Source organism: Pediococcus cellicola (assembly GCF_001438655.1).
GTDB classification, from domain to species: domain Bacteria; phylum Bacillota; class Bacilli; order Lactobacillales; family Lactobacillaceae; genus Pediococcus; species Pediococcus cellicola.
The window spans coordinates 56272-113942 of sequence record NZ_JQBR01000002.1; the positions used below are offsets into that span (position 1 = coordinate 56272).

Annotated in this window: 61 protein-coding genes (2 of these 61 only partly in view); 23 read left to right on the forward strand and 38 right to left on the reverse strand. The window is 39.7% G+C overall.

The features are described from left to right. On the forward strand, positions 1 to 915 hold the 3' portion of the coding sequence (locus IV80_RS02130) for a cation:proton antiporter (RefSeq protein ID WP_057748832.1). The gene continues 228 nt to the left of window position 1, outside the view; the window shows 915 of its 1143 coding nt (coding positions 229–1143); the start codon falls outside the window, past its left edge; the stop codon is at positions 913 to 915. 382 nt (positions 916 to 1297) lie between these two features. Here the strand turns inward: IV80_RS02130 and IV80_RS02135 are convergent, their stop codons facing one another. Beyond that, on the reverse strand, positions 1298 to 3835 hold the full coding sequence (locus IV80_RS02135; protein WP_057748834.1) for a M1 family metallopeptidase: 2538 nt from the start codon (positions 3833 to 3835) through the stop codon (positions 1298 to 1300). 186 nt (positions 3836 to 4021) lie between these two features. Here IV80_RS02135 and IV80_RS02140 point away from each other — a divergent pair, with 186 nt between their 5' ends. Then, positions 4022 to 4459: a DUF3290 domain-containing protein gene (locus tag IV80_RS02140; protein ID WP_057748837.1), complete on the forward strand. Its 438-nt coding sequence runs from the start codon at positions 4022 to 4024 to the stop codon at positions 4457 to 4459. A 1-nt stretch (position 4460) separates the two neighbouring features. Further along, positions 4461 to 5105, forward strand: a complete 645-nt coding sequence (locus tag IV80_RS02145) for a DUF421 domain-containing protein (RefSeq protein WP_057748840.1) — start codon at positions 4461 to 4463, stop codon at positions 5103 to 5105. Positions 5106 to 5277: 172 nt separating this feature from the next. On the opposite strand, the gene IV80_RS02150 is transcribed toward IV80_RS02145, so the two are convergent. The 3 genes from IV80_RS02150 to IV80_RS02160 form a co-directional block, all read right to left on the reverse strand. Further along, positions 5278 to 6465, reverse strand: a complete 1188-nt coding sequence (locus IV80_RS02150; protein ID WP_057748843.1) for an acetate/propionate family kinase — start codon at positions 6463 to 6465, stop codon at positions 5278 to 5280. Between the two features lie 246 nt (positions 6466 to 6711). After that, a complete protein-coding gene (gene arsC, locus IV80_RS02155) occupies positions 6712 to 7119 on the reverse strand; it encodes an arsenate reductase (thioredoxin) (protein WP_057748846.1) in 408 nt (135 codons plus the stop codon). Between the two features lie 155 nt (positions 7120 to 7274). Further along, positions 7275 to 7829, reverse strand: a complete 555-nt coding sequence (locus tag IV80_RS02160) for a Crp/Fnr family transcriptional regulator (RefSeq protein ID WP_236699559.1) — start codon at positions 7827 to 7829, stop codon at positions 7275 to 7277. A 101-nt stretch (positions 7830 to 7930) separates the two neighbouring features. Between IV80_RS02160 and IV80_RS02165 the strand changes: the two genes are divergently transcribed. Continuing rightward, entirely contained in the window at positions 7931 to 8524 is a 594-nt protein-coding gene (locus IV80_RS02165; RefSeq protein WP_057748848.1) for an NAD(P)H-dependent oxidoreductase, read from the forward strand. A 129-nt stretch (positions 8525 to 8653) separates the two neighbouring features. Beyond that, complete coding sequence (locus IV80_RS02170; RefSeq protein WP_057748851.1) at positions 8654 to 10048, forward strand: FAD-binding oxidoreductase; 1395 nt, start codon at positions 8654 to 8656, stop codon at positions 10046 to 10048. 135 nt (positions 10049 to 10183) lie between these two features. Here the strand turns inward: IV80_RS02170 and IV80_RS02175 are convergent, their stop codons facing one another. The 6 genes from IV80_RS02175 to IV80_RS02200 form a co-directional block, all read right to left on the reverse strand. Next, positions 10184 to 11587 carry an amino acid permease gene (locus IV80_RS02175; protein WP_057748853.1) on the reverse strand — a complete coding sequence of 468 codons (1404 nt, stop codon included), beginning with the start codon at positions 11585 to 11587 and terminating at the stop codon, positions 10184 to 10186. 291 nt (positions 11588 to 11878) lie between these two features. Further along, positions 11879 to 12793, reverse strand: a complete 915-nt coding sequence (locus IV80_RS02180; RefSeq protein WP_057748856.1) for an AEC family transporter — start codon at positions 12791 to 12793, stop codon at positions 11879 to 11881. Positions 12794 to 13052: 259 nt separating this feature from the next. Beyond that, the gene (locus tag IV80_RS02185; RefSeq protein ID WP_057748859.1) at positions 13053 to 14234 is read right to left on the reverse strand and encodes an NADH-dependent flavin oxidoreductase; all 1182 of its coding nucleotides are present in this window, start codon (positions 14232 to 14234) and stop codon (positions 13053 to 13055) included. Between the two features lie 161 nt (positions 14235 to 14395). Continuing rightward, positions 14396 to 15421, reverse strand: a complete 1026-nt coding sequence (locus IV80_RS02190) for a DUF4767 domain-containing protein (RefSeq protein ID WP_057748861.1) — start codon at positions 15419 to 15421, stop codon at positions 14396 to 14398. Between the two features lie 210 nt (positions 15422 to 15631). Continuing rightward, positions 15632 to 16303 (reverse strand): SDR family NAD(P)-dependent oxidoreductase, encoded by a 672-nt coding sequence (locus IV80_RS02195; protein WP_057748864.1) that lies wholly within the window; start codon positions 16301 to 16303, stop codon positions 15632 to 15634. A gap of 151 nt (positions 16304 to 16454) precedes the next feature. Further along, entirely contained in the window at positions 16455 to 17165 is a 711-nt protein-coding gene (locus IV80_RS02200; protein WP_057748867.1) for a TIGR00266 family protein, read from the reverse strand. Between the two features lie 170 nt (positions 17166 to 17335). On the opposite strand from IV80_RS02200, the gene IV80_RS02205 reads away from it, so the two are divergent. After that, complete coding sequence (locus tag IV80_RS02205) at positions 17336 to 17806, forward strand: DUF2975 domain-containing protein (RefSeq protein ID WP_057748870.1); 471 nt, start codon at positions 17336 to 17338, stop codon at positions 17804 to 17806. A gap of 13 nt (positions 17807 to 17819) precedes the next feature. Continuing rightward, positions 17820 to 18038 (forward strand): helix-turn-helix domain-containing protein, encoded by a 219-nt coding sequence (locus tag IV80_RS02210; RefSeq protein ID WP_057748872.1) that lies wholly within the window; start codon positions 17820 to 17822, stop codon positions 18036 to 18038. A gap of 107 nt (positions 18039 to 18145) precedes the next feature. Here the strand turns inward: IV80_RS02210 and IV80_RS02215 are convergent, their stop codons facing one another. Further along, positions 18146 to 19153: an aldo/keto reductase gene (locus IV80_RS02215; protein ID WP_057749438.1), complete on the reverse strand. Its 1008-nt coding sequence runs from the start codon at positions 19151 to 19153 to the stop codon at positions 18146 to 18148. 157 nt (positions 19154 to 19310) lie between these two features. Continuing rightward, complete coding sequence (locus tag IV80_RS02220; RefSeq protein ID WP_057749441.1) at positions 19311 to 19613, reverse strand: nucleoside triphosphate pyrophosphohydrolase family protein; 303 nt, start codon at positions 19611 to 19613, stop codon at positions 19311 to 19313. Positions 19614 to 19828: 215 nt separating this feature from the next. Between IV80_RS02220 and IV80_RS02225 the strand changes: the two genes are divergently transcribed. Beyond that, a complete protein-coding gene (locus IV80_RS02225) occupies positions 19829 to 21007 on the forward strand; it encodes an SAM-dependent methyltransferase (RefSeq protein WP_057748875.1) in 1179 nt (392 codons plus the stop codon). A 61-nt stretch (positions 21008 to 21068) separates the two neighbouring features. Here the strand turns inward: IV80_RS02225 and IV80_RS02230 are convergent, their stop codons facing one another. From IV80_RS02230 to IV80_RS02255, 6 genes are all read right to left on the reverse strand, one after another. Then, positions 21069 to 21917, reverse strand: a complete 849-nt coding sequence (locus tag IV80_RS02230; protein ID WP_057748878.1) for an aldo/keto reductase — start codon at positions 21915 to 21917, stop codon at positions 21069 to 21071. A gap of 160 nt (positions 21918 to 22077) precedes the next feature. Further along, entirely contained in the window at positions 22078 to 22536 is a 459-nt protein-coding gene (locus IV80_RS02235) for a MarR family winged helix-turn-helix transcriptional regulator (protein WP_057748881.1), read from the reverse strand. 31 nt (positions 22537 to 22567) lie between these two features. Beyond that, positions 22568 to 22858, reverse strand: a complete 291-nt coding sequence (locus IV80_RS02240; protein WP_057748884.1) for a DUF1330 domain-containing protein — start codon at positions 22856 to 22858, stop codon at positions 22568 to 22570. Between the two features lie 3 nt (positions 22859 to 22861). After that, complete coding sequence (locus IV80_RS02245) at positions 22862 to 23530, reverse strand: hypothetical protein (RefSeq protein ID WP_371861636.1); 669 nt, start codon at positions 23528 to 23530, stop codon at positions 22862 to 22864. A 15-nt stretch (positions 23531 to 23545) separates the two neighbouring features. Next, positions 23546 to 23959 (reverse strand): Gfo/Idh/MocA family protein, encoded by a 414-nt coding sequence (locus IV80_RS02250; protein ID WP_057748890.1) that lies wholly within the window; start codon positions 23957 to 23959, stop codon positions 23546 to 23548. Beyond that, positions 23959 to 24792 (reverse strand): enoyl-CoA hydratase/isomerase family protein, encoded by an 834-nt coding sequence (locus IV80_RS02255; protein WP_057748893.1) that lies wholly within the window; start codon positions 24790 to 24792, stop codon positions 23959 to 23961. The genes IV80_RS02250 and IV80_RS02255 overlap by 1 nt, the downstream gene beginning before the upstream one ends. A 302-nt stretch (positions 24793 to 25094) precedes the next feature. Here IV80_RS02255 and IV80_RS02260 point away from each other — a divergent pair, with 302 nt between their 5' ends. Further along, positions 25095 to 25973, forward strand: coding sequence for a hypothetical protein (locus IV80_RS02260; protein WP_057748896.1), 879 nt, complete (start codon positions 25095 to 25097; stop codon positions 25971 to 25973). Positions 25974 to 26119: 146 nt separating this feature from the next. On the opposite strand, the gene IV80_RS02265 is transcribed toward IV80_RS02260, so the two are convergent. The 3 genes from IV80_RS02265 to IV80_RS02275 form a co-directional block, all read right to left on the reverse strand. Next, positions 26120 to 26473, reverse strand: coding sequence for an MmcQ/YjbR family DNA-binding protein (locus IV80_RS02265; protein WP_057748899.1), 354 nt, complete (start codon positions 26471 to 26473; stop codon positions 26120 to 26122). 381 nt (positions 26474 to 26854) lie between these two features. Next, positions 26855 to 27631 (reverse strand): ABC transporter permease, encoded by a 777-nt coding sequence (locus tag IV80_RS02270; RefSeq protein ID WP_057748902.1) that lies wholly within the window; start codon positions 27629 to 27631, stop codon positions 26855 to 26857. Positions 27632 to 27644: 13 nt separating this feature from the next. Beyond that, positions 27645 to 28571: an ATP-binding cassette domain-containing protein gene (locus IV80_RS02275; protein WP_057748905.1), complete on the reverse strand. Its 927-nt coding sequence runs from the start codon at positions 28569 to 28571 to the stop codon at positions 27645 to 27647. 142 nt (positions 28572 to 28713) lie between these two features. Here IV80_RS02275 and IV80_RS02280 point away from each other — a divergent pair, with 142 nt between their 5' ends. From IV80_RS02280 to IV80_RS02290, 3 genes are all read left to right on the forward strand, one after another. Continuing rightward, positions 28714 to 29220, forward strand: a complete 507-nt coding sequence (locus IV80_RS02280) for a MarR family winged helix-turn-helix transcriptional regulator (protein ID WP_057748908.1) — start codon at positions 28714 to 28716, stop codon at positions 29218 to 29220. 340 nt (positions 29221 to 29560) lie between these two features. Further along, on the forward strand, positions 29561 to 30154 hold the full coding sequence (locus IV80_RS02285) for a type IV toxin-antitoxin system AbiEi family antitoxin domain-containing protein (protein WP_057748911.1): 594 nt from the start codon (positions 29561 to 29563) through the stop codon (positions 30152 to 30154). Then, the gene (locus IV80_RS02290; protein ID WP_057748914.1) at positions 30151 to 30993 is read left to right on the forward strand and encodes a nucleotidyl transferase AbiEii/AbiGii toxin family protein; all 843 of its coding nucleotides are present in this window, start codon (positions 30151 to 30153) and stop codon (positions 30991 to 30993) included. The genes IV80_RS02285 and IV80_RS02290 overlap by 4 nt, the downstream gene beginning before the upstream one ends. A 191-nt stretch (positions 30994 to 31184) precedes the next feature. Here IV80_RS02290 and IV80_RS02295 read toward each other — a convergent pair whose 3' ends face one another. The 4 genes from IV80_RS02295 to helD all read right to left on the reverse strand — a co-directional run bounded on the left by IV80_RS02295 (position 31185) and on the right by helD (position 37376). Next, positions 31185 to 32120 carry a hypothetical protein gene (locus IV80_RS02295; protein ID WP_057748916.1) on the reverse strand — a complete coding sequence of 312 codons (936 nt, stop codon included), beginning with the start codon at positions 32118 to 32120 and terminating at the stop codon, positions 31185 to 31187. Between the two features lie 208 nt (positions 32121 to 32328). After that, entirely contained in the window at positions 32329 to 33882 is a 1554-nt protein-coding gene (gene guaA / locus IV80_RS02300; protein ID WP_057748918.1) for a glutamine-hydrolyzing GMP synthase, read from the reverse strand. 252 nt (positions 33883 to 34134) lie between these two features. Then, entirely contained in the window at positions 34135 to 35061 is a 927-nt protein-coding gene (gene coaA / locus IV80_RS02305) for a type I pantothenate kinase (protein WP_057748921.1), read from the reverse strand. A gap of 20 nt (positions 35062 to 35081) precedes the next feature. Continuing rightward, on the reverse strand, positions 35082 to 37376 hold the full coding sequence (gene helD / locus IV80_RS02310) for an RNA polymerase recycling motor HelD (RefSeq protein ID WP_057748923.1): 2295 nt from the start codon (positions 37374 to 37376) through the stop codon (positions 35082 to 35084). Between the two features lie 310 nt (positions 37377 to 37686). Here helD and IV80_RS02315 point away from each other — a divergent pair, with 310 nt between their 5' ends. From IV80_RS02315 to IV80_RS02325, 3 genes are all read left to right on the forward strand, one after another. Next, a complete protein-coding gene (locus IV80_RS02315; RefSeq protein ID WP_057748926.1) occupies positions 37687 to 39540 on the forward strand; it encodes a cation:proton antiporter family protein in 1854 nt (617 codons plus the stop codon). 198 nt (positions 39541 to 39738) lie between these two features. Continuing rightward, a complete protein-coding gene (locus IV80_RS02320) occupies positions 39739 to 40404 on the forward strand; it encodes a histidine phosphatase family protein (protein ID WP_057748928.1) in 666 nt (221 codons plus the stop codon). Between the two features lie 39 nt (positions 40405 to 40443). Beyond that, complete coding sequence (locus IV80_RS02325) at positions 40444 to 42078, forward strand: APC family permease (RefSeq protein WP_057748931.1); 1635 nt, start codon at positions 40444 to 40446, stop codon at positions 42076 to 42078. Positions 42079 to 42136: 58 nt separating this feature from the next. Here IV80_RS02325 and IV80_RS02330 read toward each other — a convergent pair whose 3' ends face one another. Beyond that, positions 42137 to 42484, reverse strand: coding sequence for a MerR family transcriptional regulator (locus IV80_RS02330; protein WP_057748934.1), 348 nt, complete (start codon positions 42482 to 42484; stop codon positions 42137 to 42139). Positions 42485 to 42585: 101 nt separating this feature from the next. Here IV80_RS02330 and IV80_RS02335 point away from each other — a divergent pair, with 101 nt between their 5' ends. Next, positions 42586 to 43155, forward strand: coding sequence for a histidine phosphatase family protein (locus tag IV80_RS02335; protein WP_057748937.1), 570 nt, complete (start codon positions 42586 to 42588; stop codon positions 43153 to 43155). Positions 43156 to 43572: 417 nt separating this feature from the next. On the opposite strand, the gene IV80_RS02340 is transcribed toward IV80_RS02335, so the two are convergent. The 3 genes from IV80_RS02340 to IV80_RS02350 form a co-directional block, all read right to left on the reverse strand. Next, the gene (locus IV80_RS02340; protein ID WP_057748940.1) at positions 43573 to 44154 is read right to left on the reverse strand and encodes a TMEM175 family protein; all 582 of its coding nucleotides are present in this window, start codon (positions 44152 to 44154) and stop codon (positions 43573 to 43575) included. A gap of 228 nt (positions 44155 to 44382) precedes the next feature. Beyond that, entirely contained in the window at positions 44383 to 45423 is a 1041-nt protein-coding gene (locus IV80_RS02345) for a zinc-dependent alcohol dehydrogenase family protein (protein WP_057748942.1), read from the reverse strand. A 95-nt stretch (positions 45424 to 45518) separates the two neighbouring features. Next, on the reverse strand, positions 45519 to 46322 hold the full coding sequence (locus tag IV80_RS02350) for a Cof-type HAD-IIB family hydrolase (RefSeq protein ID WP_083490498.1): 804 nt from the start codon (positions 46320 to 46322) through the stop codon (positions 45519 to 45521). Between the two features lie 159 nt (positions 46323 to 46481). Between IV80_RS02350 and IV80_RS02355 the strand changes: the two genes are divergently transcribed. The 3 genes from IV80_RS02355 to IV80_RS10065 all read left to right on the forward strand — a co-directional run bounded on the left by IV80_RS02355 (position 46482) and on the right by IV80_RS10065 (position 48466). Next, positions 46482 to 47363, forward strand: coding sequence for an aldose 1-epimerase family protein (locus IV80_RS02355; protein WP_057748948.1), 882 nt, complete (start codon positions 46482 to 46484; stop codon positions 47361 to 47363). Between the two features lie 170 nt (positions 47364 to 47533). Beyond that, positions 47534 to 48229, forward strand: a complete 696-nt coding sequence (locus tag IV80_RS02360; protein ID WP_057748951.1) for a histidine phosphatase family protein — start codon at positions 47534 to 47536, stop codon at positions 48227 to 48229. Positions 48230 to 48301: 72 nt separating this feature from the next. Then, positions 48302 to 48466, forward strand: a complete 165-nt coding sequence (locus tag IV80_RS10065; protein WP_157048825.1) for a hypothetical protein — start codon at positions 48302 to 48304, stop codon at positions 48464 to 48466. A gap of 47 nt (positions 48467 to 48513) precedes the next feature. Here IV80_RS10065 and IV80_RS02365 read toward each other — a convergent pair whose 3' ends face one another. The 8 genes from IV80_RS02365 to IV80_RS02395 form a co-directional block, all read right to left on the reverse strand. Continuing rightward, positions 48514 to 49926, reverse strand: a complete 1413-nt coding sequence (locus IV80_RS02365; RefSeq protein ID WP_057748954.1) for a DHA2 family efflux MFS transporter permease subunit — start codon at positions 49924 to 49926, stop codon at positions 48514 to 48516. Between the two features lie 5 nt (positions 49927 to 49931). Further along, positions 49932 to 50390, reverse strand: a complete 459-nt coding sequence (locus IV80_RS02370; protein WP_057748958.1) for a MarR family winged helix-turn-helix transcriptional regulator — start codon at positions 50388 to 50390, stop codon at positions 49932 to 49934. A 134-nt stretch (positions 50391 to 50524) separates the two neighbouring features. Then, complete coding sequence (locus IV80_RS10225; protein ID WP_261763746.1) at positions 50525 to 50656, reverse strand: hypothetical protein; 132 nt, start codon at positions 50654 to 50656, stop codon at positions 50525 to 50527. A 14-nt stretch (positions 50657 to 50670) separates the two neighbouring features. Then, complete coding sequence (locus IV80_RS02375; protein ID WP_057748961.1) at positions 50671 to 51348, reverse strand: DUF4867 family protein; 678 nt, start codon at positions 51346 to 51348, stop codon at positions 50671 to 50673. Positions 51349 to 51413: 65 nt separating this feature from the next. Beyond that, complete coding sequence (gene lacD, locus IV80_RS02380; protein ID WP_057748965.1) at positions 51414 to 52409, reverse strand: tagatose-bisphosphate aldolase; 996 nt, start codon at positions 52407 to 52409, stop codon at positions 51414 to 51416. A gap of 90 nt (positions 52410 to 52499) precedes the next feature. Further along, positions 52500 to 53018, reverse strand: coding sequence for a galactose-6-phosphate isomerase subunit LacB (lacB, locus tag IV80_RS02385; RefSeq protein ID WP_057748967.1), 519 nt, complete (start codon positions 53016 to 53018; stop codon positions 52500 to 52502). A 236-nt stretch (positions 53019 to 53254) separates the two neighbouring features. Further along, positions 53255 to 53683 carry a galactose-6-phosphate isomerase subunit LacA gene (gene lacA / locus IV80_RS02390; protein WP_057748970.1) on the reverse strand — a complete coding sequence of 143 codons (429 nt, stop codon included), beginning with the start codon at positions 53681 to 53683 and terminating at the stop codon, positions 53255 to 53257. Next, positions 53680 to 54468: a DeoR/GlpR family DNA-binding transcription regulator gene (locus IV80_RS02395; protein ID WP_057748973.1), complete on the reverse strand. Its 789-nt coding sequence runs from the start codon at positions 54466 to 54468 to the stop codon at positions 53680 to 53682. Before IV80_RS02395 ends, lacA begins: the two co-directional genes overlap by 4 nt. Positions 54469 to 54699: 231 nt before the next feature. Between IV80_RS02395 and IV80_RS02400 the strand changes: the two genes are divergently transcribed. From IV80_RS02400 to IV80_RS02415, 4 genes are all read left to right on the forward strand, one after another. Next, the gene (locus IV80_RS02400) at positions 54700 to 55191 is read left to right on the forward strand and encodes a PTS sugar transporter subunit IIA (RefSeq protein ID WP_057748976.1); all 492 of its coding nucleotides are present in this window, start codon (positions 54700 to 54702) and stop codon (positions 55189 to 55191) included. Between the two features lie 58 nt (positions 55192 to 55249). Then, positions 55250 to 55555 carry a PTS sugar transporter subunit IIB gene (locus IV80_RS02405; RefSeq protein ID WP_057748979.1) on the forward strand — a complete coding sequence of 102 codons (306 nt, stop codon included), beginning with the start codon at positions 55250 to 55252 and terminating at the stop codon, positions 55553 to 55555. Positions 55556 to 55661: 106 nt separating this feature from the next. After that, entirely contained in the window at positions 55662 to 57074 is a 1413-nt protein-coding gene (locus IV80_RS02410; RefSeq protein ID WP_057748981.1) for a PTS galactitol transporter subunit IIC, read from the forward strand. Between the two features lie 33 nt (positions 57075 to 57107). Continuing rightward, positions 57108 to 57290: a hypothetical protein gene (locus IV80_RS02415; protein ID WP_057748984.1), complete on the forward strand. Its 183-nt coding sequence runs from the start codon at positions 57108 to 57110 to the stop codon at positions 57288 to 57290. Between the two features lie 80 nt (positions 57291 to 57370). Here IV80_RS02415 and IV80_RS02420 read toward each other — a convergent pair whose 3' ends face one another. Further along, positions 57371 to 57671 carry the 3' portion of an alpha-L-rhamnosidase-related protein gene (locus tag IV80_RS02420; RefSeq protein WP_057748987.1) on the reverse strand. Its footprint extends 1598 nt past the window's final position, so only the last 301 of its 1899 coding nucleotides appear in the window; its start codon lies off the right edge, out of view; it ends in the stop codon at positions 57371 to 57373.

The following is a 57671-nucleotide window of genomic DNA, read 5'->3' on the forward strand; positions in this document are numbered from 1 at the left end:
TTAAAAAAATATTTGCGTCCCAGCACTTTAGTTGCCCTATTGGGTGTCATCCTGCCAGTTGGCGTAATATATGGACTAAGCTTACTTTTCCATCTTCCACAAGCAGAAAGTATCTTTATTGGGGTGATCTTTGCTGCTACCTCCGTGTCCATTTCGGTTGCCGTCTTAAAGGAATTAGGCGGCCTGCATGGTAAGGCCGGGGCCACAATTTTGGGAGCTGCCGTTGTGGATGATGTCCTAGCCGTTGTTATTCTCAGCGTTATGGTGAGTTTAATGGGGACATCGCCCTCTGCCACTGGAAATTTATGGCTTACATTCATGTATCAACTCTTCTTTTTTGTCGGCATTTACTTTGTGGTTAAATTTATAGCTCCAATTCTCACTAGCGTTGGCAAACGGCTGTTTGTCGTCGGTGGCCCCACCCTCATCGCTGTTATTTTATGTTTGAGTATGGCACTACTAGCCGATGCCATTGGCTTAAGTTCTGTAGTGGGTGCCTTTTTCGCTGGAATTGCGATCTCACAAACCGCCGTCAAACATGAAGTAGAAGCCAATATTGAACCAATCGGTTATGCCTTTTTCATTCCCGTTTTCTTCGTTAGCATTGGTCTATCGCTATCGTTTGCGGGATTCATGAAAAACTTTATTTTTATCGTTTTACTGACAGTTCTTGCCACTTTCACAAAGTTATTAGGTGCTGGATTGGGTGCCAAGCTTTCACAATTCAGCTTAAAAGATTCCTATATTGTCGGGGCCGGAATGGTATCGCGTGGCGAAATGGCGTTGATCATTGCGCAAATTGGGTACAGCGCACACCTCATTTCTTCAACTTACTACTCCGCCATTATCACTGCCATCGTCTTAACAACCTTACTGGCACCCTTGCTGTTGAAACATGCGTATCGTTTAAAATAAAAGCACTGCATAATCTTACAAAAAACGCATTTTGAAATAATTCCGCCATGGTTATCAGATGAAATCGTATAAATCATCTGATAATATGGCGGGATTATCACTGACAGTCAATTAACTACGCTTAGTCAGCTTCACAAAACTAATGCCTGCTTGCCGACTATACGCTGCTTTTCTCTATTAACACGTTTCTAAAGCTTTAAGAATTTGCATTTAATCTTAAAATTAACTATATTTTCCTCAAAAAAATTCTCGGTACTTTTATCTGGAATCCTTGAAAATAACACACAATAGCTAATTAAAAAGGTCCGTCATAACGAGAACTGTGAGTGATTTACATTTTCGTTATGGCGGACCTTTTACGCTATTTAGTTTTAAATCTAACTTACTTATTTAAAGAATTAGCCACCGCTTCATGAACAGCATCTTTTTCAGCTTCAATCAAGTCGACACGACTCTCAATCACTTTAGTGTCCATTTTAATTTCACGGGTCAAACCTGGTGTGTTTAATTTAGGTTCAAAGAAAGCTTTGAATTCTGCAAGCCGTTGTGGCGTGTGGAAAATACCTGCCGTAACTGTGATATAGGTTGTAAATTCCATATCACCACCAACAGTATCTTCTAACCATTGCCAGTCATTACGGATCCAATCCCAAGCTGCCTGTTGACCCTTGTCATTGGCCAACAAGCCGCGGAACCAAGCCCGCAGATCTTGTGGCTTAATGGTCTCAGCATCTTCAAACTTCGCAACTAATTTTTGAATCAAGTCGGGATCTGGTGTGCTCGTCAAAGCAGCGCAAATGTCGGCCTTATAACTCGCATCTGAAGATTGACGATGTGCTGCCAAAAGTTGGTCAAATAAGTCCGCGCTGCCATAATTTTTGACTTCATTCCGTAAAATAAAGACACGGGTGTCTGCTGACAGTGTTTCCAAGTGATCCTTGTTAGCTACAAACAGATCATGAGCAGACTCGATGGCAGTCTCATTTTTAGCATACAACGACGCATTCAAGACATATGGTCGTGTTAACTGGTCATCATTTGATTCTCCTGCTTTGGATGTCCACCCCAAACGTGCCACTTGGTTGTGACTTAAGTGATCAAAGAATGCCTGTAAAGATTTTTCCTCAGCTGAGTCAGGTTCGACAAACTTACGAAGGTTATTGGCCACTTGATAAAGTGCCGCATTTACGACATTAGACTTACTATCTGCAAATTTCACTAATAGTGGAACGACTTCAGCATATGAAATCTGACGTCCTTCAGCTAATAAACGTAAATCTTGTAATAACTGTAATTGTGAAATCGCGTCTAAATCTGTTAAATGTGCAAAAATATCATTCAATAAGGTTTCGTCATATTTCACAATAAAGTGTGAGTTATTCCCAACGTTCAAGCGGAATGGAACGCCATTTGCATCACGTAACTGGCGATAGTCGCCAAGATCAAGAGCTTTGTCAGCCATAATTTGTGGTGCAACTTCGTAGTTAGCACTTAGCGGAATCTGCCATTGACGGCCGACTTCTTGACCTTCACCAATAAAGAATTGTTGTTGGCTTAACTTCAGATGACCATCTTCAATTTTAGCGTTAACAACTGGATAACCAGGCTGCTCCAACCAAGAATTCATGATGGCACCAACATCTAAATCAGAGGCGTCTCCTAAGGCTGCCCAGAGATCTGCACCGGTTGCGTTGGTATATTTATGAGAAGCAAAGTAATTCTTCAAGCCGGCACGCAAGGCATCATCACCCAATAAGGCACGAACCATGACTAACATCCGAGCCCCTTTGGCGTATACAATCGCCCCATCGAATAAAGCATCAATTTCAGCTGGATTATTAACTTGAACGTGTACAGATTGAACACCATCTGTAGCGTCTCGTTGCAGTGCTGCAGCCGCCTCTTCTGTCTGGAACATTTCCCAAATGTGCCAATCAGGTTCAAGCGCATCAACTGCCACGTATTCCATCATATTGGCAAAACTTTCATTTAACCAAAGATCGTCCCACCACTTCATCGTGACCAAATCACCGAACCATTGATGTGCCAATTCGTGGGCAATCACAGTTGCCACCAACTGTTTTGTGTCTAAGGCTGTATTGTCGGGATCAAGGAGCAAGTATGCTTCTCGATAAGTTACCAGTCCCCAGTTTTCCATGGCCCCCGCTGAAAAGTCAGGGAGTGCTAATTGCCAAGAGTGTGGAAGTGGATATGGCGTATGGTAAAAGTCCTCATAAAATTCAATGGAACGTTTGGCAATATCCAACGCAAAATCTAATTCATTGGCTTTATGCGCTTTTGTCCCAAAAACACCAATTTTGACACCACTATTCGTCGTTGTCAGCTTACTTTGTAGCTCACCAAAGGCAAAAGCCACTAAGTAAGTAGACATCCGTACTGTACTTTCAAAGTAGTGAACGCCATTTTCAACTTTCTTTTCAGGCATGTTACTAATGGTCGTTTCGCCTTCATGTTCATCGTACTTGATTGCTAAGTCAAAAGTAGCCTTAGCTTCCGGCTCGTCCACACAAGGGAAAGCCTGGCGGGCAAAATTAGTTTCAAATTGAGTACCGATAATCTGCTTTTTTTCACCATTAACTTCATAGTAGGAAGGATAGATCCCCATCATTGAATCTGTTAACGGTGCCGTATACGTAATGGCTAAAGTAACTTCATCAGCTTCTGGTAATTCAATATGAAGGGCATCTGCCTCATCGTCCACTGTAAATGGAACGTCGACCCCTTCGGCTTGAACCGCACTAACTTTTAAGTACTTTTGGTGAAGCGAAAAGTTGGCGGTTAACGCATCCCCCACAATGGTTGTTTTTCCAGAAATGAGTTTGTTTTTCCGGTCAATATCTAAATAGACATCGTAATGTGCCGGTTGGAAATTTTCGTAAAAGCGTGTTAATTCTGCCATGATGTTCTCCTTATTTCTTTAGAATAATCTCATTATACGACATTTATACGAAAAACGCTTCATAATTTGCAGGGACAGCTTTTGCTAACCACCCAGCTTCCCCAAATGAGGTGCCTGCTGGCTGACTTTTAAAAAAATGCCTTGTGTTATACTAAAATCGCGTTAATTTTTGAAAAGAGGTTTACGATGACATTTTATTCTTATTCACAATTGCTGACTCAAAATAACCGTCTGTTGCTTTGGCGTTACGGCATTTTGGTTGTTCTTTCACTCATTGCGGTGCTCATGCTAATCCTATTTTTACGTCACCGAAACGACGGTAAATATCGTGACTTGCTCATCATATTTGTATTAAGCGCCTGCCTAGTTGGTGGCATCCAGTTTAGTAATTATCAACGTTACCAAACGAGTTTGAACCAAAATGCTCAAATCATCCGTTTCTTACAGACCGTGAGTCGCAAGAAAGACGTTTCTTTAAAGAAGCTCAAGACAAATAAAACGGTGTTAACCGATAAAATGATCTTAAAAATGAATCACCACTACTATCAAGTCAATTTTGATAGCGACTTTTCAAGCTATTATTTACAACGTACCCAGCTTATTGGCGATCAGGAGGTAAAGTAATATGTTTTCATATCTAGATATCGGCTTAAAATTTGCGCTGGGTCTGGTTTGCGTCATCGTTCAGATTAATCTTCTTGGTAAGGGCAATTTGGCGCCAACTAGCGCCGTGGATCAAATCCAAAATTACGTCCTTGGTGGCATTATCGGTGGTATGATCTACAACACAGACATTACGTTGCTTCAATTCTTCTTAATTTTACTGATCTGGACTTTAATTGTATTAATCGTCAAATTTATCAGCAATCACAACCGATTCTTACGTCGCTTCGTTACAGGTGAACCCCACACGATCGTGCAAAACGGCCAAATCTTAGTCAGTGTCGCCACGCGTTTCGGCTTGAGTGCCAGCGAGCTGTCCTTGAAACTGCGTTCGGCTGGCGTCACCGATATTAGTGAAGTTAAACGAGCCGTTTTGGAACAAAATGGTCAAATTACCGTCACCATGCAGGGTGATGATGCCGTAAAGTATCCGTTAATTGTGGATACCGTAATCGACAGCACCATTCTAGAATTAATCAATAAGGATGAATCATGGGTACTGGATAATTTAAAAAAACAACATTATCAGCTAGCAGATGTATACTACGCTGTTTATCGGGGCGGCACCTTAAGTGTGACCCCCTATCCTGATCACGACCAGTCATGACACGACCTCTTTATACAAAAACACGCTTGAATTTGCAGGTTAACTTTCCTGCCGAAATTCAAGCGTGTTTTATTCTTGTTAATCCATAATTTTAAAATAAACTCAGTCGAGCTAAACGTCATTTTCAGACCGCATCTCAAAATTCAGTGGGTTCTTTTTTCTGATTGTCAGCCTACAAAAGGCCATAAACATCACGTGCAATCATTAATTCTTCGTTAGTGGGCACTACCAACGTTTTGACGGTGGCATCCGCAGTACTCATATCAACCTCTTTACCAACAATCTTATTTTTTTCAGGATCAATGCGTGCCCCCACATACCCAAAAGATGCCATAACTTGAGCGCGCATTTCAAAGCTATTCTCACCAACACCACCCGTGAAAACGAGCGCATCTACGCCATTCATTAGTGCCATGTAGCTACCGACAAATTTAACTACCCGATTTGCAAAGATATTTAATGCTAATTGGGCTCTGGGATGAGTTGGCGCAAGCTTCTTTAGTTCACGTTGATCTTCTGAAAGACCAGAAATTCCCAATAATCCTGACCGATCATTTAATATGTCGATCATGTCATCTATGCTTTTTAGATTCAATTTTCGTACTAAATAAGCCACTAGCGACACATCAACTTGACCACTGCGTGTATTCATCACTAATCCGTCTAATGGTGTAAACCCCATCGAAGTATCCACGGATTTTCCTTTATCCACAGCGGTAATGCTGCAACCAGCCCCAAGGTGCATCACAATTAACCGCAACTCTGATAATGGTTTGCCAAGGATCTGGGCCGTGCGTCTTGAAACGTAGCGGACGCTTGTTCCGTGCGCTCCGTATTTACGTGCCCCATATTTTTGGTAGTATTCATAAGGAATCCCATACAAATAATTTTCTGCTGGCATCGTCTGATGAAATGCGGAGTCAAAGACCGCCACATGTGTTGCCCATGGCATTAGTTGCATAAAGCGTTTAATCCCTTTAGCTTCAAGATGATTGTGTAACGGGGCGTATTCACGCAAGTCATCAATTTGTGTTAAGACCTTGTCCGTTATCACAACAGATTGCTTAAACAGTTCACCACCCGCAACCACTCGATGGCCGACCCCAACGATGTCATGCAGATGGGCGACTAACTTTAATCGCTTCAACTCATCCATTAAAAGCAGAATCGCATCTTTAAGACTCAGCGTTTCATCGTAGGAACGGGTCCTTTTTTGATCTCCAAATTTAACGGTAATTTCTGCTTTTGTATTGTCAAAAAAATCCACTAATCCTGACGCGACCTGTTGTTCTTCAGGCATCTCAAACAAGCGCCACTTTAGTGTCGAGCTCCCCAAATTCACGGATAAAATTTTAGCCATATTATCACCTTCGTCGTTCAAATTTCTACCATATTAAGTACATTTACTTAGTATGGTAGGCTTTTTTTGATAAATACGCACGAAGTTAGCTCATTTCATGTAACCGATAACACTTTAAAAATGTCTGCTGCTTTCTCAGTCGGCTAAATCAATCCAATCTCGTCGCAACTGATAACCGGTCTTTTTTTCAATTACGGTGTTTTCATAAACACCACCGTTAACTTCGATAACTTTTCCGCTATCGAACTATTCCTTTTTTAGCTGTTCAATCCGCCGTTCAATTTCATCCCGAACATTTCTAAAGACCTGCATCACTTCAGTCTCGGTTCCCTGCGCTTGGGCAGGATCTGGTAACGGCCAGTGCAATTTTTGAACCGTCGACGGTGTAACCGGGCACCGATCTCGAGCATCGCCACAAAGCGTCACCACTAAATCGCTCGTCTTTAAATACTGTGGATCAATTAATTTTGATTTGTTTTTCGAAATATCGATCTGCTTTTCTGCCATAACTTTAACCGCTCGCGGATTTAAGCCATGGGTCTCAATACCAGCACTGGCTACTCGCCATTGATCACCGAGAATTTCCTTCGCAAACCCTTCTGCCATTTGACTTCGGCAGGAATTACCCGTACATAAAAAATAAATTTGTTTCATTATTAAACACTCCTAATTCATTTTGGAAATCTTTAGGGCGATCGATTGTAACGATTAAATGTAAATTTTGCATATCTGCATCTAACTATCAAGTATTTAGTTACATGAATTTATTCAAATTTTGCCATACAATTACTGATGCTTCAAGCGCAAAATTATATCCGGTGCCGAATTCGACTTAGTGAAACCGGAGAGATACCCAAATATGATGCAATATAATAATCGGGAATCCGTTGATTTAAATCCGGCCTATCAGTTTTGAATTTCTTATATCGTGTTGCTGGATCATCCTCTATTCGTGACAAAAAATAACGCGTATATTCAATAAACCGTTTGGCAAGAATTTGATACGCTAGTGTACTAAATTGCGGTTCTTCTTTTTGTAAGATCTTGAAATTCTTTCTATTAAGAATAAGTAATTCTGAATCCTCCAAACTTTCAATTGAAAAGTTACTAGGCGTTTCTTGTGCAAAGCTTTCAAAAGAGGCGACTGGCTGATTTTCAACAAAAAATTGAAATGTAACATCTTCCCCATCTTTATTATGCAAAAGCCTTAACACACCCTTTTTAATAAAATAGATGTTATTAGATACATCGCCTTCATACAACAAGGTCGTTTTCGATTTAACAGATTTACGCGTCAGCATTTTTGAAAAATCGATTTGACTATCTTTAAGCCACAATAAAGATTCCGAAAAATTATTATGCATATTTTTACCTCTACTTAACTTATGTTAATGAGTTTCAATAAAATTCTCACTATACTATGATTACTAATTAAATTTTTGAAATTAAAAGGAGACACTATTCAATGAAAATAGTTATTATATTTGATCACCCATATACCGCTAATGCTTGGAAAAACATCCCTCATAATCGTTCATTCTTAGCAGCTGTTCTAAAAAAAATCAGTTCCGATTTCACACGCCGTGGAGATGATGTTGATTTAATCGATTTACATGCAGACCATTTTAACCCGATAATGTCTAAAGAGGATTTAGCCGACTGGCGACAAGGAAAATCCTGCAATTCTCAGACTGCTGATTATCAAAAACGGCTGTTAAAGGCAGATCGCATAATCTTTATGTTCCCAATTTGGTGGGAAATCATGCCGGCAATGACAAAAGGCTTCCTAGATAAAGTATATGCTAAAAATATTTTATATACAGCTAATAATATGAAAACAAAATTAGTTACGCAACCAAAAATTGATGTTATAACAACCATGAGCACCCCTAATTGGGCTTATCGTCTTGTTTTTGGTACTCCAATACTAAAAGCTTTGTTTCGGGGCTTTTTTCTAAAAACGCGCTTGACTCATTTTAAATGGCACAATATCGCAAATTTAGATAAAAAAAGTGCTGCTCAAAGAAAAGCTATTTTGGCAAACTTTTCGATAAAATAATGATAACTCGTCCCCTATCCTAACGAAAGATTACCTGGTAATTTCAAAAAGCGTTAAGATAAGCTTGTGGTAAGGACTCCAAAATTAACCAAACCAAGTGACTCGAGATTATGCGTTAGGAGTGGAAAAATGTTAGTATTTTATGAATATACCAAAGCAGAAATGTTAGCTTATTTGAAAGAACAGGCGCCCCATGCCGAAATTCATGTTCAAGATGAAGTTAGTCAAAAACATGCCGCAAATGGGCGTGCGACTAACGAAATGGCAGGCAACTTACTCGCTTACGTGGTCGTAAGTGACACCGCTGATATTAAGGGTGTCTTGAAAACTGCCCGAAAATTTCATCTTCCTGTGATTCCTCAAAGCGGTGATACTTCAACCGTTATTGGTGCAGATGGCATCGACGGCGGGCTTATTTTATCAACCGCTAAATTGAATCATATCAAGAAAATTAGTCCTGACGATGGGATTGCTGTTGTGGAGTCAGGCGTAGTAAATGGCGATTTAGACAAGGCGGCTCGTAAACAAGGCTTATTTTACGCTCCGGATCCAGCCTCCAGACCAATCTCAACAGTTGGCGGTAATGTCGCTACTAACGCTGGTGGCATGAGCACAGTTAAATATGGTGCCACTAAGGACGCCGTTTTAGGCCTGAAAGTCATTTTGGCTGACGGTCGCGAACTCACTTTGGGTGGTCAAACTTACAAACAAGCTTTCGGTTATGATCTCACCCAACTCTTCGTTGGTTCAGAAGGCACATTAGGTATCATCACCGAAATTACCGTGCGGCTGTTACCTATTCCCGTTGGTGAAGCCGTCACTGGGATTGCTTTTTTTGAAAACATGTCCGTTTTAGCCACTGCGGTTCGTGACTTACGCATGTCAGGCATTGCGCCAGTCATGTTAGAAGCACTGGATAGCAAAACAGTGGTCGCATTAGACAAGTATGAACATCAACACTATGCAAACGGCACCACCGCCATGTTAATTTTCAAGCTTGATGCTGGTGGTCAAGAAAGTCTAGCGATTGCCAAAAAAGTCTTAACACAAGATCACGCCACAAATATTCAAGTTACGACCGACCCCAAGAAATCAGACGAATTACTAAAGCTTCGCCAAGATATGTTGCCAGCAATATTTATTGACAGTAATCATATTATGGAGGACATGGCAGTCCCGTTGTCGAAACTTGCTGAAATGATGGATTATATTGCTAAAGTTGCGGACGAATTAGATGTGGACATCTACACAGCTGGTCATGCAGGCGATGGCAATGTCCATCCCAGTTTACTGTGGTCCAAAGATGAACCAAATCCACCTGCAAAAGTCATTGAAGCCACTCGTAGATTACTTGAAAAGACATTGGCACTGGGTGGCACGATTTCAGGTGAGCATGCGGTTGGTATGCTAAAAAATCAGTGGACAAATGCTGAATTAGGCTTTGACGTTGACGAATTACAACATGCGGTCAAGCACCTGTTCGATCCCATGGGCATTCTCAATCCCAAACGAAAAATTAATTAGCTACTAGCATCAAGCAACATTTAAAAATTATGCGTAAAAATAAGGAAACTGGAAAAATAAATTTTCTAGTTTCCTTATTTTATGTTTATTGTACTTTTAAAGTTATTCTCATCGTATTCATTTGATCCAATTAGATTACCTATTTTTATCAAGTTTATAACCTCTGTGCCAATGCCGAATCAGGTAAACCAATGTGGCAAGTATTAAAACCATGGCTCCCACAATGACGGAAATTCGTGTGTCCGGATTGATAAACATAAAAATCACAATAACAGTTAACATCACAATCGCAAAATAATTGGAATAAGGAAAAAATGGTAATTTGAATGGATGTGTCCCCATCAAGTTCGCACTATTTTCTCGAAAACGCAGTTCAGCTAACAAAATGACAAACCAAGGCACCATTCCAGGTAAAACTGATGAACTAAAAACAACCACAAATAAGTTAGATGTTGATTTGCTAAAAATCGAAGCGACTGTATCAATCATAAATCCGATCAAGATTCCGCCAGAAATGCCAAGAATGGCCACATTGGGAACGACTCGTTTAGATAACCGACCAAACAGCCTGGGCGCTTCTCCTTCATGAGCTAGCTTAAAAAGCATGCGACTTGATGAATAAATACCAGAATTAGCTCCCGATAAAGCAGCTGTTAAGACAACAAAATTGATGACCGCTGCAGCTGAAGTAATGCCGACTTTTGCAAAGGTTGAAACAAAAGGCGATCCTACCGCACTAAGTTCGTTCCACGGATAAATTGTCACAATCACAAAAATCGCACCCACATAAAAAATCAAAATACGCCAAAGTACCGATTTTACAGATTTAATAATTGCTTCTTGAGGATTGGCAACCTCCCCCGCTGAAATTCCAAGAAGTTCAATGCCTTGATAGGAACCGACAATAATCGACATGGAAAAGAAGAATCCTTTGAAGCCACCAGTAAAAAAGCCACCGTGACGCCAAAGATTGCTGAAACCAGTTGGATGCCCACCATTTCCAAGACCAAAAAAGATAACCATGAAACCTAAAACAATCATCATAATAATCGTGATCACTTTGATCATTGCAAACCAAAACTCTAGCGATCCGTATGCCTTAGCACTAGCAAGATTGGCAAGCACTAGAAATAAAATAATAAGAATTCCGGCAACGAAAGGATTAATCTTTGGCCACCAATATTTAAGATATTCAGTTGCCGCAACCACTTCGGACATGCCGACCACAATGTATTCAAAAACATTAGCCCATTTTGCTAGATAACCTGCGATAGGATGGACATATTCCGTTGCATAATCTGCAAAAGAACCCGTACCGGGATTAATATAGATCATTTCACCAAGGGCTCGCATGACAATATAAAGAATTAGGCCAACAAACATATAAGCTAATAAAACGGACGGCCCAGTCCATTTTATTGTAGAAGCCGACCCCATAAATAGGCCAACCCCAATAGCGCCGCCTAAGGAAATCATTTCCATCTGACCGGCTGTCATTGAGCGTTGCAGTGCTGGCGCATGGTTTCGTTTACGTTTCATTTATTTATCTCCCCAAATTAATTGCTTTTTTGTGATTCGTGCCTTCCTTAAACTTTTTATTCCTAATCCGAAACAGACATGGTCTCATCAAATATGTAGTGAACACACATTTAGTAGGCTATCAGTGGACAAATGTCAAATTAGGCTTTGACGAATTACAGCATGCCGTTAAGCATCTCTTGGCTCTCCTAAAAATGCGTAATCCCAACCGAAAAATCAATTAGCTTTTAGTGTTACATATAATCCTTGTATTTAAAAAGGAAAATTAGTAACATTCGTCAGCCATTATGTTCACCACACCAGTTGCGCCACCCAAATCATGCAGGGAATTGTAACTAACGAAAATAACGTTGAGATGCCCACTACGGCAGTGCTGTACAAGTAATCTTTGCCATAGGTTTTGGAAAAAACCGCCATTAGCACCCCCACCGGCGTGGCTTGCCCTAACAGTAAAGTCATCTTTAGCACTAATAACTGATTGGGCACAAACATTAAAATGAGAAGCGTTAATAATGGCGCGATGACCAACCGCGATAATGTTGCTTTGTATAAATCGATAGATCGTAAAGCCCGTTTCACGTCACCCTCAGCCAAATAGCATCCCAGCGCTACCATCACTAATGGTAAATTCATATTGCTTAAATCAGAAATGGTCGTTCCTATGATATGGGGCAGCTGGATATGGGTTAAAGCCAGAAAAAGGCCTAAAAATAACGCGATAATCGCTGGATTTACAATTAATTTTTTAATGGCGATGTTTTGTTTGTCTTGGGAAATTAAATATAAACCATAAGTCCAAATAATAAAATTGGTTACCCCGACAAACAAACTCATATAAAAAACACTCGCATTACCCAGCACTTGTTTAGCCAGTGGAATCCCAATAAAGCCGACATTTGCAAATACCATGGCAAATTGATTGAGTTCCTGATGATGGGGAAACATAAAATAGGCACCCAGAATGGTAACTATGTAAATAATTCCTAATAAAACTAAAGTGTAGCCTGCATAATGTAGTTGACTGGTTGGAAAATGCCCAGCAAATGAATTCACCAATAAGGCTGGATTCGCCACATAAATCACCAGATCCGAAATCTGCTTGCTACCACGCCGATCTAAAATTTTGACTCGATAACAAATGTAGCCAACCATCATAAGCAAAAACATAATTGCAGTTTGTGAAAAAATTATCCCAATTGAAGTCATAAGACGCCTCCTGTATCCATCAATAACTTTAATCGTCTTAAAGTCCTCTGACAAGTCAAAGTTAGAGAATCACTACTGGTTAGGCATCCTGTCTGAAGGTTACTGCTCACAATTGATCAAATTTAACATAAAAAAAGAGACTAGAAAAACTTCTAGTCCCTTTCTATCGCCGAACTTTAACAATCAAAATCGAGAAAAAAGGGTATGTGCAAAGTCAAAACACCTTTTTCCACGTTTTCATTATGTTTCATTCGAAATTTTAGGCGCCTTCATGTGGTGCTAATTTTTTATCAAATTGATCCTTATCATAATCTGGTTGATTTGAAATATGCATAGCAGACTTCAAACGTACCGTTAAAAAGTTCCACATAGATGGTGTGATTCCTAATTCATCCAAATCACGTGTTGAAATTGTATAACGAATACTATCTTCATCATTTGTTTCAACTTTTTGAACCCATTGTGGTTCCCGTAAGCTTTCACGGCCAATAGCAACAAAGTCAACGCCAGCGTCAATCACTTTTTCAGCATCAGCAGGTGTTTCCACAGAGCCAACCGAAATTAATGGTAACCGACCGTTAACTTGTTTCTGAATTTTCTTGATTAACGGTTCCTTATCAGATTTATCGTTAAGCGAGGTCCGCCATACATAACCCATAGAAACATGCAAATAATCAATTGGCTGTTCTGCCAAAACATCAATAAATTGTAAGGTATCTGCCATGCGAATGCCTGGTTCTTCAATTTCCTCGGGCGAAATACGATACCCGACAATAAATGGGCGATCCGCATACTTTTCCACAGTTTCGTGCACCCGTTTGATAACTTCTAAGGCAAACGTCATGCGTTTTTCAACACTACCGCCCCACTTGTCAGTGCGACGATTGGAATGTGGAGAGAAGAATTGCTGTAACAAATACGTGTTAGCTCCGTGTAATTCAATACCATCAAATCCAGCTTGAATCGCACGTCTTGTTGCTTCACCAAAATCCACAATAATTTGTTCAATTTCATCATTCGTTAATTCCCGAGGAACTTCTGCATTAGGACGTAACGCAGCCACTGCACTCGCACTAACTGGCTGGGTCCCACGTAACACATGTGAATTAGACATCCGACCAGCATGGAAAATCTGCAAAATAGCTTTGGCCCCATTTTCCTTCATAGCTGATGCCATCTTGGTTAACCCTGGCAAAAATCGATCGTCGGTAACGGAAAGTTCGCCTTCAAAACCTTTGCCGTCTTCAGAAACGTTCGCAACAGGTGAAATAAAGAGCCCTGCACCACCGCCATGGATTCGGAAATACCGAATCTCATCACGCGTAACGGATCCTTCTTCAAAGGCAGAAGCTTCTGTCATTGGTGGAATAGCAATTCGGTTCTTGACCTTCACACCATTTTTAAACGTATATGGTTCCAAAAATTTGTACTTAGCAGACATAAAAAAATCTCTCCTTTAGCAAAGTTTTGATAATGTACATATCTATTTTAGTTCATTACTTCACAAAGTCTAATGTTTTAACTCCACGCTTCTTCAAAAAAAGACAGCATAACCGTCTTAAAATGCGATTATCCTGCCTTTTTGCATGAAAAATAATTTACTTAAATATCCTCTTCGTCACGTTTTTTACTTTCATCACCAAACTCAAAATCTTTCATTTGTTTTGCGATCGGCTCACTTTGGTAGGCGTTCTCGTCAAACCAGGCTCCAGCACCGCTTGCCCGCATCATAACCGGAATTTGACGGCCATCATAATAGTGATAACGAACGTATTCAAAAGTCCCTGCGCCGGCACTTTGATGCCTACCGCGAACATTGAGCCACGTTCTCTTTTTAGTTTTAACCCGTGTTAACTTAAAATCACTGATGGTATCGGTCGAAAAACTAGTAATCTTTTTCTCATAGCCATCATAGGCGTACCACGTCCCCTGATAGGCACTTGGCCAACGTTGTGGTGAAGCTTTAACCGCACTTGTGAGATCTGCATTTAGTGCCGTGTTCGTCAAGACCTGTGGCTTAACTCCAGTGACAATTTTGGCGAATCCTGCCTGTAACGCACTGTTCTGTGTATCCTGAATGTCTAAATCATTGCCATTTGTGGTTTGCGTCATAAATACGACCGGTTGTTGGTTATGCAAGCAAAAGAAGTACGTCGTGGGAAAGGCCTTGCGTTGTTTTCCACCACCAGTGGCAACAGCCACCACTTGAAAGGCATTTCCATTCTCCCCATTTGTAGACCAGGTTAAATTGACGGTCTGTTCACCCCACTTTACGTGGCCATTCAAACTACCATCTTTGAGTGCCTTGGGAAATACATTTCCTAAATGATCTGGCTTTTCGTCATTGTAAGTCCCCTGATAACTTTGCTTCATCTGGGATTGCCAATTAGCCATGAATCTAGCCAGCTGGCGTGTTTTGGTTCGATTCCAAACTGTCGCATTCGCTTTACTTGTGGCATCACTCACACTGGTGGATTCTTTTGAAGTTGCCTGAGCGGTAGATGCCTTCTTAACGCTTGCTGAAGTTGCATCTGATGAACGCCGATGATGTGGCCGATTAGCCTGATTTGCCGAACAACCACTCAACAACAAAATAACTATTAATAAACGCCAACCAATTTTTTTCATTTTTTCAATGACCTTTGAAAATACAGGCCATTTTCCCCCTCAAGTGACTTTTTTTAAATAGTCGAATTTTGGTCCTCTACAACGCCAGTATAACATCTGTGAGAGCGGTTAACTGAATCATTTGCCTTTAAAATTTGGTTGCAAGTAGCCTGCCTTAACGTCACGAGAAATTAATCTTCAAATTTCACAAACAAACCTCTCAAAAAATAATTAGCCCTGCTTTAGTTGATCAAACTCAGAGATCTGATTTGCCTGACCACCAGGATAAAAGATTTCCGCCTTTTTTCGTTGTTTCGCCGCCTCTACAAAAGCACTCGCCACTTCTTTTGGTTGCATCCCAGTACCAACATTGGCCAAGCCTTGAATGGTTAACAATCCCACATAAATATTGTGAGGCAAAAGCGCTTCGTGAAGAGATAAGACATAACTTCGCAAGGCAGCCTTTGTTAATGACAAAGTTGTCGTCATTGCACTGGGATGTAAGGCTGCGCCGCCACCCGTAACTAAAATGGTACGCGGATGAACTGTTTTTAAAAATTGTTGGCACGCATCAATACACCCTAACACATTTGTTTTGAAAGTTGTTTCTATCGTATCTAGTGAGGAACTCAATGGATCGTCCAGGTCTTTTTTCCCCACATTATAAATCAAAGTGTCAACTTCTGGCTCACACTGAAAAAGGTGCATCACCTGGGTATGATTCGTCACATCTACTACATGACTAACCGACTGAATTCCGTTTTCGTTAAGTTGTTGTTGATACTTTTTCAAATGGCTTGCGGTTCTAGCCACCATAACTACTGTATTTCCTAATTCACCAAATTGTTGTGCTAACGCCAGGCCGAACCCCGGTCCCACACCTATAATCATGACTTTTTTCATCAATTTACCTTCTTTTCACCGACAATTATAGTCGTATTTAAGTTATTAATCTCTCAAAAAGATAATGTCACATCAACTTTAATTTTTAGACAAAAAAACATGACTAAATGATTGTACGCATCTAGTCATACTTTGAAGTATCTGTAAGTTTTTAATCTGACGAAGAAGAAGTGGGGATAAATGGTTCAATCAAGTTCGCCAAAGCTTCAATATTGCGGGTTTGGACATAAACACGTCCGGTGCCTTTAAAATGATTGACCAATCCTTCTCCAGTTTTAAATCCAAAGGTCCCGCTATCCACATCAATGCCATAATCGAGCGTACTTGACCATGCCACTACATGACTATTATCAATCACATAATCTGAAGCACCATCCAAATCAATCGGTAACAAATCTCCATAGGCACTAATCAACATGCTTCCGGTGCCCTGCGTTTCCATAATGTAGAGCCCACCCGTACTACCAAGTAGCGCATTGCTGGCTTTTTGACGTACCATCTGATAGCCCGCATTCGCATCTACGGCCAAAAACGCACCCGTATTTAACCGCCACTGATGCGTATCATCCAACTGTAATTCTCGAATGAGGCCCGGATTACCCGGCGCAATCGCAAGTTCCCCACCATCTTCTGAACTTGAAGCCGTTGTAATAAAAAAGCCTTCTCCAGAAGTCATTTTTCGACCAATGGCACTCATCAGACCACCAAATCCCTTTTTCCCATTAGTATTCATGTGCCCTTCTAAATTAACTTTTTCATTATGATAAATCATGGAGCCAGATTCAATTTGAACACTGTCTCCAGCGTTCAAATGTAGCACTGCCACTGGAAACGGACTGTCACCCTTTAATTCGTAATTCATAAAAAAGCCCCCTATATATTAAGCGATCCAACTCCTGTCATTATAGCAATTTTATTAGAATTTTGTCTCCCCCACATGGCATTTGCTTTTATTGTTTTTTGATAAGTATATATTGTTTATCGATATGCTAAATGCTATACTCAATCTATCAATATACTGAGGTGATTTCTATGAAATTTCGTCGCACAATCTTAGATTTAGCTTTATTATTTATTACTGGTGTGATTTGGTTAATGGGATTTTTGTATGTAATTCAGGTTTCGACCTCCCGTCAACTTGAGCATCCTATTGTGATTAGTCTCCTAGGCATTACCATGTTAGGAACCGTTATTTTTGGTACCCAAATCATGTACTTCCTACATCGCATGCTTGCCCTGATTGCCAATCATAAGGCTTTTTCGTTAGCATCCATCAACCTGGTCAAAAAAATTCGCCGCGACATTGGTTGTATCAGTCTTTGTTTTCTATTTGCGATGCCTTTTTTTGTCACCGCAGCTGATGCTGATGACGCACCGGGAGTCGTTTTACTAGGTGCAGCCGTCGTTTGTGCCCCCTTTGCTATCTACGTCCTTTCTCAAATCATCGAGGATCTCTTTGTCAGTGCCTTTCACCTGCAAAAAGATCATGACTTGACCGTTTAGGAGGCAGCATAAAATGGCAATAAAAATTGACTTAGACGTGGTCATGGCACAAAAAAAGGTGACCGTCACACAACTATCGCAAGCTGTCGGCATTACGATGGCCAATATCTCCATTTTAAAGACGGGCAAAGCCAGAGCCATTCGTTTTTCTACTTTAGAAAAAATTTGTGAAGTTCTAGACTGTCAGCCTGGTGATATTTTGAAATATGTACCGGATCAAGCAGTTAACTAAAAAATCCGCACTCTTAAACAACCTCTACCTAGATATTGCAGCTTGCCAAGTGGGCAGGTTTTCAATATCTAAGTAGAAGTCCTATTTTTATCCCATATTAAATACGATTATTTCTTTTCATCAATTAAGACTGTCCCCTGATCTGGATTATGATCAATCGCACCTACAATTTCATGAGGAAAATACGGCGCTTCTAAGTAATCAACATCTTCTTTAGTCAATTTAATCGATAACGCCTCAACGGCATCATCTAAATGTTTCGCTTTCGTTGAACCCACAATGGGCGCCATTACTCCTTTCGCCCATTGCCAAGCTAATGCAATCTGGCTCATAGAAACATTGTATTTCTGGGCTAATTCATCGACTCGTTTCACAATTCTGAGATCCTCGGTTTCTGCACGATCATACTTGCCCATTGCCACGCGATCCGTTTGACTGCGCAAGGTATTAACTTGCCATTCACGATGACTCAAATGTCCTGCGGCTAAGGGACTATACGGCATCAATGAAACACCCCATTGCTTGCAAACAGGGATTAATTCACGTTCATCTTCGCGATACAACAAATTATAATGATTTTCCATTGCTTGAAATTGTGCCCAACCATGATCCTTTGCCACTTGTTGCATACGATTAAATTGATAACCATACATTGCTGAAGCCCCAATTGCGCGAACCTTTCCAGCTTTAACCAAATCGTTGAGGGCGGCCATGGTTTCTTCCACAGGTGTGTCATAATCAAATCGATGAATAATGTACAAATCTAAGTAATCCGTGCCCAATCGTTTTAACGAGCCATCGATTTCACGATGAATGGCCTCACTAGAAAGTCGACCAGGATTGAAATAGACTTTTGACGCTAGCACAACTTTATCACGCGCCACATTATTTTCCTTTAACGCCCGACCTAAATATTCTTCACTCGTACCCTTAGAATAGGTATTAGCTGTGTCAAAGAAATTAATTCCCAAATTTAAAGCATGTTTGATGATTTTTTCACTATCTGGATATTCAAGACTCCAATCATGCATGGTTCCTGGCTTACCAAAACTCATGGCACCAATACAAATCTTGGAAACTTCAATAGCTGTTTTACCTAATTTTGCATACTGCATAGCTGTCTTTGTCATCATAAAGCCTCCCATACTATTTACTTTGAATTCTACTACTTGAAGTAGACTTCAAGTCAAGTCCTATCGTGCAACCAAGTTAAAAGAGAGCTCGCACCATCTTCATGTTCACGCACCGTTTTTTGCTATCATCATTTGAAGATTATAGTTGCTCTTTTTCAGTCAAAAACTTTTTCAGTTCAGATTCAATGTCAACATCCAAACGATCAAATAACTCAATTAGCCACCAGATATTTTCGGCTAATTTATGTTCCAATGTGTACGGCGTTTCGTCATAATAGCGCCCATTCTTGGTCATCACCAGCCTATCTAAATTGCCAATATCGTTGGATAAAGCCAATAAATCCTCGTCAATTGTCCATTCAGTCCCATGATTTGCCCGCTCGAGTTCATGATAGCGGGTCCGAATTGCCTGACTACGTGTGATTAATTCTTTTAAATCCATCTTTTTGCCTTTCTTGTATCCCATTTGTGATCACCTCAGTATGACATCTCTACTCCAGATGAGCCAGCCATAACTATCCGCTCTTCATTTTTAACAACCTCGCTTCAAGAAATGTGTCTCTCAATAAAAATAGTTGTTGAATTTCATTTACTTACATATCTTGTCAAAAAAGGCTAAAATAATTTTGTTAAACTTTTGAAATGGAGTGAAAGTACGTGTTAGAAAAAACAGTATACAAGAAATTATTGAGTCACGCCTTTGATTTTCCCGTTACCGTCAACTATTGGGACGGCCAGTCTGAGACTTATGGCGATGGCACCCCCAAAGCCGAAATTGACATTAACAAGAAATTATCAATGAAAGAAGTGGCCAAACATGCTACTTTAACATTGGGCGAAGCATATATGGACGGCGATATCGATATCAAGGGTTCCATCCAGCAAGTGGTAGCCGCTGCTTACCGGCAATCTAGCAGCTTTATGCATGATAAAAGTTTTATGAAATTCCTCCCGAAGCAGGGACATTCCGAAGCTGAAAACAAAAAAGATATTCAAAGCCACTATGATATTGGTAATGATTTCTACAAATTATGGCTAGATCCAACCTTAACTTATTCTTGTGCTTATTTTGAAAATAAAGATGACACTTTGGAACAAGCGCAGTTGAATAAGATTCATCATATTTTAAAAAAATTAAAACCAGAACGTGGCAAGACATTACTAGACATCGGTTCTGGATGGGGAACGCTGTTGTATATTGCCGCCGAAACCTATGGCTTGCATGCTACCGGCGTTACACTCAGTCAAGAGCAGTACGACTATACAAAAGAACAAATTAAGAAACGTGGTTTAGAAAATTTAGTTGAAGTGAAATTAGAGGATTACCGCGAAATTAAAGGCCAGTTTGACTATGTGACAAGTGTAGGTATGTTTGAACACGTGGGCAAAGATAACCTTCCTGGATACTTTAAAAAGGTAAACGAACTCTTAAAACCTGGTGCACGTGCTTTAATCCATGGCATTACGGGTCAGCATAACGGTGCTGGTGTAGATCCGTGGATTACTAAATATATCTTCCCTGGTGGTTATATTCCTAGTGTTTCCAAGAACCTTGATTACATGATTGAAGCTGATCTACAAATTGATGATTTGGAGCCCTTACGTCGTCACTATCAAAAAACACTTGAGATTTGGGATCACAATTTTAACCAAGTACGTGACCAAGTTCGTGACATGTTTGATGAACGCTTCTGTCGGATGTGGGATCTTTATCTTCAGGCAGCGGCTGCTTCGTTTGAAGCTGGCAACATTGACGTCATGCAATTCTTATTAACCAAGGCACCAAGTGGCGATGGCCTACCTATGACCCGTGATTATATGTACACCAAAAATTAGTTTTTAAAAACCGTATCTCGAATTATTTCGAAATACGGTTTTTTGATAATTCCTATTTAGGTTAAATCATGCGTAGACTTTGCTTGCTGTCCGGTGCCGGAAATTGCGTATCAATCTGTTGCATTTCTGCTTTGGATAATTTAATTTCACCGGCGGCGATATTTTGTTTCATATGCTCTAGATTACTCGTCTGTGGTATTGCCATGACATTGTTTGCTTGAATTGTCCATGCCAACAAAAGTTGCATCGGCGTGACTTGATGTGCTTGGGCAATATCTTGAATGATTTCATTTTGCGTCAAATTTTGTCCACGAGAATCGCCCTGATCAACGGGTGAGTATGCAATCAATGGCAATTTTTGTTGCCGTTGCCAAGGTAGCAACTCATATTCGATCCCTCGATTAGCCAAATTGTACAAATCTTCATTGGCAAAAACTTGCTCTCCGTTTGGTAAAGCATAAAGTTCTTTCAAATCATCAGTGTCAAAATTGGAAACTCCCCAATGACGAATCTTACCTGCTTTTTGTAGTTCAACCAAGCCAGCCACAGTTTCTGCCAAAGGTACAGATCCACGCCAATGGAGTAAATATAAATCAAGATAGTCAGTTTTTAATCGCTTTAAACTGCGATCCAGTGCTTGTTTCATTTTAATTTTAGTGGCGTTTTGTGGATAAAATTTACTGATGAGAAAAACTTTTGAACGATCAAATTCCTGTAAGACATCCCCTACTAATTTTTCGGCATTGCCTTCGCCATACATTTCCGCTGTATCAATGACAGTAGCGCCATGCTGCAGTCCATAAAGAATCGTGGCTTTTTCTTGTGCGTACATTTGTGGCTGGTCGCCCATATGCCAAGTGCCAATTCCAATAGCTGGCAATGAAACGCCCTTAAAATTGAGTTCTTTCATCCTATTTATCTCCTTTCCAACAAGTTTATTTTACCTCCACAACGCTGCCAATTCCTAATGAAACATTGTTTATTCGACACTTTATTATAATTCTAACTTAGAGATGCAAAAACACCTTACCATCGGTATGTTCTGATCACATGATGACAAGATGTTTTATTCAATCAAGTTTGTTCAAGTTATTGTTTATTCGATATAAAAAACTGTTTAATTGCGACGTTTCTTCTTCGGTAAATCCAGCTAGTGCATCGTTATCAACCTTATTTAAAATACTACGAGGCCCATTTTTAATTGAATTCATCAAATCCATACCCTTTGTGGTAATGACAACTTCCGTTTGCCGCCTATTTTTTTCATAAGGACGGGTCATTACTAAATCCTGAACGGACAATCTTTTAACGATTCCCACCGTTGTCGGATGACTGAGTTCAAATTTGGTTTCGATTTCTTTTTGCAACGCACATTTAGTCGTTTCTTCACTCAAGTAAATCAATACCAGATATTGCGTATTGGTTAAGCCAGCAACCAATTTATTCGTTGCTTTAGTAAATACAGTGTCAATTTTGTTATGCACAATCTTAATATTATTTCCTACGTACGCTGTACATAGATCTTTCATGTCATCACTCCGAATACAATTGTTTATAAATTCATTTTACACCTTCCGTAATAAAGACTCGATAATCTGCGCCTTTTAATCGATGCTTCATTGCTTTTTGATAATCTGGATTATTATATGCAGCTTTGGCAGCTTCCATTGACTCAAAAGGAACAATGGTCACGCCATCAACTTTTGGGCCTTCAAGTGTCTCTACCCTCCCATAAAATGCCAAGGGTTGTTTTGCTCCCGTTACTTTTACTTTACTTGATTCTTCCTCATACTTTTTAAGTTCTTCAGAATCAATAATTCGATCCCATACATAAACCATATAAGCCGTCATGAATTATTCACCCTTTCGTAATTTTTTGTTTGTGGAAATAATTTTACTGATAAATTCGTGCATTTTCACTGCTGTGTCAAAAGAGGGTGTCGTATGTGTTTCATTCAATAAATCGCGCGCAATCGCCTGATAATAATAACCAGCATCTTGCACACTACTATCTAAATTATTTTTAGGAAGCGTGTCATACTTATTAGGGATGACAAGCGTTGCAAATGCATCATGATCTTTATTCAGTAAAAGCAGCTTGTTGTCGGCTTTATTTTGATAGGCACGTGTATTGGTTAGTGTTAGTACCCCATCATCACCGGTGACTTCTAGTTGCATTCCCGAAATATTATTCTGGGCACCTTCTGCATTAATCACAAATAATTGTTGAGAGTTTTGCAAAGTACCCATTACCGTGACATTATTAGGCAAAGTATACGGTACTTTTTTTGATTTATTTTCCTTATCAAACAAAGTTGTTTGCTTAAATTGATTAGCTGTTAGGCCAAAAATTAAATTAGGTTGCCCAACCAAATGAAAAAGCAAATCCGCAAAATGTCCAACATCTACCGTCAACACATCAGTATAATTTTCAGATTTTGTTGTCCATTCATAATTTTCAGGCATAATTCTCGCAAAAGCTTCCACACCGATGGAAACACGAGCCGAACGAATTTTGCCAATCTTTTTTTGATCTAGTCAATCTTTAAAATAACGTGCACTTGGCGAATATCTTCTTTGAAAACCAATAAAAGTTCGTACCTCATGCACCTTTGCTAAATCCACTAGTTCCTGTGAATGCCTTTTATTAGTCGTCAAAGGCCACTCGGTATAAACATCCTTATCAGCTAAAATAGCTTTTTTAGCATATTGAAAATGTGTAGGTGCTGGAGTCGTTACCATGATCAAATCTAATTCATCATTACTTAATAACTCATCCTCATTATTGTAATAAAAAGGGACTTCATGTTCTTGCGCAAAATCACGTGCTTTACTAATAGAACGACTCTGGACTGCCAATAATTTAAATTGTGGTAACAAATTTAAGATTGGTATGACTCCGTATTGAGCCCACGTTCCAATCCCAATCAAGCCAACTTTAATTGTCTTCATTATTTTTGTCCGCTTTTTTTTCCAAACATTTCTGGTAAATTAAGTTCTACTTCATCTTCACCATATTTTTTGGCAAGATCTAGCATTTCTTGCCCGCCTGCTTTAGCTTCCGGCCAATCATCAATTGTACGCAAAATATAATTTGACTGGAACAATTCACCGTTAGTAGGCACTTTAGCACGTGCATTGATCATTTTCTTACCCAGAAGGAGGGAACGTTTAGCAAATGATGCAACTCGACGCGCAAACTTATCCACAAATTCATCCAATTCAGTATCGTCGAGAGCACGATTTACAAACCCATATTTTTCACCTAATTCACCGTTATACGCATCCGCACTAAGTACGATTTCAAGAGCCCGACTGCGACCAACCAATGAAGTCAGCCATTCAATACCGCCGCCTCCAGGCATTGAACCACCACCAGCTTCCACTAAAGCAAACTTAGCTTCTTTTTTGGCAGCAAAAATCATATCTGTTGCAAGGGCAAATTCAAAGCCCTGTGCATATGCACGACCACGCACTTTGGAAATTGTAATAATTGGGCTGTTAATTAAACGCGTTACAAAATCAGGCCACTTATAGAAAAATGGTTGGGCCCCAGGTTCATCCGGAACTTCCAAACGTTTGGCCACATCATGATGACCCATAAAGAAATCTTTATGACCACTTTCAAAAACAATTACCTTCAAATCTTGATCTTTTTCTGCTACATCCATCAAGTGATTTAATTCCGCAAAAGTCCATGGATCAAATTGATTACGTGGTGGATTGCTAAAAATTACACGCCAGTACCCTTTTGTTTCTTTAACTATTTTCAATTGTTTTGTCATTAAAATGCATCCTTTCATTATTGTAGCTCGCTACGTTATATTTACATTGTAGCTAGCTACAATGTGAAAGTCAACATTTATAACTTCTTCAATTAAAATCAGTGTCAATTAAATAACAGAAACGACCTCCAAAGTCAGACCATCAATCTCACCTTTGGGAGTCGGCTCCTTATTTTGCTTGTACCTAGTATAACTATTTTTGAGGCTCCAAAATTCATGGTACAAATCATCCTAAAAAGTCTGTTATACTTGTATAATGCTGAAATTAAAGCTGAACGTTAGCTACTTGGAGGAGTTATATTATGAAAAAATTAGTTGTACTTTTTGCAGGCATAATTCTGCTGTTTATGACTGGCTGTTCAAATGGAACGCAGGCTGCTCACAAAATGAGTTCTGCCGAAAGTTCAAGGAAATTCAAAAGAAATGTTGATCAAAAAAAACTAGAACAAGTCAGGCAAAGTGTCTATGATTTATTTATTGATGAGCAGCATAAAATGGTTGATCCGGATACAACAATAAACACAATTAACGTTGTTGGAGAAAAAGTTTCAAACTTGCACGGTGTTAAAAAACAGAAACAAAAATTATTGAATTTAGTTGCTTATGCTAAGAAACATCTTGCTGCAGCTCAAAGTTCCCAAGAAAGCGTCAATAAAGAAATGAATTCTGAATCAAAAGAAGACAGTTCTCGTCAGAAGGAGTCAATTTCATCAAGCATGGCGGCAGAATCTTCCAAAAAGCTCGAATCCGAAAGAGCTGAGTCATCATCAAAAGCCATTTCAAGTGCCAAAAAAGTTTCCAAAGCTAATAAATTAAATAATGAATACCCACCAATCTCAAGCGTGTTCAGCATTGATCAGTTAACTTCGTACTCTTCAGATGAATTGTTTGGAAAGCAAGTTAGAGTTTCGGGTACAATTCTAGACCTCGGTGCAGACAATTTTAAAGAATATCACATTTTATTACAAATCAATGATTCCACTTCTAAGTTATTAATCGTAGTAAGTAATAAAAAAACCAAAAAACTGCAATTAGATGATAATTTAACCCTATACGGAATTACGACTGATACCTCCAGAATAAATCAAACTCAAATTAACGTTGGTATTTCAGAATCCTATAAAAACGAAAAAGTTGTATTATTTGAACCTGACAAAGTTGTAAATCATGGTATTAATTAAATCAAGTAAGTTATTAGCCGGACTTGGCTTAAAATAATTCTAAAAGCCCCCAAGATTGATGAAAGTACCAATCTTGGGGGCTTTACTATTGCAAAAATAAAAATAGCTGAAGACTCCACTCCTTTTTGTGTGATTATGTCGAAATTCTATTTCGCCGTTAGTTCAAAACTTGCAGTAATCAACTTTGCTATCTGTTCACTTGTAACTTTGTTAAGTCTGACAGTAATCCAATTGCGCTTGTTCATGTGATACGCAGGAAGAAAGCCGTCGAAGGTCCGCATTATCTCAATTTCTTTCGGTGGAAGTTTCACGTCTAAGATTTCTTCTTCTGCATCCCCCGCCAATCCGATATTTGAATGACTAACGTTCATCGCTATTGCAAACCACTTATTGTTATCACGATGACGTAAAACTGCATATGTAGGATACTTTCGCCATAGGTACTCTGGCTTTGTTTGGTATTTCTTGTCAACATAGTCAAAAACCTCTTCTCGCGTCATTTTCCAACCTCCTTTATAATTACCACTCCGGTGTTGACTTGCCTAACACCCAAATTTTGGTATTGCGCCCGCTGTCACACCAACTATTTAAAGCACGGCCCAATTTTTTGAAACGCCTATACGCTTTTTGCTATTTTTAGTGCCTCTTAGATGACTGATCCCTAATTTTATTTCACTGATTCGGTCCTTATCATGAATAATACACCGCTTTCACGCCAATTAAAAGATATCAAGGACGCGGAGAAAAATTTGTTTTGCCTTTGAGCATAGGTCGTTTTTTCGATTCCCACTATTGAAGGTCAGAGACAGAGAAAGACTGGGATTTTTTCCCAGCCTCCTGAATTTTAATAAAAGTATCTACTTAGAACTCGCAGTCAGTTTCTACCCACGTCGCTGATAAACCAAAACGGTTAAAGGCATAAAGATTAAAATAATGATCCCGCCACTTATAAATACCATGGTGGCATTACCACCCCAGTTTCCAGTCCTCAAAATGGTTCTGATTGCCGTAATGGTTAAACTAACCGGATTTATTTTAACGATCGTTTGAATAAATCTGGGCAACGTCTTTACTGGAATGAAGGCATTTGATAAAAAGGTCATCACCAAAATGATGATCATGGATAAACTGCCGATCAATTCCGCATTCTTAGCCATGAGCCCGACTAAGGCAAAAATCCAAGAGGTTGCCCAACCAATAAAAATTGCCAACAGTAGCACTGCTCCTAAAGTTGGCAAGCCAACGGTCGGTCGCCACCCCATCACAAAGGCCGTGATTAAAGCCATCATCCCCGAAAGGAGAAGTCGCAAGCTATCGCCAACTAATTGACCTGCCAACGGGGCAATTGGCGAAATCGGCAAAGTTTTAAATCGGTCAAAGACCCCAGCATTAATATCTTCACGCAATTGTTGTCCAGAACCCGAGGCAGCATTTAAAATGCTTTGCACCAGAATTCCCGATACCAGCATTGGTAAATAGGCGTGCACACTACCTGCAATGACACCGCCAAATAAATAACCGAACAGCAACGTAAAGATCACCGGTTCAATCACAACATCACTAAGACTATCTGGATTATGCAGCGTTTTAAGTAAGTTTCGGTGGGTCATTGTCAGTATATTGTGCACAATTTGATTTTTGGTTGCTACCATTTTCATAGTTTGTCTCTCCTTAATTTTTGCCAACAGTCAGTTTCAAGAAAACATCATCTAACGGCGGCGTTTCCACAGCAAAATTATTGATGGCAATAGCTGCATCTTGAAGCCGGCCTAAGATTTGCGAAACCTTTCGCATTTTCGTATGGTCGAGTAACACGGTCAACGTGCGGTCATTGACACTAACCGGTAGAGCCAATGTATCCTGAATAAGCTTTTTGGCTGGCTGTTGCTCTTGTAAACTTGTGACTTCAATTCGAAGTTGCATGCCACCTATTTGTTGTTTCAAATCATTTGGCGTCCCCCCGTGATCAATGAGCGCAATTCGATCAGCCAAATGATCAGCTTCCTCCAAATATTGGGTGGTTAACAACACTGTCGAGCCTTCAGCCACCAGCTTTTGAATTGCTTGCCACATTTGCATCCGTGTCCGTGGATCCAAACCAGTAGTCGGTTCATCTAAAAAAAGGATTGCGGGTTTGCCGATCAGACTGATTGCCAAATCTAAACGACGACGCATGCCACCGGAAAAAGTAGCCAATGTTTGATCCGCCGACTGCGTCAAATCAAAATCGGTTAATAATTCTGCAGCACGCGCTTTGGCAGCGGTATGCGTTAAACCATTTAATTTTCCAAAAATCATTAAATTTTCACGCGCAGTCAAATCTTGATCAATTGCTGCAGTTTGACCCGTTATACTAAACTGTTGCCGTGCTAAACGGCTCTGGGTCAACGTATCAAAGCCATTCAGCAAAACATTACCTGCATCTTGACGTAATAAAGTCGTCATCATTCTTAAAATCGTAGTTTTCCCAGCACCATTGGGTCCCAGTAAACCAAAAATCTCACCTTTTTTAATTTCAAACGACACGTTTTTCACAGCAACTTTGCTACCAAATTGTTTTTTTAAATTATTTACTTGAATCACACATTCTTGATTCATATTGCGACCTCCTTATATTTAATCAGGTGACCTGACTAAACATATAGTAAGGGTACCTGATTAAAATGTCAAGTCAGGCATCGCCGTAAATTTTAGAATGTTGTATACTTAAGAAAACACCGAATGAATGGAGTGATACAGCGTGGCAAATGAAATTAAAGCCGAATTAGCCGCTGGAAAGTTAGCCGAATACGAACAACTCAGCAAAATCTATGATGATATTGTCAAACAGGCGCGCCCTCGCTTGACTGTTGAAGGCCAGGGTAAAATTTTATTAGCCTTAACGGATGAGGATCACCTTTCCCAACGCCAGCTTGCCACTCGTTTGGGCATGTCACCCCAATCCACGAGCGAATTTGTCTACAAACTGGTTAAACGGGAGTTAGTAACTTTAACCAAGTCCCCAAAAGATCGTCGGGTCAACTTAGTCAACTTAACCCCCGCAGGCCGACAAGAAATCGAATCTGCCGCCCAAGAGGTCCCTCCCTTTGTACGTACGCTCTCGGATACCGAATTAGAACAACTATCAGCGCTCATGACCAAAATCACAACCGCCATGTATGCCGATATTGATGCAGCTAATCCCACATTGGGCGTGAAGTTCCATAAATTATTCGCCAGTCGATATTTAAAACAGTTTAAAAAATAGCTATCAATTGCAAGTAGGACTGCAATTGATAGCTATTAGTTTAATCAATACGTGACCAAATGCTGTCGCTTCTTATGAGTTGGGTATTGGTATGGCCGTTTCATGGCATTTCAAATCGGATGATCTCGTTCCAGTAAATTACAAAAAATTTAGGAAGGCTAGACACTGAAAAGAAAAGACATAATCTCATGAAACAAGAAAATTGCTCTCCTACCAATGACGGGAAGTTATTTATAAATCAAGCCGAAACATAGTCATACTGAAAGTTGCAAATTAACTTTTCAACCTATATACTATAAATATAAGAAAATATAGTATATAAGGGGTGTGATTAATAACAATGAATACCTTAACTCAACTGGAACATGACTACCCAACGTTCATTTACAAAACCGCACAAGCATACGGTTTATCCAAAGATGAAATTCATGAACTATCAACTGATGGCACCATTAAAAAGATTGGTCGTGGTATCTATATTTTCCCAGATTACCTGCTCGATGAATTTAGCTTGATCAGTCAAAAATTCTCGCGCGGTATCTTCTCGTTAGTTAGTGCTTTAATCATTCATGACTTGACTGATGAAATGCCACTTCATTATGATCTGATATTCCCACAAGGATATCATCCTAACGCAGCATCACTGAAGAAGTATCATATTAAAGCCAGATATCTATCAAAAAAACGCTATTTACTTGGTATCGAAACCGCCCAAACCGAAAATGGCGGTACTGTTCAAGTTTATTCAAAGGAACGCACGTTATTAGATGTTTGGGAATCAAAACAAATTCAGCCCTACATCAAGAATGATGCGCTTAAAAAATATCTAGCAAGTTCACCCAGCGCAAAAAGGCTTAAAAATTTAACCGAAATCAAGGATGAATTATACCCAAACAGTACCTTGCTAAAAGTAATGGAGGTCTCCCTGCAATGAGTGAAGTTGATAAAGTTCTACCAATGATCAGCAAACGCGCCCGTAAGCTTGGCTACAATATTCAACATTTTCAGAAACTCTTTTTTCTAGAACACTTTTTAAAGCAGATCTCTGAATCTAATTATCGCCGTTACTTTGTTCTCAAAGGTGGTTTTGAAATCCAAAGTCTTGTCGGAATTGAAAATAGAATGACCCAAGACCTTGATGCAATCTATATTGGACCAGCCTTGCAACCAGATAAATTAGCAACCGTTTTGCATGAAGTCTTCGAGCAATCTACCGATTATGTCAATTTTACAATTAAGTCGATTGAACAAAAACAACTTGATGATGATTATCCCGGAATTCGTGTCAACCTGCTGGCACAAATGGGAAAAAGTAAAGTCAGTGTAAAGCTGGATATTTCAAAAGGTAATCCCTATGAGACGATTCCAATCATACTTGATCATCAAAGTATTTTAAACGCCGATGAAAAGTTTCCAATTTATGGCATCCCCGTTGAAAAAATCTTGGCAGACAAGTTATCAGCATTTCTAAATCATGGCATGTTAAATACTCGTGCTAAGGATTTATTTGATGTTTACTCATTGTCCATTCTCTATCGAACTGACATTGATCTTGTGCTTTTAAAAAAAGAATTTTTCAAAAGTGCGGAGTTTGATCATATCCCAGCCAAAACGATTGAAAATCGCTTAACTGAAATCAGTGCCTTATCCGATTCTGAAAGCTTACACGCTTCATGGCAACAGTACCAGCTACAATATGACTACGCACAGTCAATCAGCTACACAACTGCACTAGAAGCACTTTTCAACTTAATGAAAGAAATTGAGCATTAATACACAGAGAAATAAAATTAAATTCTACCTGACTTTCAAAAAAGCATCGAAAAAATCCATTTTATAGATTCTTATTATCTGTGCAGTCAGAAACGACTCGAAAGCAACATGCTAACATCACAAAAAGTACACTGAAGTGCTTCATAATTATAGTTTTAATCGACATTTAACGTGAGTATATTCTATTTTGTTCATTCGTCATCGTTTTTCATAATCTTTTGTAGTTTTTTGTAAAAATCCATCTGCTGTTTAAACAAATTATCAAAATTAACCGGGTATTCCTTATGATCAATGAAACTGATATAGCTTATTTCGTTACCTTGTATGGTTGAGGATTCTATATCATGGGCTAATGAGTTCCTAAGATTAATCCATTCTTGCTTTGGAGCCTTTTCATTGAAAAGTTGCTTAAATAGCTCATTTCGTTTATTAACACTTCCTCGAAGCCTATTATCAATTTCCTTTGACAAAATTTCCTTGCTGAACTTGCTAATTGCTGTTTCTTTTGGAATTTTAGAAACAATTGCAGACTTTAGTAAGCTTTCACTAATAATAAACGATGATAGAATTAATGCTTTTTTAGTCAGAGTATCAGAAGTATTACTAACTTTTAATGCTATCTCGGATATTGTTTTCTTATAGGTCCCAAATTTAAGGGGGTATTTTCTATAGTTTTCATATTCACTTTCAAGATAGCCATTCTCTAACATGTTATTCCAATACTTTAGCTTTTCTGGTAGTTCATGTTCATATTCCGTCCCCGATGGAATTCCATAATAATCAAAGACAGCAGAAATAATTTCATCTGACTTACTGTCCTTACGTCTTGGAAACTGAATGACCATTTCTGAAATAATATTGCTCTGTGTTGTGATTTCCAATTTGTCTAAATCGCAGTCCTCAACAATAGATGTATTCTGAAATACTTCTTGTCTGAGAAGCTCAAAATACTCTGATAAAAATAATTCCTCGCCCCAGGGTAATTGAATGTCAAAATACGCTAGCAGATTTTCTTCTTCGTCCTGCCTAAATCTATCCCAATCAACATAATTACCAAATACAAAATCATCATTCCCAGTTTCTAACTCCGGTTCTATATCCCAATCTTCATAATTAAACTTACGCATAACATTTCCTCCCTTGTACTACACTTTTTAGCATCTAGTCAAAAAATCGTGGAAGGTTTTCAATCACTCTTAAGTGACTGAAGACTTCCACGATTCTTGGTGGGGCTTTTGGTGGAGAAACTTTCAGATTCAACAACGGCTTATCCATTTTGCAAGTTCACAAATGTCTTTAAGTCAACATTCCGTATCCATTTAATATATATATATTTTATTCCCATTCGACCGTTGCCGGTGGCTTGCTCGTAATATCGTACACAATGCGATTAACGTGATCGACTTCATTGACAATGCGCACAGAGATCTTCTGTAACACATCCCACGGAATGCGGGCAAAATCAGCCGTCATGCCATCCACAGAATCCACAGCCCGGATACCAACCGTATAGTCGTATGTTCGACCATCACCCATGACACCAACACTCTTAATGCCCGGTAAAACAGTGAAGTACTGCCAGATATCTCGATCTAAGCCAGCCTTTTTAATCTCATCCCGCAAGATCCAATCAGAATCACGCACAATGTTTAACTTGTCCTCAGTAATTTCACCAAGCACCCGAATCCCTAAACCAGGACCTGGGAATGGTTGTCGCCACACTAAGTCAGATGGCATCCCTAATTTTTCGCCTAAGTCACGAGCTTCATCCTTAAATAAGGTCCGCAAAGGCTCAATTAAAGTAAAATGCATGTCTTTTGGCAAGCCACCCACGTTGTGATGCGATTTGATGGTTTGTGCAGTATCCGTACCACTTTCAATCACATCTGTATACAAGGTGCCTTGTGCCAAGAAATCAATGCCATCCAGCTTTTGAGCTTCATCGTTAAACACTTGAATAAACTCGTTACCAATAATCTTACGTTTCTTTTCAGGATCGGAAACACCGACCAATTTATCCATAAAACGTTTCTGAGCATCAACTTTAACCACGTTCAGGCCAAACTTGCCTTCCAAGCTATCCATCACTTGTTTGGCTTCACCCTTACGCAACAACCCGTGATCTACAAAAATACTGGTTAATTGATTACCAATGGCTTTATGCAATAACACGCCCACCACGCTGGAATCTACACCACCGGAAAGGCCCAACAAGACCTTGCGATCGCCAACTTCTTCACGAATTTTTTTGATTTGTAATTCAATAAAGTTGTTCATGGACCAATTAGCTTTGGCTTCACAAACATCAAACGCAAAGTGTTTAAGAATTTCATTACCATATTGCGTATTACGAACTTCAGCATGAAATTGAATACCATAAAACTTTCGTTTCGGGTCTTCAATAGAAGCAATGGGACAGTTCTTGCTGGTTGCCACGGACGTGAAGCCTTCGGGAACTTGTTTGACTAAGTCTCCATGGCTCATCCACACGGTCTGACGGCCAGGTAACCCTTTGAATAAAGGTGTTTGCGAATCCGTAACGTCAATATCAGCATGGCCGTATTCACGGTTGTCTGCTGGTTCAACTTTACCACCTAAATTGTAGGACATGAGCTGCATGCCGTAGCAAATTCCTAAAATAGGAATGCCCAGCTTGTAAATTTCTGGGTCTACACGAAAGGCATCGTCATCATAAACGCTATTGGGGCCACCTGAGAAGATGATTCCTTTAGGGTTAATTTTGCGAATTTCATCGGCGGTAATATTGTGTGAGAGTAACTCTGAATATACGCCAAATTCACGAATGCGTCGTGTGATGAGTTGGTTGTACTGACTACCGAAGTCTAAAACAATGATCTTGTCGAATTGGGACAAATCTAAATTAGCCAAGTTTTCACCTCATGATTAGAGAGTGTCAAACTAAGCGCCCAGCTTCCGAGTATTGCCTAGGAAGGCAAATGATTCGGGCTAGGAATCGTTTGCTTTCCGTAGCAAAGCGGAAGAAGCTGCTTAGTTTGGCACGTTTACTCTGTAATTTTAAAAGTATAGTTATTCAACATCTAGTATCAATTCTACTGATAATACTGATTAAAGTAAAGCCAGTTCAAAACATGACTGTTTTCCAACTGGCTAAACCATTTTTTAATATTTTCTCAAGTACACTGCGTCCATCACGTGATGATCGACTTTATGCAAAATGAGATTGGCTCTGGAACGAGTAGGCAAAATAAACTCCTCCAAATTGGGCAAATCCACCCGTTTCCAAACTTTTTTTGCTTCTTCAAAGGCTTTTTCGCGTGGCCACTGTGCATACTCATAATAATAATCTTGCGGATTATGAAACGCCGTATCTAACAAAATGCCAAAGCGTTCTAAGAACCATTTTTCAATCAACTCAGGATCTGCATCAACATATATGGACCAGTCAAAGAAGTCACTGATATAAATTGTTTGATTGGAAGGCAACTGTAAGACATTAATCCCTTCCACAATTAAAATATCAGGATTATCCACTGTCTCATACTCATCAGGCATGATGTCATAACTTTGATGGGAGTACAACGGCACACGAATGCGCGTTTTCCCATTTTTGACCTCACTCATAAATGACAGCAAACTAGACATATCGTAGCTTTCCGGGAATCCTTTTCGATCCAAGATGCCGCGTTTTTTTAACTCCGCATTCGGGTATAAGAAACCATCTGTAGTGATTAGTTGGGAATGCAAACTAGGAAAGAAGTGCGTAAGCAATACTTGCAGCAAACGCGCCGTGGTGCTTTTGCCAACCGCCACACTTCCTGATATACCAATCACAAACGGTACTTTTCTTTCAGGTAATTTTAAAAAGTCCGTTTTGGTAGCCTGCCAATCCTGAAAGCTATGAAACTTTTTGATGAGCATGTGTACCAACGGCACATAAATATCTTGCACATCTTGTAACGAGATGCGATCATTCAATGCCTTGATGGCCTTCAATTGTTGATCGGACAAAGGCAATTTAGCCTCTGGCGCCAACTGTTTCCAGTCATTTTTTAAAAACCGATAGTAACTTTGGTCCTCTTTTACCATTTTTACGCCTCACTAAAAGCTTAGTCCGTTGTGTACAACTTCGAATTGACACGATCAAATAGCGGTGACATCTGTTTGGTAGCAATCACCGTGAGTCGATGCATGGCTCGTGAACAGATTGTGTATAACAACTGGCGTTCATCTTCATCTTGATAGGTCTTTTCAGAGGCATCCCAGACGATGACGGCGTCAAATTCCAGTCCCTTTGCCAAAAATGACGGAACCACCACAACGCCTTCTGCCAATCGCTGGTTTTCTGTACGAATCAGCGTCACTTTTTCACCGGCCGCACGTAACGCATCCGTAATTTGAACACACGCCGCAACGGACTTCCCAATGATGGCTGTGCTTTCCCCATCGTTTTGATTTTGTACTAATTGTCGCTGCACTCGCTTAACCGCCGCATCAGTTGTGGCTTGAACACTTATAACTGGCAACTCGCCTTCACGCTGAAAGGCTTCAATTGCTTCACCATTTTTCAAAATTTCTTTTGTGAAATCAGTAATTTGTTGTGTAGACCGATAAGACTTTTCGAGTTGAATGACACGTGTCTTATCTTTATCAAACATTGTGGATAACTCAGCAAGTAAGGTGGTCGAATTCTCATTACTGTAAATGGATTGGTTCAAATCACCAAGCAGTGTAAACTTTGCGCGTGGGTAATTGAATTTGAGATAAGCCAATTGAAAGGCCGTATAATCCTGAATCTCATCAATAAACACGTAGCGCATATCACGTTCACCCTTTTTCCCCACGATTAAATCATAGAGATAAAGATAAGCGGACGTATTATTTAAAGAAATCTGATGATTTTTTAAGCCTGCAATGGTTTCTTCCACATAGCCTTGCCAGTCAGCTTCAGTTAAGCCAAACTTCTCAAGATGAATCAAGTGAGGCACACTGCGTAAGAAATGCACATACTGGGCATTAATGTTTAAAAAGCGATTATGCACAATCGCATTGCGAACAGGCTGTAACGCCTTAATCACAAGTTTACGTGCTAAAAACTTAAACTCTTTATCACTATCATCAAATTCGCGAGGTTCGCCACCGTATAGCTTTTCTAAATCTTCATGATTCAAGGACTGCACAGCTTTTTCAGCCCATTTGGACCGTACTTCCCCACCAATTCGATGATTCAAAGACTTCAATAATGTTTCTTTAGTGGCATCCAAACGATTACCTAAATGATAATTTTCGTTGAAACTGTAATAAATTTCTCGAATACGTTCCTGATCAGCCAAAGGTTTCTCCCGAAAAACTAAGTTCCGGAATTTCATATCAGCTGTTTCTAGATGCTTAGCGTACTTGGTCACTGCTTTGAAGTACGTCAAACTATTTTCTAACTGACGAATCTTTTTAGAAACCGGATCGGTTTTCCCTTCAAAACGCTGCTGTAAAGTTTCCACATCCATGTTGGGAATGCGGCGTTTGGTGAACTGGTAATACGTCATTTGTACCATGTTATGCTCACCTAATTCAGGCAACACTTGGTCCACATAGTCGTTAAAAATCTGGTTTGGTGAAAACATGATCACTTGGCTTGCCGTTAAATGCCCCCGGTAACGGTACAATAGGTAAGCAACCCGTTGCAAAATAGCGGCTGTTTTACCAGAACCAGCTGCTCCCTGCACAAACAGTAAATCGGAATGCGTATCCCGAATAATCTGGTTTTGTTCCTTTTGAATTGTAGACACAATGCTCTTCATCTTGGTATCTGATGAATTTCCCAGAGCCTGCAACAACATTTGGTCCCCAATTGTTTCATCCGTATCAAAAATTGTGACAATCGTGCCGTCTTCAATGGTAAACTGCCGTTTTAATTTGACGTCCACTTCTTGCGTACCATCTGGCGTTTCGTAGGAGACATTGCCTAGCTTGCCATCATAGTAAACACTAGAAATGGGTGCACGCCAGTCATAGATCAGAAAATGCTCTGGTGTATCCGAAAACGACCCTAAACCAATATAGATCGTCTCGTCGTTTTTTTCGCCTGCTTCATGAAAATCAATCCGCGCAAAATACGGGCGTTTCTCAAGTCGCTTCAGTACATCTAACTGTTGGCTCGCATGCCGCCAGCTATTTTGGCGTTCATTTAAGAGTTGTTGTTGTTGTCGTACAGAAATTGCAGTATCCATCATGCCTGAATACGTACTTGTGTTCATCCGTACTTCATTGCTGAAATTCTTATCAATCGCTTTGGAGTCGGTCTCCGCTGTTTTGACATCCTTCGTTGCCTTTTGAATTGCTTGTTGAATTTTGGCAACGACTTCGTTTAAGTGGGTCTGTTCATACTTTTGAATTGAATCGGCCATAAAACCCCTCCAAATAGTTGACATACTTATTTTTTATATGAATCGCCGTCTCTTAACTGTGACTTTAAAACGACGTAAACTTAAATTATAAGAAGCAATTACTTCCTATAATTTAAGTAAATATCTTACCACTTTTCTTGCCCTAACTCAAAGATAATCGCACACAGGTAGCCATTTTCTGTGAATTAATTTTTTGTGCGCTTTAATAATAGCTAAAATCCGCTCGTTGCCGCGCCCCTTTTTCATTGTTTCCCTAAAAAACTTGTGCTATTCTGGACCAATATTTAAGATGGTGTGGGAGGCAATTACTATGAACCAAGTTTCGTTACTCATAATGTTATTTGCAGCTTTGGTCACCCCAATGTTGATGGCTCGCTTAAAGCTGACTTTTTTACCAACAGCCGTTGTGGAGATTCTCTTAGGTGTTATTCTTGGACCAAGCCTACTAAGCTTAGTCCACGCTACCGATATTTTAAATCAACTGTCCGATATTGGTGTGATCATTCTGCTCTTTTTAAGCGGCATGGAGATTGATTTCGACCTTTTCAAAAAGAAACAGCCGACTTCACCACTCGCTCAAAAAACGGCCGCGCAAACCTCACGCTGGTCGCCCGTTATTCTAGCCTGTCTGGCTTATGGCACAATCATGGTGATTTCATTAGGTCTAGCCGGCATTTTCAAGTGGCTAAATCTTTTCTCTGATTTTTGGCTAGCTGCCATTTTGTTTAGCACTATTTCACTGGGAATTGTGATTGCCACACTCAAAGAAAATGAACTTCTCAGTAAAGCCTTTGGTCAAACTGTGCTTTTAATCGCCGTTTTAGGCGAAGTCATGCCTTTACTAGGGCTCACTTTTTATGCCTCTGTTTTTGGCAACAGCAGTAAAAGTCTGTGGTTACTTTTCTTAATTATCATTGCGGCCGTCTTTTTACTGCGCCGCTTTAAATTCTTTTTCAATTTTTTTGAACAAATTAATAAATCGACTACCCAACTTGATATTCGCCTCGCCTTTTTCCTGATCGTGGCCATGGTCACGGTAGCCTCTTCGGTTGGTGCGGAAAACATCTTGGGCGCTTTTATTGCCGGCATTATTTTAAAACTTTTGCGTCCCAGTCAGAGTACCAAGGACAAGTTAGATTCAATTGGTTACGGCTTTTTTATCCCCATCTTCTTTATGATGAGCGGTGTAAGTCTAAACCTAAAAACTTTGTTGAATGATCCAGAGGCACTCACACTCATTCCACTATTTTTCTTGGCTTATCTGATTGCCAAATTAGCCATCTTTCCAATCTTAAAATTACGATTCAAAAGTGCCAATTCCCTAGCTGGTATGAGCTTGTCAGCTGCTACCATTACGATGGTGGTCGCCATTTTGCAAGTTGCTTCGAACATGCACACGATTAACAGCCATCAGTCAGGGGCCTTTTTACTGGCAGCTGTGTTAACCTGTGTCATCTCACCTCTAATTTTCGGTAAGACTTATCAACCAGAACCTGAGGACTTGAAGAAGCAGGTCGTACATTTTATTGGTACCAATATTTTCACCGTTCCCGTCGCCCAACAACTCACTAAGGGCTGGTATCAAATACAGATGTATACGGACAACGAAAAGAACTTTCGCACGTACAATAGTGAGGTTAACGCACACCTGCTCGCTAACTTAAATCCACAAGCCATGATTGCCCAAGGTGTTTTTGACACGGATATCTTAGTTGTGGGCCATTTTCGGGCTCAGGAAAATTATGAACTCGCTAAAGCGGCAAAGGCTTACGGCGTGCCACGAGTCATTGTTCGCTTTGAGGATCACAACATTTTAAACGAACATGAAACGGAATTGCGAGGGCTTGGCATCGAAGTCTATAATACCCCAGAAGTTAATATTGCCATGCTCCGTGGTCTGATTGAAACACCATCGACTTTATTAATTCTGAATGACACCAAGAATACGATTTTTGAGGTACAGGTACGTAATCGTAAGTACACAGGAATGGAAATTAAGAATCTTCCCTTTATCGATCAAATTACAATCAGCCAAATTTTCCGGAATTATCGCCTCATTCGGCCAGGTGGGTCCACACAATTGGAGTTAAATGACCGCATTATCTTTTCTGGTGATAAAACCAATACCGAAGAAATTCGCCGTGAGCTCAGCAAAATAAATTAAGCACACTGTGCTTTAAAAAAGCTATGAAAAGTTTTCATTTTTTCATAGCTTTTTTAGTGTTCATGTAAGCGATACCTAGTTAGTTAAATAACCACTTTTTGAAAACTTATCAAAAATAGAAAAGAAAAAATGTTATAAAACCAGTCGTAGCCTATGATACAATAGCTTCTGGACATTTAGACGAAGGGAGGTTATTTCTTGAAAACTATTGAAATTTATTTTGTGCGTCACGGACAAACTTATTTTAACCGTTACAATCGTATGCAGGGATGGTCGGATTCGCCATTAACACCCAAAGGTTGGCAAGATGCCAAAAAAGTTGGTCGTAAATTAGCTAACATCGCCTTTGATGCGGCATACTCAAGCGACACAACGCGAGCTTATAATACCGCAACCACCATCGTCCACAGTAATAAATCACCTGGCCTTAAAGTTAAACAATTAGCCGAATTTCGCGAAGAATTTTATGGTTACTTTGAAGGCGCGGACTCTGCCCAAACTTGGTTCCAGGTCTTAAAACCAGTTAGTCAAGCACGGACTTTCCACGAATTCCTATTACATCACGATATTAGCGAATCCAAAAATGCGGTTAAAGCTGCGGATCCCTTTCACGAAGCCGAAGATCACTTTGATTTTTGGAAACGTTTAGACAAGGGCTTCCAGTACTTAATTGCGCATAGTGAAGATCAGGATAAAATTCTGGTGGTCACGCATGGTACGACCATTCGCAGTATTGTGGGACGTTATGCACCGGACATGGATATTACAACCAGTCCAAGCAACGGAAGTCTTACCAAAGTCACCATTCAAGATTCTTCGATTTCAGTTAATTACTTCAATAACAATGATGAAATAATTAAATAGCGCAAGTTAAACTTGCCTTTATATAGGAGAATTTTTACAATGCAAACTTCACCCTTAGATACAAATAAGCACTTCATCAGTTGGCCGGTCGTTGCCCTAATGGACTTTGTTACGGTAATTGGCTTTGACGATTTAATTTATAACTTTCATAACCAAGGTTTGGCCATTGTCACAACCTGGATTTTAATGTTAATTCTGTTTGTCTGGCCATATGAAATGATGGTTGGTCAACTGGGGTCCGCCTTTCAAAATGAAGGTGGCGGTCTTTCTTCTTGGATTCGCTCCACTAACGGCGATTTAGCCGGTTATATGGTTGCGTTTCTGTACTGGATTGCCGGCTTACCTTACGTGGTTGATGTGGCCAACTCAGTAGTTGTGTCCATCAGCTGGTTAGTAAAGGGAAATGGCGATTTAAATAAATACATGTCAACTTTCATGTTTGCCGTTTTTACCGCCGTTATTTTCTTAGGTTTCATTTGGTTCCAGCATTTATTCAAGAACAAGTCTCTAGAAATTATGAGTACCATTGGTGGTGGTGCCATGTTCGTGATGACCATTCTCTTCGTGGTTATGACCGTTGCCGCTTTGATGCATGGCCGTCATATTGAAACGCAACCTTTCAATCTGAGCGCGTTCATCCCTAAAATTAATGGCCATTTTCTTTCCACTTTTGGATTACTAATCTTTGCCATCAATGGCGCAGAATTAGCGGGTCCATATGTCAAAGAGATGAAACACGGTAACCGTGATTTCCCTAAAGCCATGATGATGCTTCTGATTATGACCGGTTTCCTAACGGTCTTTGGTTCCTTCTCACTGGGTGTCTTCTTTAACGCCCACCATTTGCCATATGACTTGAAAATGAACGGTTCCTATTACGCCTTCCAAGCCTTAGGAAAGCAATTCGGTATGGGAAACGTTCTGATGTACATCTTTGCGGTCGCTCAGTTCATTTATATGTGCGCGCAGTTAGCTGTTATTTTGGATGCCAGCACCCGGATCTTCCTTTCAAATGTGGCTAAGCAATATCTACCAAAACGATTGACGAAGTTGAACAATGACGGGTTACCAATTAACGGTTACTGGTTAACCACCTTGATCGTTTCACTAGTTTTGTTCCTAAGTAACTGGCTGCCAAGTATCAATGACATGTTCAACTGGCTATTAAATATCAACGGAATTGTATCGCCATTTGTCACTAGTTTTGTATTTTATGCTTTCATGCGTATTCGTGCGAAGAGCAAGGACTATCCTTCAGAGTACAAATTTATCAAAAACGATCGTTTCGCGTGGTTAGTCGGACTTTGGTGTTTAGTTATTACCCTAGTCTTCTCTGTGATGGGAATTCGACCAACGGATGCAACTCCAGGAACGGTGTTATACACCAAAGAGTTAACGTTAAACATTGTCATTCCAATTATTTTCATTGCCCTTTCTGCAGTGTTACCATACATGGCAAAAATTGGACGGCAACAATTAACTAAGCAAGCATGGTTATCCACACCCTTAGCTTTAATTGTGTTTATCCTTGTCGGTTTCTTCTTGGCACAACACCTAACTGGTGCAGGCATTGCCACGATGATTCTAAGTTGGACATTAAATGTGATCTTATTTATCATTGTTTATCAAATCACATTTAAGATCATAACCCGTAACCATTCAGTAAATAATTAGGTTTTAACCTAAAAAGATCAAGCATGTCGCTTCACGCGCTGCTTGATCTTTTTTTCATTCACATTAATTGTTTGACATCTTCAATTTTAGTCTTTAAATGCTGGATGGATCTTTTCAACTGATTCACTTTTTCTTCGGACTGCACTAACTGATCTTGCAAAATGGTCAATCTTTCTTCGATTGTGTCGTCACCCTTTTGATAAATTGCCAGAAAATGTTTGATTTGTGCCAGCGTCATGCCACATTCTTTGACACATAAAATAAAATCAATACGCTCAAGATCGCTGGATGCAAACTGACGGATACCATTCACCCGATTAATGGGGCCTAATAACCCCTCACGCTCATAATAACGAATTGTTGCCGTGGAAACATTAAATTGTTTTGCGACCGCGTCAATTTTCAAGATTCTCACCCCTTGACTTGAAGTATACTTCAAGGACTATGATTTATAAATAGAGATAAGAAAATAACTGATCGTTAAAAGATGCTAGAAGAGGCCAAAAAATGAAAACTTTATATCTCGTACGCCATGGCGAAACGCTTTTTAATGTCGCCCATAAAATTCAGGGGTGGTGTGACTCACCTTTAACTGAGAATGGGATTAACCAAGCCCAAAAATTAAGTGGCTTTTTTAGAAATATTCCGCTTGACCACGCGTATAGTTCCACTTCAGAACGTTGTTGCGACACGATTGAATTAATCTTAAACAATCGTTTAGACTACACTAGATTGAAAGCTCTAAAGGAACAAAATTATGGTATTTTTGAAGGTGAAAGTGAAGCGTTAAGTCCGAAAACACCTAAAGATTTTGAAACCTTTTTTCTGCCCTACGGCGGTGAGTCTTCTAATGCCGTTGGTAAACGTATGTTGCACTGTTTGACGACTATTATGTCTCAATCGGATCACCATAATGTTTTAGCGGTTTCCCATAGCGGTGCTTGTTTTAACTTTTTACGCATGTTGCAGGATCCTTCTGAAGAATTGAAAAAAGGCTTTTCAAATGGCACAATTTTTGTCTATCACTTTGATCAAGGAAATTTTCAATTGGCAAACGTGATTCGTCCAAGTAACTAAAAGTTGCTGTTGGGTGTTTAGTCTAAATGCAATCATAATAAAAAGATCCAAGCATTCTGAATACGAATGTTTGGATCTTTTTAGGCTCAAATCACAGCGCCCACCATCTCTTATTTCTGATCGTCAAGTGGCGGAATATATGCGGACTTTTTTATACTTTTTACAGCTTAATTTAATTGGATTGTCGTATCGTAGGTATGGCTAAAATTGTCATCGTCAATATCATCCGTATCATAGTCAGCATCCCATTTAAGACGAATTGACGTTAAATCGCCAACAGAATCTAATTTTTTCTACTTAAACCTTACACTTTTAAGTAGAACTTTATACAGGAATATTTTTATAAAAAAAGATTAAGCATCTTTACAGCGCTTAATCTTTCATTTTGTTGAACAAATCAGGTTTTTCTACCCTTATTTACTTCTTATCTTGTGTATTACCCATCCTAAACAATTCCTCCACTTCTTTATAAGGAATCACCCAAAACAACGTGATCCCAAAACAGCCAATGATTCCCAGGATCGGCCAAAAATACGTGAGTCCCATGATCACCAGAACAGCAAAAAAGGTATAGGTATCTTTATGCCCCAGAACCGCAACTAACTCTGGGTTAGCCCGTGTTAAGGTCATTTTTAAACCATTCCACGCAATGTTATACAACAAATAAAGGGCTACATAAAGCAATTCAGCAAAGCGAGAATACCAGTTTCTATCCACAGTTGCTGTGACAAAAGGAAATAGCGACAGCCAAAATAATAAATTCATATTAGCCCAGAGCACACTACCGCTAATCTTTTTAGCTGCTTGCAACATATGGTGATGATTGTTCCAAGTCACTGCCAAAATAAAAAAGGAAAACATATACGAAAGTAGCTCGGTTCGAATATGCCACAAACCATGCCAAGATAAATCGGTCAGCGGATTTAATTCCAAGACTAAAATAGTCATAATAATTGCAATCACAGCATCTGTGAAAGCTTCTAATCGATTCTTAGACATTTAATCCCCCTCCATTCTTTAATTCATTTTGTTGCTCCAACCAGTTGCGTGAGTTTTTCAACTTCATGGTTCGATTCCGATAGCGGTTACACAAAATCATAGCACGAAATACCTTCTGCCACAATCAACTCACTTCCAGTTCTATTAAACTTTCGAACACATAAAAAATCTCAACACAGTTAGCACTTTGCCAACTTGCATCGAGATTTTGGGGATTTTTTTATTAATTTAGCCTTCGCTTACGATCAACAATGATTTGATCGCTGTTCGTTTGTCCATAGCCTCATAGGCGTCTTGGATGTGGTCCAAATCAAAACGCTTTGTAAAGACCTTTCCAGGATTAATCTGACCGCTTAAAACCGCATCTAACAAGACGGCTTTATCATCCGTGGTAACCGAAGCAAGTCCGCCACGCAATCCAATGTTGCGCCAGAAAAGATTGTTCGTGTTCATTTCTGCTTTTTGAGGCACACCCACACGGCCGACAACGGCTCCAGGACGACCAACCTTAACAGCAGTATCCACGGATTGTGCGGTACCGACACATTCCAAAACCGCATCTGCACCACTACCAGTTAGTTCCATAACCTTCTTGACCGCTTCATCCCCACGTTCTGGGATAATATCAGTGGCACCAAATTCACGTGCTAATTGTTGGCGGTCTTCGTGACGACTCATCGCAATAATCCGTTTTGCCCCCAGCAACTTAGCTGAAAGGACGCCACATAAACCAACCGCACCGTCTCCCATAACAACAACTGTGTCACCTTTTTTCACTTCCGCACTAGCAGCTGCATGGTAGCCGGTTGCCATGACATCCGCTAAAGTTAACAGTGAATTTAATTGGTCGTCTGAATAATCAGCTGGCTTGCCCGGGATCTTGACTAAGCCCCAGTTGGCGTTTGTATAACGTAAATACTCGCCTTGATAGCCACCATTGCCACCAGATTCTTGATTTAAACAGTCCCCATCAAAACCAGCCAGACATGCTGCACAATGGCCACACCCATGTGTAAATGGCACGATAACAAAGTCGCCAACCTTAATATCAGTCACATCGGTCCCAACTTCTTCAACCACACCAATGGCTTCGTGTCCAACCAAGGAATTTGGCTGACGTTTAGAGATGCCACGATACCACCACAAGTCGGAACCACAGACACATGCGCGAACCACTTTGACCAGGGCATCCGTTGCCTTTTCAATTTTTGGTTTTGCCACCTCTTGGGCTTCCATTTTTCCCGGTTCAATAAATACTGCTGCTTTCACGAATAGCCATCTCCCAAATATGAGTTATTATTTTACTATCTTATCATAGATCTTTGCGCCCACTCCAAAGCAAGTTGCTGATTCATCCTTTTTATCTAGTCATTTTGCGAAAAATACGTTGTTAAAAATTGGGCAACCCCATCGTGATCATTATCAACAGCGGTCACTTGATTAGCTGTTTGTTTCGCTTCTGGGGTGCCATTTGCCATGGCAACACCCACGCCCGCACTAGCCAACATTTCCAAGTCGTTTTGAGCATCCCCAAAAGTCATTAAATTTTCGCGTGTCCACCCAAAATGGTCTAATAACACATCCAATGCAGATCCTTTATCGATTCCTGGTTTCAAAAATTCCAAAATCATTGGTTGTGACCGAACAATATGAAATTCTTGTTTGAGTTGCGCCGGCATGTGAACCACAATATGATTCAAAGTTGCTGGTGTCGCGCAGATGACCGCCTTGCTGTAATCTACGGCTGGCAACTTGATAAATGGCGTATGGAGAAAATGCATATTTCCACCCAAGCGTTTTTCATAACCCGAAAGTGGCAAGTCATTAATTGGGTATCCTCCATTAAAGTCCAGGATATCGAGTGGGTAACCATGTGCCATGCAGAATTTATGGAGATCTGCAAAATGAGCCCGTTTCATACCGTCGGCCATTAAAGGTTGTTTATCCACATTATGAATAACCAGAGAGCCGTTGAAATTAACCGAGTAGTCTTTTTCACCCATTAACTCTAATTGTTTTAGCCAGTCCCAAATCGCATTAATGGGCCGCCCTGTGCATAACACAATTCGTTTGCCTTGCCTATGCAATTTTTTTAAAACCCGCGTATTTGTTTCACTAATTTTCTTCTCTGAATTCAGTAAGGTGTTGTCCAAATCCAGTGCAATCATCTTAATCAATCTAAACTACCTCCTGCTTTCATTGCCAACGGACATGACTTTTCGAAAGTTTGTTAAAGTTCTAAGATTTCGTTTTAGAAAGCCTTTACATTGTTCGCCAACTGTTCCATCATATACCTGTACCCAATAAATTGAAAAGAGGCAATATGAATGATTACGATTAAAAACAACAATTTAGAAGTTGAAATAGACCAACTTGGTGCACAAGTTACCCATGTCGTGGATGTCAAAAGTAATTTTGATTATATCTGGAATGGCAAAGCTTGGAAACGCCATGCACCAATCTTATTCCCCTCAATCGGGAGATCGAATGACGATCACTACGTTGTGGATGGTCAGACTTATCCAATGCCTCAACATGGTTTTGCCCGGGACCTCCAGTGGGAAAATGTGCGCAAAGCCGACGATCAAGTTCTTTTAGAACTAAAAGCTAGTCCCAAAACAAAAGAATACTATCCATTCGACTTTACCTTACAAGTTGACTACAAGCTTGTGGGCAATCAGCTGTTAACTAAATACAGCGTTACGAATAATGATAAAACCAGCATGCCATACGCTCTGGGTTCACACCCTGGCTTTAATATTCCCATTGATGATGACGGTGTATTTGAAGACTACACCCTGACATTTGGACCACATCCTAAGCAAATTGAACAACTGGGAATTAATCCTGCCCCATTCCGTGATGGCACCAAAGCACCTTTCACGGCCGTAGATCAAAATAATGCATTGAAGCTAGATCACCGCACTTTTGACGATGGCTTAATTATTTTGGATGCTAAAAAAATCGAAACCGTCACCCTAAGTTCTGATCAAACCGCTCATGAAATCAAGCTTAATGTCAAACATTTCCCATACATCACCTTGTGGACCATGGAAAATGCAACGGAGCCTTATCTTTGTATCGAGCCTTTCGCTGGCCTTCCTGATCAAGCCAGTGATCACCCAACTGATTGGGCGAACAAGAAAGGTAACAACTTCGCTGAACCCGGGGAAACACAATCGTTTGAATACGGGATTGAATTTTCATAACTCACTTTTTACAAATTAAACATGGTAAAATAGGAACAGCGTGTGTTTTTGCGTTGTTCTTTTTTATCTTACTAATAAAATAATATGGAGAGTGTTTTTGGTTTTCCAAAAATGGCAGAAACAAGTCTAAAAACAATACTTTTTACTTCGCTACACTAACTATTCAGGCGATGCTTAAAGTTTACTCGCCTTTTAGCCACTCTCAGACTGGAAGTGTCATTATCAAAAAATTTACCGTTTATCTTATTCGTCACGGCGAAACTTATCTCAACAAATTTGACCGGATGCAGGGCTGGGCTGATGCACCTTTAACTGAAAAAGGCATTCAAGACGCCCATCAAGCGGCTCAAAAAGTCCAGAACGTCCATTTTGATCAAGCTTTCTCGAGTGACTTAAGCCGCGCTGTCAATACCGCTCACATCATTTTAAAGGATACGCACAACGATTCCTTGCAAGTCACCCAACTCAAAAATATTCGGGAAGCTTTCTTTGGCTATTTTGAAGGTGCTAATGGTCCCGAAACTTGGGACACCATTTGCCGGCCTCTAGGCTACAGTGGCATTGACGATTTCTTGAGTGAACATACATTTTATGAAGCGCGCGATGCCATGCACGCCGCTGATCCTTTCAAAGTGGCTGAAGACGCCCAAACTTTCAAAAAACGGATCTTGGCTGGTGTCGACCAATTGGCAGAACAGGCACATGACGGTGAAACATTACTTGTGGTCTCCCACATGGATGCCATTCGTAGTCTGATTCAGCTTTTGAATCCACAAATAGATGTCCATTTACCAATAAAAAATGGAAGTCTTAACATTCTCAACTTTACCGATAATCACGCCGAAGTTGTGGCTTATGACAAGTAAAGAGCTTCTATGCAAACTATTTTAATTCTGCTTCTAATCATGAGACAATCAAGATAGAAAGCAGGTGGCAAAATGGCTGATAAAAAACAAACTGATATGCCCGCATGTCTAATTGAGCCTACTGGTACAGCTAAGGTTGAACAAGATCGACTTGCACGTATTCACGACGAATTGGTAAATCGCCAGCTCGCAGAATTAGGAATTGCACCTCGAAAGTTATCCACAGAAAAAAATTAATCAGTTTCCAAAAAAACAAGACGAGGAAAATTTCCCGTCTTGTTTTTTTAAGCTATCTTTTTCTGTTTAGCGGCTTGATTGATTGCGTACACGAGTACCATGAAGGTCACGGCCATTAAAATCGTCAAAACCAACAGTGCGTGGCGTGAGCCGATCGCCGTTAAGTCAGCTTGATTGCCATTTTTACTTAACTGACTTGCCCCAATTATGGTAGAGACAATTGACGTCCCAACCGCACCCGCAAACTGTTGAATGGTGTTTAAAATTGCATTGCCATCCGCTTGCTGCTCATTTTTTAATGTAGATAATCCGTTTGTCATCACATTTCCAAAAATCAATCCAATCCCAAACATATAAAAGACATAAATAGTTAAGATCAAGCCATTTGAAACGTTTAGAGCGAAACTTGTAAATAAAACTAGGCCGATAAATACGATGGTACTACCTGTAAGTAAAGGTTTCTTAGCTCCCCAACGATCAAAAATACGGCCACTGATTGGCGACATGACTGCTCCCAAAGCGGCACCTGGTAAAACGACTAACCCAGCGATGGTAGCAGTTGCGTCATTTACCAGCTGCATATAGTTGGGCAAGATGAAGGACATACCTAACGAGATCAGTTGCAACGCGAAAAACACAAACACGTGCGCAGCAAATGCCACATTTCCTAAAACGCGCAAATCAATAATTGGCTGCGTAATATGTAAACTGCGATAAATCAGCCCCATTAAACCAATCACGCCCACCACAAGAGCACCTGCCACAGATAAGCTCATAAAACGTGTCGCTCCCATATTGCTGAATCCTAAAATAAAGCCAATGAAGGTCGCAGCAATTAATAAAACACTCAATGGATCAAATCTGATGGCTTGTGTAGGCCGTTTTTGTTCAATCGTCTTAATTCCCGTAACCAAAGAAATCACTAACAATGGGACTAAAATGATAAAGACAAACCGCCAACCTAGACTGGCTACCACAACGCCACCAAATGTGGGTCCAATTGCCGGTGCCACAGCTGTAATTAACGTGCCAATGCCCATCATCATCCCAATTTTGCTGCTAGGGACCTGATCAATAATAATATTGAACATTAGTGGCAGTGCAATCCCAGTGCCACATCCCTGAATAATACGCCCCAGTAGTAAAATGGGAAAAATCGGTGCAACTGCATCCAGGATTAGACCTGTTAAAAAAAGCAAGTTGGCCGTGATGAATAAAGATTTGGTTCTAAATCGCGTTTTCAGTGCTGAAGACAATGGCACAATAATCGCTACGGTCAATAAATACCCCGTTGTTAACCACTGCACGATACTGGTGGTCACATTGAATTCTTTCATCAATGTTGGGAACGTTATGTTCATGGCTGTTTCAACAATGACCCCACTAAAGGACATAAGCCCTGTGGCAATGACTGCTGCAATAACTTGTGGCCGAATCCGTTGATTGGTTTCAGTTTTCATATCGATTAACGCTCACGTTCCTTTCCGTAATTTTTTCCGGCTTCATCAACGATTAAAAATTGTAAAATTTTGGTAAATGTCATGAGTTCTTCGCGACTAAAATGGGCTTCTAAACTAGTACGTTGAACTTTCATATAATCACGATTCAACTGAACAAACGGTTGCACCTTTTTGGTCAGTTGAATTTCTTTTTGGCGTGCATCATCCTTGGCAACTAACCGAAGAATCAATCCCTTTTTCTCCATGCGTTGTAAAAGCGTGGTGGCACTTGATCGGCGGATAGCAAACTCAGTTTCAATATCACGTTGTAAACACATTTGCTGTGGATATTTGCCAAGAAAATCAATGATTGATAACTGAACACCAGTTAGGCCATAACCAGCTGCAAAGGTATCGATGTGACGACTAAGTGTATTATTGGCATGTTTCACTAGCCGTCCGTATTTGGATAGATCTTTTGACATCAATTTCATCTCCTCAATTTCGTTAGCAAGCTAACGTTTTACATTATAAAACAATTTACGCTAAAATTGCAAAAAAAGCCATCAAGATGCAGCTCATCTTGATGACTTAATGTGACTATTCTGTTAATAAATAATTATCTGCTACCGACTTTGGAAATTGGAAATTCGGCAATTTGTTCTTTAATCATTTGCTGATGTAACACTTCAGCATTATCAACTTCATGCTTTTGTTCTTTGGTTAATGTTTTCTTTTCTGTATCAGCCATTTCGATCTACCTCTTTATTTTTGAATTGGCTTAATGTCGATTAAGGCGCCTTTGACACCAGGTAAGATTCCCTGTGCAATTTTATCTTTTCTAACGGCATGCGCCATTTGGAACTTGTTTTGTTTCACAATCATTTTATTGGTTGCTTTAAACCCATCCGGTAATGGTTGATTCGTACCCTGTAATACCATCACAATGGCCTTAAAACCACTGTCGTCCACCTTGCATGGGCTATAATGTAAGGTATCACTGTACATTTCAAAAACTGTGCCCCGCGGAACAAAGAAGAGTTTCGCATGTTCTTCGGCATTGTATTCATAATCATGAATATCTTGGCGTTTGCCTAAAACCATTACCACATCAGTAAATGTAATATTAACTTCACTGCCCTGATGGAATTCAATCGCTGAAAATGAAGTGCTTTGTCCCATACAAGGACCCGCTGAAATTGGCATACCAGCATAAACATCGGCCGCAATTTGTTTGATTGTGGCATCATTTTCAAGGTTTTCATCATCAGGAATATAGTCGTTATGATCACTTGGAATCTTCACTTGAGAATCCATGTAACTGGTAACCTTACTCAAATCATACTGTTTATAAACTAAGCCAAAATCAGCAAATTCATCACTATTAATATCGTAAATGGTTTTGTCAGGATTAGCTTTTTTTATTTCATCAAAATTACTCATAAATTATCTCCATTTTCAGAAAAAGGATTGTACCGCATTGGCACAATCCTTAAGGTTAAAAGCAATTATTTTTGAACCTTGTCGTACCATGAACTTGCAGTGTCAGCCAAAACTTTGTTTAAGTCTTCAATATTTTGACGGCCTTGAGTTTGTAACCATTTACGACCAGCTTCTTCACTTTCACCAGCAAATGGTTCAACTGAATGACGCCATGTAGCACGGCCACAAAGCACACCGTTAAAGCTTGAGCCTGCTTCTTTAGCAAACTTCAATTCTTCTTGGAATAACTCTGCAGAAACACCAGCACTCAAGAAAATGAATGGTAAGTCTGTGGCATCACTTTGTTCTTTGTAATACTTCAAAGCTTCGTCACGTGTGTAAACAACATCGTCAGAATTCTTAGCAAATCCTTCAACAAATGCTTGGTTTACAGGAACTTCAAGCTTCAAAACATCAACACCGTATTGAGGTTTTGAAAATTCTTTTGTCATTTCAATAACTTTGTGTGGCTTTACCTTAGCGTATTCCTTGCCAGTCGCATCATCGTTATTAGCATCGTATGAAACTAATTCCAAGAACAATGGCATGTCTTCGCCCTTGCATTCACTACCTAAACGTTCGATGAAGACTTGTTTGCGATGATTAATGTCGCCGCCTTCGTCTGGATCGTAGTAAAGCAAGAATTTAATTGCGTCAGCTCCTTGTTCCTTCAAACGACGAACTGACCAATCATCCAAAATGTCTGGGAAACGACCAGGTTCAGTAGCATCATAACCAGTGCGTTCGTATGCAAGCAATAAGCCGGCACCATCTGCACGAGCCTTTGAAGCTGGAAGACCATATTGAGGGTCTAACAAAATACCTGTGGCATATTGTGTCAATTCGCTTGATACAGCAACCTTAAAGTCTTCGATTTCTTTTTGAGAAGCTTCTTTGCCACTTGCAGCACCGATCATCTTTTTAAGTGATCCACGTTGGTCAATAGCTAAAGCATCAATGACGCCATCTTTATTTGATAAAGCTTGGATTCCTTTTTCCTTACCTGGTGTTAATTTCAACATAAAATGATTACCCCTTTTTTGTTTTTCATGATTTCTCATGATTTATTTCAAGAACGCTTTCATTATAAAACGCTTACCGGAATTTAACAACTAGTCGTGGTAAACTCCTTCAGCCCATTTTTCATTTTCTTCGTCAAAGAAGTGTGGGTTGTCTTTTTGTTCTGGATTTGGTGTCGCAATATTATCGATTTTATCAATCAACTTTTTGTTTTCTGGAGTTTCTTTGTATTCTGAATCTAAGAATACTGAGATAATATCTTCACAAAGATGTTCCCCAACAGTAGCACCACCAAAACCAATGATATTAGCATTTAATTCTTCTTTAGCATAACGAGCAGTAACTAGGTTAGAAACTAATGCTGCACGCACGCCTTCGTTTTTATCAGCAGCGGTACTGATTCCGATACCTGTTCCACAAAGTACAACACCCAAGTCGGCGCGGCCATCTGCAACATCTTCAGCAACCCGTTTCCCATAGATAGGGTAATGTGTCCGTGTTGTATCATAAGTTCCTTCGTCGATAACGGTGTGTCCGTTAGCCTTTAAAAAGTTTGATAATTGAATTTTGACATCTGTAACAATATGGTCATTACCAATAGAAATAATCATGTATATATCCTCCTCAATGTTATTGCTTAACCCTAAAACAGTTTTGAATGTCTTCGTTTCGTAAATATTCGCTTAATCTCTTATGCGTTTTTATGAAAATAAGTTTATAGATATTTACTTTAGAACGGCTCCGTGAAGCATTTGCCTCCGCTGAGCTACACCCATCAACAATCCCCAAACCGGATTATTGATAGGCTAGGCTCTGCTCAGCAAATAACCGCTTCACTCCGCACTCTTTAGATCATCTTTTCCAACATATCCAAACGGACTTGGTGACGGCCGCCAGCATATTCTGTATCAAGATAATACTGAACAATGTTATAAGCTAATTTCTCACCAACAACGCCACTACCAATTGCAATGGCCTTTGCACCATTATGCATAGCAGTCATATGTGCTGTATTTTCTTCAACAACATTAGCAGTAACCATTCCTTTTACTTTGTTACTTGCCATTGCTGAACCAACACCGTATTCATCAAACATTACAGCCTTGTCAGCATCTCCACTCAAAACTTCTTTAGTAACAGCTAATGAAGATTCTACAAAGTCTTCTGCAGGCTTTTCGCTTACATCAATTACTTCATAACTATGATCCAACAAATATTTCTTAACTTGTTCCTTTAAATTAAAACCCTTTTTGTCTGAGCCAATGACGACTTTCATGCTAATCTCTCCTTTTGTTTTTTATCTAAGCTAATAAAAACATGCGTTAGGTTCTGATATCGTTTCAAAGTCTGTTGATCCACATTCTGATCTGTGATCAAGCCGTCACATTTATCCAATTGATAGAACGTATAAAAATCATTTCGATCTAACTTGGAATGATCAGCCACCACAAACTTCTTTTGCGATTGGTCCAACGCAATACTCTGTGTTTGACCCTCATCAGAATTTGCATTCATGATACTGTTGCCGTTAATACCATTCACACCCACAAAAGCTTTGTGCATTTTGATATTTTTCAACAGCTCAATCGCTAAACTTCCTATAAATGCCCCACTTCGTTCACGATAGGTTCCGCCTACTAGGCACAGTTCGTAGCCGCTGTGTTCATCTCGAAAGCTTTCAAATACTGGCAGACTGTTCGTCACAATACGTAAGTTCGTCAGCTTTAAATACTTCGAAACTAATTCGTTGGTAGTTCCTGGTCCCAAAAAAACGGTTTCATTTTCATCAATCATACTTGCTACTTGTCTTGCAATACTGCTCTTCTCCGTTACATGTAGTTTTCGCTTCTGTATATAAGAAGCTTCTTGTTTATCGGAGAAATGTTGGCTCTGTGCGCCACCATGAATACGAATAATTTGATCTGCTTGTTCTAGCTCATCAAGATCACGACGAATGGTCATTGATGAAACTTTCAAGGCATCAACTAATTCTTGGACAGTGACAACGCCTGATTGATTGACCATGCTCAAAATGGTAGCAACTCGTTCATTTTTTAGCACTGGCCTCCCTCCTTTTGTATAATTTAAGAACGAAAATGTTCGTTTTTGTTTATTTATGTTTCGATTTATAGAATAGACGAGCTTTCGTGAAAAGTCAATACCCACGCAACATTTTTTAAGTTCAATATTTTTATTGACATTTGAAAGCGCTTGTATATAATTAGATTTGTAAACGAAATCAAACAAAAGCGAACATTATTTCACATTTGTAATTTAGGTGGTGAATATATTATGTCAGATAAGGTAGCAGAAACTTCTCTTTTTGATCGAGACACAGTTTATGTGAGTGAGGCAACTTCACGAGCTGATGTTTTCAAGGCCGTGGCAGATGACCTCTATAAGAAAGGTCATGTCACAGAAGACTTTTTAAAGAACTTGAACGAACGAGAAGATAAGTATCCAACCGGAATTGACTTGTCAGTGGTTTCACCTGAATACCCTAACGTAGCCATTCCGCATACGGAAGCTGAGTTTGTTAAGGAACGTAAAGTTGTTCCTATTAAGTTGAAGAATCCTATTTCTTTCAACAATATGATTGATCCAAGTCAAAAATTAGAAGTTAGCTTCCTATTTATGATTTTGAACAATGATCCAGAGGGACAATCCAATGTCCTCGCACAGATTATGGATTTCATTAACAAGACACCTCGGAATCAGCTTTTGACTTTCTTCAAGAGTACTTCTGAGGATGCAATCTATTCATTCTTGCAATCCAAGTTCTAGATATTCGTTTTATTAACTTATGGTATTAAATTTTAAAAATTCTAAGGAGGAATTTACTATGATTAAGATGTTAACTGCTTGTGGTGCTGGTGTTAATTCAAGTCACCAAATCAAGGATGCTGTTGAGGCCGAAATGAAGAAACGAGGCTATCAAGTTAGCGTTGAAGCCATTCAAATCAAAGACCTTAACCCAGAAACAATGAAGGGTGTTCAAATCTTCTTACCAATTAACAAACCAGATTTGAGCTTTGATGTGACAGTTCCAGAAATCGATGCTGGTGCAATTCTATACAGAATGCCTGCTATGGCTGCCCCAGTATATGACAAGATTGAAGACACTATTAAAAAGAATCATTTGAGCTAATATTACTTTGAAGAGAATTTTTCTCTTCGCCTACATATTTCCTTCTATGGAGTCTTCCACTAAATTTGGTAACAAAATTTTATAAAAACTAAAGGAGTTGAACAAAATGCAGACCATTATCCATTTTGCCAACGTAGTATTCAAACCAATTATTGATTTAGGTGCTGCGCCCGTTATGTTAATTGTTCTAACCTTGATTGCTTGGGCTTTAGGTGTAAAGTTCTTTAGAGCCCTTGAAGGTGGTATTCGTTTAGCGATCGCTTTGACTGGTATTAGTGCTATTATTAATATTCTTACTACTACTTACCAACCAGCCCTAACAGCTTTCGTTAAATCAACAGGTATCCAACTTTCTATTACCGATGTTGGTTGGGCACCACTAGCAACGATCACTTGGGGATCACCATACACCCTATTCTTCTTGCTACTTATGGTTCTATTGAACGTCGGTATGTTGTTATTGAAGTGGACTAATACACTTGATGTTGATATTTTCGATATCTGGCACATTTCTTTCACAGCTTTAATGGCAATTTACTTCGGAGCTAACTTCTGGGTTGCTACTGCTCTTATCATTTTGATTGGTGCTTTAAAAATTATTAACTCTGATTTAATGAAACCAACCTTTAATGATTTATTGCACAACAATGATAACCCTATGACCACAACTCATTTGAACTACATGATGAACCCTGTGATCATGCTCTTAGATAAGATTTATGATTTATTCTTCCGTTGGTTAGACCGTTTTGATTTTGACTCCGCAAAACTAAATGAAAAAATTGGTTTCTGGGGAAGCAACTTCGCTATTGGATGTTACTTAGGTATCTTTATTGGCTTAGTTGGTCAACAAGGTGTTGAACAAATCTTCACATTATCATTTACTGGTGGTGTCTGCTTGCAGTTATTCTCACTTATCGGTTCATGGTTCATCAAAGCTGTTGAACCTTTATCACAAGGTGTTACTGACTTAGCTAACAAACACTTAAAAGGTCGTAAGTTGAACATCGGACTTGACTGGCCATTTATTGCTGGCCGTTCTGAGATGTGGGCAGCTGCAAACGTCCTTGCACCTATTCTTTTACTTGAAGCTTTAGTTCTTCCTGGCAACCACATTCTTCCTTTAGGTGGAATCATTGCTATGGGTGTTACACCAGCTCTCTTGGTCGTTACTCGTGGACGTATTATTCGTATGATCGTTATTGGTGCTGTTGAATTACCTATCTTCCTTTGGGCTGGTACATTAAGTGCCCCATTCATCACATCAGTTGCTAAATCCGTTGGTGCATTCCCTGCAGGCGTTAAAGGCGGCACTATGATCGCTGAATCTACTAAGGAAGGTCCTATCGAACAATTCTTAGCATACGCAGTAGGTAAATCATCTACAGGTGAAATCAAGTTCGTTCTTTACGCCATCATTGGTCTTGCTGCATACTGCTTAATCTTCTGGTGGTACGCTCGTCAAATGAAGAAACGTAACGCTATCTACGCTAAAGAACTTGCAGATAACAAAGATTAGTTTTAAATACGACTTGCAAAGGAGGTCATTAAAATGAATGAAAGACCAAAAATAGATGACAAAACAAAAAAAGAGAAAATTAGGAAAACCATCATGTGGGCGTTAGTTGTCATTGCCGTATCTTGGATTGCTTCCTTTACTCATTACAATGTTTGGGCATCTCTCTTCCAGGCTATCGTTACCTTCTTTGCTTTAAGAGAAGTATTAAAAATTTAATTAACGGTGTGTAACTAAACACAAAAAAGACCTATCCTCACTCCCAAAGGATAGGTCTTTTTCTACGTTCATAACTAAATTCACTTCATCGTTATGACTAGTTCTTTATCAACAGGAATCTCTAGATGCTTATCAGCAACGACAATAGAACCACCAACTTTAGTAGCTTTGACAGTTAGCTTGTTTCTTTGGACTTCCAATGAAACTGTATCCCCTGTGGCGCTGATAGGAAACTTACCTTTAAAATCTCCTAACAAGGCTAGTTGAGGAGCAAGCTCAAAGGTTTGATAACCTGGCTTAGTTGGCTTAAGCCCCACTAAGTAGCGTCCGATTAAATAAAGCGGGCTGGCTCCCCACGCATGACATAAACTTTTACCATAT

What these genes read in the sequence shown, in the direction of transcription:
- IV80_RS02135 (WP_057748834.1), bottom strand. Translation starts at nt 3,835, where the DNA reads ATGGCAGAATTAACACGCTTTTACGAAAATTTCCAACCGGCACATTAC.
- IV80_RS02140 (WP_057748837.1), top strand. Translation starts at nt 4,022, where the DNA reads ATGACATTTTATTCTTATTCACAATTGCTGACTCAAAATAACCGTCTG.
- IV80_RS02145 (WP_057748840.1), top strand. Translation starts at nt 4,461, where the DNA reads ATGTTTTCATATCTAGATATCGGCTTAAAATTTGCGCTGGGTCTGGTT.
- IV80_RS02150 (WP_057748843.1), bottom strand. Translation starts at nt 6,465, where the DNA reads ATGGCTAAAATTTTATCCGTGAATTTGGGGAGCTCGACACTAAAGTGG.
- arsC (WP_057748846.1), bottom strand. Translation starts at nt 7,119, where the DNA reads ATGAAACAAATTTATTTTTTATGTACGGGTAATTCCTGCCGAAGTCAA.
- IV80_RS02160 (WP_236699559.1), bottom strand. Translation starts at nt 7,829, where the DNA reads ATGCATAATAATTTTTCGGAATCTTTATTGTGGCTTAAAGATAGTCAA.
- IV80_RS02165 (WP_057748848.1), top strand. Translation starts at nt 7,931, where the DNA reads ATGAAAATAGTTATTATATTTGATCACCCATATACCGCTAATGCTTGG.
- IV80_RS02170 (WP_057748851.1), top strand. Translation starts at nt 8,654, where the DNA reads ATGTTAGTATTTTATGAATATACCAAAGCAGAAATGTTAGCTTATTTG.
- IV80_RS02175 (WP_057748853.1), bottom strand. Translation starts at nt 11,587, where the DNA reads ATGAAACGTAAACGAAACCATGCGCCAGCACTGCAACGCTCAATGACA.
- IV80_RS02180 (WP_057748856.1), bottom strand. Translation starts at nt 12,793, where the DNA reads ATGACTTCAATTGGGATAATTTTTTCACAAACTGCAATTATGTTTTTG.
- IV80_RS02185 (WP_057748859.1), bottom strand. Translation starts at nt 14,234, where the DNA reads ATGTCTGCTAAGTACAAATTTTTGGAACCATATACGTTTAAAAATGGT.
- IV80_RS02190 (WP_057748861.1), bottom strand. Translation starts at nt 15,421, where the DNA reads ATGAAAAAAATTGGTTGGCGTTTATTAATAGTTATTTTGTTGTTGAGT.
- IV80_RS02195 (WP_057748864.1), bottom strand. Translation starts at nt 16,303, where the DNA reads ATGAAAAAAGTCATGATTATAGGTGTGGGACCGGGGTTCGGCCTGGCG.
- IV80_RS02200 (WP_057748867.1), bottom strand. Translation starts at nt 17,165, where the DNA reads ATGAATTACGAATTAAAGGGTGACAGTCCGTTTCCAGTGGCAGTGCTA.
- IV80_RS02205 (WP_057748870.1), top strand. Translation starts at nt 17,336, where the DNA reads ATGAAATTTCGTCGCACAATCTTAGATTTAGCTTTATTATTTATTACT.
- IV80_RS02210 (WP_057748872.1), top strand. Translation starts at nt 17,820, where the DNA reads ATGGCAATAAAAATTGACTTAGACGTGGTCATGGCACAAAAAAAGGTG.
- IV80_RS02215 (WP_057749438.1), bottom strand. Translation starts at nt 19,153, where the DNA reads ATGCAGTATGCAAAATTAGGTAAAACAGCTATTGAAGTTTCCAAGATT.
- IV80_RS02220 (WP_057749441.1), bottom strand. Translation starts at nt 19,613, where the DNA reads ATGGATTTAAAAGAATTAATCACACGTAGTCAGGCAATTCGGACCCGC.
- IV80_RS02230 (WP_057748878.1), bottom strand. Translation starts at nt 21,917, where the DNA reads ATGAAAGAACTCAATTTTAAGGGCGTTTCATTGCCAGCTATTGGAATT.
- IV80_RS02235 (WP_057748881.1), bottom strand. Translation starts at nt 22,536, where the DNA reads ATGAAAGATCTATGTACAGCGTACGTAGGAAATAATATTAAGATTGTG.
- IV80_RS02240 (WP_057748884.1), bottom strand. Translation starts at nt 22,858, where the DNA reads ATGACGGCTTATATGGTTTATGTATGGGATCGAATTATTGATTCTGAA.
- IV80_RS02250 (WP_057748890.1), bottom strand. Translation starts at nt 23,959, where the DNA reads ATGAAGACAATTAAAGTTGGCTTGATTGGGATTGGAACGTGGGCTCAA.
- IV80_RS02255 (WP_057748893.1), bottom strand. Translation starts at nt 24,792, where the DNA reads ATGACAAAACAATTGAAAATAGTTAAAGAAACAAAAGGGTACTGGCGT.
- IV80_RS02260 (WP_057748896.1), top strand. Translation starts at nt 25,095, where the DNA reads ATGAAAAAATTAGTTGTACTTTTTGCAGGCATAATTCTGCTGTTTATG.
- IV80_RS02265 (WP_057748899.1), bottom strand. Translation starts at nt 26,473, where the DNA reads ATGACGCGAGAAGAGGTTTTTGACTATGTTGACAAGAAATACCAAACA.
- IV80_RS02270 (WP_057748902.1), bottom strand. Translation starts at nt 27,631, where the DNA reads ATGAAAATGGTAGCAACCAAAAATCAAATTGTGCACAATATACTGACA.
- IV80_RS02275 (WP_057748905.1), bottom strand. Translation starts at nt 28,571, where the DNA reads ATGAATCAAGAATGTGTGATTCAAGTAAATAATTTAAAAAAACAATTT.
- IV80_RS02285 (WP_057748911.1), top strand. Translation starts at nt 29,561, where the DNA reads ATGAATACCTTAACTCAACTGGAACATGACTACCCAACGTTCATTTAC.
- IV80_RS02290 (WP_057748914.1), top strand. Translation starts at nt 30,151, where the DNA reads ATGAGTGAAGTTGATAAAGTTCTACCAATGATCAGCAAACGCGCCCGT.
- IV80_RS02295 (WP_057748916.1), bottom strand. Translation starts at nt 32,120, where the DNA reads ATGCGTAAGTTTAATTATGAAGATTGGGATATAGAACCGGAGTTAGAA.
- coaA (WP_057748921.1), bottom strand. Translation starts at nt 35,061, where the DNA reads ATGGTAAAAGAGGACCAAAGTTACTATCGGTTTTTAAAAAATGACTGG.
- helD (WP_057748923.1), bottom strand. Translation starts at nt 37,376, where the DNA reads ATGGCCGATTCAATTCAAAAGTATGAACAGACCCACTTAAACGAAGTC.
- IV80_RS02315 (WP_057748926.1), top strand. Translation starts at nt 37,687, where the DNA reads ATGAACCAAGTTTCGTTACTCATAATGTTATTTGCAGCTTTGGTCACC.
- IV80_RS02325 (WP_057748931.1), top strand. Translation starts at nt 40,444, where the DNA reads ATGCAAACTTCACCCTTAGATACAAATAAGCACTTCATCAGTTGGCCG.
- IV80_RS02335 (WP_057748937.1), top strand. Translation starts at nt 42,586, where the DNA reads ATGAAAACTTTATATCTCGTACGCCATGGCGAAACGCTTTTTAATGTC.
- IV80_RS02340 (WP_057748940.1), bottom strand. Translation starts at nt 44,154, where the DNA reads ATGTCTAAGAATCGATTAGAAGCTTTCACAGATGCTGTGATTGCAATT.
- IV80_RS02350 (WP_083490498.1), bottom strand. Translation starts at nt 46,322, where the DNA reads ATGATTGCACTGGATTTGGACAACACCTTACTGAATTCAGAGAAGAAA.
- IV80_RS02355 (WP_057748948.1), top strand. Translation starts at nt 46,482, where the DNA reads ATGATTACGATTAAAAACAACAATTTAGAAGTTGAAATAGACCAACTT.
- IV80_RS02360 (WP_057748951.1), top strand. Translation starts at nt 47,534, where the DNA reads ATGCTTAAAGTTTACTCGCCTTTTAGCCACTCTCAGACTGGAAGTGTC.
- IV80_RS10065 (WP_157048825.1), top strand. Translation starts at nt 48,302, where the DNA reads ATGGCTGATAAAAAACAAACTGATATGCCCGCATGTCTAATTGAGCCT.
- IV80_RS02365 (WP_057748954.1), bottom strand. Translation starts at nt 49,926, where the DNA reads ATGAAAACTGAAACCAATCAACGGATTCGGCCACAAGTTATTGCAGCA.
- IV80_RS02370 (WP_057748958.1), bottom strand. Translation starts at nt 50,390, where the DNA reads ATGTCAAAAGATCTATCCAAATACGGACGGCTAGTGAAACATGCCAAT.
- IV80_RS10225 (WP_261763746.1), bottom strand. Translation starts at nt 50,656, where the DNA reads ATGGCTGATACAGAAAAGAAAACATTAACCAAAGAACAAAAGCATGAA.
- IV80_RS02375 (WP_057748961.1), bottom strand. Translation starts at nt 51,348, where the DNA reads ATGAGTAATTTTGATGAAATAAAAAAAGCTAATCCTGACAAAACCATT.
- lacD (WP_057748965.1), bottom strand. Translation starts at nt 52,409, where the DNA reads ATGTTGAAATTAACACCAGGTAAGGAAAAAGGAATCCAAGCTTTATCA.
- lacB (WP_057748967.1), bottom strand. Translation starts at nt 53,018, where the DNA reads ATGATTATTTCTATTGGTAATGACCATATTGTTACAGATGTCAAAATT.
- lacA (WP_057748970.1), bottom strand. Translation starts at nt 53,683, where the DNA reads ATGAAAGTCGTCATTGGCTCAGACAAAAAGGGTTTTAATTTAAAGGAA.
- IV80_RS02400 (WP_057748976.1), top strand. Translation starts at nt 54,700, where the DNA reads ATGTCAGATAAGGTAGCAGAAACTTCTCTTTTTGATCGAGACACAGTT.
- IV80_RS02405 (WP_057748979.1), top strand. Translation starts at nt 55,250, where the DNA reads ATGATTAAGATGTTAACTGCTTGTGGTGCTGGTGTTAATTCAAGTCAC.
- IV80_RS02410 (WP_057748981.1), top strand. Translation starts at nt 55,662, where the DNA reads ATGCAGACCATTATCCATTTTGCCAACGTAGTATTCAAACCAATTATT.
- IV80_RS02415 (WP_057748984.1), top strand. Translation starts at nt 57,108, where the DNA reads ATGAATGAAAGACCAAAAATAGATGACAAAACAAAAAAAGAGAAAATT.